Raw genomic sequence first — 56,017 nt, 5'->3', positions numbered from 1 at the left:
AGCCACAGGTACTTGCGGTCGGGGCTGCCGACCAGCGCCGCGGTATAGGCGCCATCGACCAGGATCACCCAGTAGTCGCCCTTGGTGAAGGGAATCCAGCGCAGGCCTTCGGGCAGGAAGCTCACCTCCAGGCGGCTGTTGGAGGCGTCCACCGGCTTGGCCTGGCCGATCGCTTCTTCCAGCTCGCCGCCACGCAGGCAGCGGTTGCGCACGCGGATGCTGCCGTCGTCGTCGATCGTGTAGTGCGCACTGACGTCGGTGGCGTCCTCCGGTTCATGGCGCATCGGCAGGCGGTCGATCTCGTACCAGGTGCCCAGGTAGCGCGGCAGGTCGAGGGCGGGGACGGTGGGCAGCGGTGGGTGGTCCATGACGGCTCCTTTCCGGGCAGGGCGGTGCAGCTATAGGGCAGCGGCGGTGAATGCGGCGTGCGCAGCGGCCGCGCCGCACCCCCGGGCGGCATGCCTGCGCTAGGCTTGCGCTACCGAAAACGGGAGACGCACATGTACGCGGTGATCCTTCTCACGGACCCGGAGCGCTACGCGCGCGAGCGCTGGGAGCAGGTGCCGGACCTGGTCGAGTACGCGGGCGCGAGCTACTCGCTGCGCGCCGGGCCGCGGCAGCCGCTGGCCACCGACCGGCAATGGGATCCGGTGGCGGTGTACGCGCCCGACGAGCTCACCGAGGAGGAATTCCAGGACCTGTACGCCACGCACCGGCCGCACGTGGCCGAGCTCGGCCTGAAGTACTGACGGTCGCGGCGCGGGTGGCGCGCCGTTTGCGGAGCGTGGACGCGCGCTGACTTATAGTCCGCACACGCGCGGTGGTCCGCGCATGCCCGCCGGTCCACCGCCTTGTCCCTCCGCCACCGTTTCCCGTTGCTGCGCGCGTTGTTGCTGGTGTTCCTGCTGGTCGGCAGCGGGGTGTCGACCGGGGTGGCCGCGGCGGTCGACACCGCCACCGAGGCGCCATCGCCGCAGGCCCGTATCACCCAGGCCGAGCGCGCGCTGCAGGCGGTACGCCGCTCGCTCGACGACGCCGATGCGCCGGAAACGCTGCGGACGCTGTCCGAGCAGGCGCTGCAGGCCAAGCGCGATGCCGATGCGGCGGTGGCTGCGCTGGCGCCGCAGCTGGAGCAGATCGACGCCCGCATCGCCCAGCTCGGGCCGCTGGACGACGGCGCCACCGAGGAACGCAGCATCAGCCGCCAGCGCGGTGCGCTGGACCAGCAGCGCAGCCAGCTCGATGCGGACATCAAGCGCGGCAAGCTGCTGGCCGAGGATGCGCGGCAGCTGAGCGATTCGATCGAGAAGACGCGCGCCCAGCAGTTCGGTGAGCAGCTCGGGCGCAAGGTCGGCTCGCCGCTGTCGCCGGCGCTGTGGCGGCAGTTCGCCGCCAGCCTGCCCGACGACCTGGCACGGCTGCAGGGGCTTTACCGGCAGGCCGCCGGCGGCCTGAAGGCGGCGGTGGCGGCGCACGGCTGGACCGCGCCGCTGGTGGGCGCGGGACTGGCATTGCTGATGGTGTTCCCGCTGCGTCTGTGGCTGCGCCGCCTGGGTCGCCGCTACGCCGCCTCCGAACTGGCCCCGGACGGGCGCCTGCGGCGCTCCGGGCTGGCGGTGTGGCTGCTGCTGGTCGGCACCCTGTTGCCGGGTTTCGCGGCGATGGTCGTGGTCGCCAGCCTGCGCGGCATCTCGGCGATTCCGCCGCGGCTGGAATCGGTGGCCGACATCTTCGTCATGGCCAGCTTCGTGGCCGCCTTCTACGCCGCGCTGGCGGCCAGCCTGCTGGTGCCGCACCGGCCGTCATGGCGGCTGCTGGGCATCGACGACGTCGCCGCGCTGCACCTGCGCCGGTTCGCCTGGGGCGCGGCCGGGCTGACCTGGCTGTCCGCGCTGCTGCGCGAGATCAACCGCTCGGCGCGTACCTCCACGGTGAGCACGGTCACGCTCGATGGCCTGGTCGCGTTGAGCTACGTGGCGTTGATCATGGCGGCGCTGGTGACGCTGGCGCGGCTGCACCGGCGCCGTGCCGCAGCGGCCGCGCAGGCCGAGCAGGAGGCGGGCACCGCCGATGGCAGGCCGCCACGCGCCACCCGCAGCGGCTGGCTGGTACTGGCGCGGCTGGGCGGCCACCTGACCGTGCTGTCGGCGCTGGTGGCCACGCTGCTGGGCTATCTCAACTTCGCGATGTTCGTCGCCCAGCAGATGGTGTGGGTCACCGTGGTGGTGATGGCGGTCGCGCTTCTGACCCGCTTCGCCGACGACCTGTCGCTGTGGCTGTTCGCGCCGGACAGTGCCTTCGGCCGCACCCTGCGGCTGTCCACCGGCGTGTCGCCGGCGCGGCTGGAGCAGGCCGGCGTGCTGCTGTCGGCCGCGCTGCGCATCACCCTGGTGCTGCTGGGCGTTGCCGCGGTGGTGGTGTGGTTCGGCAATACCGCGGCGCTGACCGCCTGGCTGGACACGCTGAATACCGGCCTGAAGATCGGCGGGCAGACGCTGCGCCCGGCGGCGCTGCTGTGGGCGGTGGTGGTGCTGCTGCTCGGCCTGGGCCTGATGAAGGTGCTGCAGCAATGGCTGGTGGATACCTGGCTGCCGAAGACCGGCCTGGATACCGGTGCGCGCAATTCGATCAGCACGGTCGCCCGCTACCTGGGCATCGCGCTGGCGGTGCTGTGGTCGCTGGCCACGCTGGGCATCGGCTTCGAGAAACTGGCGCTGCTGGCCAGCGCCTTGTCGGTGGGCATCGGCTTCGGCCTGCAGGCGATCACCCAGAACTTCGTGTCCGGTCTGATCCTGCTCGCCGAGCGCCCGGTGAAGATCGGCGACTGGGTGAAGATCGGCGACCAGGAGGGCGACATCCGTCGCATCTCGGTGCGCTCGACCGAGATCCAGGTGGGCGACAAGTCCACGTTGATCGTGCCCAACTCGGAGCTGATCACCAAGACCATCCGCAACATGACGATGGCCAACGCGCTGGGCCGCGTGCAGATCCAGTTCTCGGTGCCGCTGGGCGCCGACGTGGGACGCGTGCGGCAACTGCTGCTGGACCTGTTCGCCGGGCATGAGAAGGTGCTGGCGGACCCGGCGCCGTCGGTGTTCATCGACTCCATCAGCGGCGGCCTGGTGGCGCTGAACTGCTTCGCCTACGTGTCCAGCCCGCGTGCCGTATACGGCGTGCGCTCGGACCTGCTGTTCGAACTGCTGCGCGCCACCGCCGAGCAGGGCATCGCGCTGGTGACCCCCACCGACGTACGCGTCCTGCACGCCGATCCGCAGCCCGGCGACCCGGCGCATTGAACCGCCGGCGTCGGCGGCACCGGTCGCCGGGCGGCGTCGGCCGGGTCCACGGCAAGGGCCGCGTGGCGGCTCAGGAACGCGGGCGGGCGCGGATCGCCGGCACCAGCGCGTAACGCTCCACCGCCAGGGTCTCGGCGTGGCCCAGCCAGGCACGTATCTCCAGGTCGTCGATCTCTTCGTCCAGGCCCAGTGGCAGGCGGATGCGGCCGTCGCTGTCCGGCTGGACCCATTGCTGTGCCACGACCACCTTGCGCTGCGGCGACACCGCCTCGACCCAGAAGGCGCGTGCCGGGCGCTGGCTTGCGTACAGCTCCAGCACGTACTGGCCGGGACGGGTGGGCTGCGCGGTACGGCTGATCATGCGCGACTGGCGCACGCTCGGGCGTGGGCCATGGAACGGCTCCAGCGGCGCGTCCACGGCGATGCCGCGGCGCAGCTGCGCGTCGCGGTACAGGCGCATGCCCTGGTCGCTGTCCACCAGCAGCGCGCACCAGTCGCCGTCGACCGAGGCGTCCTCGAACGCGGTGCAGCGGTCCACATAGGCGAGGCGGTGGCTGGGGTCGGCCTCGTCGAAGCGGCGCGAGGTGTTCTCCAGGTACACCGACTCCAGCGCCCACTGCGCGTCGTATTCCAGCAGCACTGGCGGCTGCACCTTCTGCACGCCGACCAGCACCTGGTCGCCTTCCAGGCGCAGCACGCGGGTCTGTTCGCCGAGCCACAACGAGCGCGCGAACGCGCGGTAGCGCGCATAGTCGGACGGATCGGCCTTGAGCGCGGCGACGCTGGCGCTGGCCGCGCGTGGCGTTGCCAGCAGCGAGCGGCCGAAGCCGATCGCGTCGATTGCCGGATCCAGCAGCTGCAGCAGCGTCGCGCCCGAGTCCAGGGTGGTGCCGGCGCTGGCGAACAGCTGGCGCGGGGCGATGTCCTTGCCCAGGAACAGCAGCAGGTTCTCGCGCTGCAGGGTTTCCAGCACGTGGCTCAGGTCGTTGGGCATGGCCAGGTGGTCGGAGGCGACCACCACCAGCGTGTCGTCGCCGAACTCGCTGGCGCGGATGCGGTCCACCAGCCGCGCGATCAGCCGGTCGGTGCACTTGAGCGCATTGAGCAGGCCGATGTCGCCATGCGCGCTGCGGTAGCGCGTGCCCTTGCACGCCACCGGCAGGTGCCCGGCCGGATGGTGGGTATCCATGGTCAGCGCGGTGAGCATGAACGGCTGGCCGGCGCGCGACAGCTCGATGAAGCGGTCGTAGGCGCGTTCCAGCAGCACGTCGTCGTGGATGCCCCAATTGGAGAAATGCCGGGCAGCGATGCGCTGCTGCCGGAACCAGGCTAGGTCGCGGATGTCGTCGTAGCCGTGGCTGGCAAGGAAATCGGCCTTGGCCGCGAACTGGCCGTTGGCGCCGCCCAGGTAATGGTTGCTGTAGCCCTGCTGTTTCAGATAGTCGCCCAGGCAGAACGCTTCCGGCAGGAAGCTGCCCATGCGGCCCATGCTGTTCTCGTCGCCCTGCGCGGTGGTCAGCGGCACGCCGCACATCGAAGACACCAGCCCGGCGATGGTCCAGCCGCTGCCGTCGGCCGAGGCGATGCCGCGCAGGTCCAGCGCCTGCCCGGCCAGCCGTTGCAGGTTCGGCATCAGCCCGGGGAACACGCGCTCGTCCAGGTAGGTGCGTTCCAGGCTTTCGCCGTAGATCCACACGATGTTCCTGGCACGCGCCAGCGCCTGCGTGGGAACCACGTACTCCGGCGCCACCGCGCTGTAGTCGACCGGTTTCATCTGCTGGTACATGCGCCGCGCGTCGCCGTACAGCGGGCTGCCAACGACCGCGGCCACCAGCAGCGCCGCGAATGCCGCCGTCAGCAGGCCGCCATGGCGTGGCCGGTGCAGGCGCCGCACCCGCACCAGCAGCAGTGGAACCAGCGAAAGTACCGCCAGTACCGCGAACGCGGCGATATACCCGGTGAAGTCGCCGACGCCCGCCCCTTCCATGTCGCTGCGCAGGTGGTAGAGCGTGGCCGAGTTGATGCCATCACCGCTCAGCCGATCGATCAGCCACCACCCGCTGAACGCCAGCAGCGTCAGTGCCAACAGTGCCGCCTTGAGCCGCGCCAGCACGGGCGTACACAGCAACAACAGGAACAGGGCGGGCAGGTACAGCCAGAAAGTCCAATGCATGCGGTCGCTTGGGTAGTGGAGACGGAAGGCGCCTTCGCACGGGGAGCAAAGGCGCGATCCACATGCCCATGTCAGGCTCATGAAACGTGGATGACGGAAATCATGCACAGACGAACCTGACTGAAATGTTTGCAGGAAGCGGCATGGCGCATGCCGCGACACCGTGTCCATCAGCGGCCTGGATTCCCGTGTGCAGGGCATGCGCGCACCGCGCACACACCGCGCGGACGCGTGCGTTTACCGGTGCGCAATGCCGCACGGCATCCGCGCGGTGGTGTCACCGCGCAGGGGGTCAGCGGTGCCCGCGTTCCTCGCGCGCCCGTGCACGGGTACGGCGGTCGAACAGCAGCGCGCTGACGATCAGGCCCAGGCCGATCACCACGCCGACCAGGAACAGCAGCATCGCGAACGCCGGGTAGCCGAACAGCGAGAAGCGGCTGGGCACGCGCATCAACAGCACCGACGACAGCAGCAGCGCGGCGGTGATCAGGCCGGCGGCGATGCGGTTGGCGACTTTCTGGATGTTCTCCATCAGCCGCGATTCCTCCAGCCCGGTGACCTTCATCTGCAGCCGGTTCTCGGCCACCAGGCTGAGGATGTCGGACACCCGCCGCGGGCCGGTGCGCAACAACTGCTGCAGTTCCATCGCCTCGCTGGCGACGTTGGCCATCGACAACGACTTGACCAGACGCGCGCGCATCACGTGCTGCAGCTGGCGCTCGACCACGCTGCGTGTATCCAGCTCCGGTGCCAGCAGCCGGCACGCCCCTTCCAGGTTGAGCAGCGCCTTGCCCAGCAGGCTCAGCTCCGGCGGCGTGCGCAGGTCGCAGGCGGTGGCGATGCGCACGATCTCCAGGACCACGCGGCCCTCGGACAGGGTGTCGTTGGCGGCATAGCGGGCAATCATCTGCCCGGTCAGGCGCAGGTAGCGCTCCTCGTCGTAGTCCTCCAGGCGCGTGCTGATGCCGATGATTTCGTCGGCCACTTCCTCGCCACGCCCGTCCACCGCCGCGAACAGCACCTTGAGCAGCCGTTCGCGCAGGCGCGGCGGCACGTGCGCGACCATGCCCAGGTCGAACACCGCCAAGCGCTGGTCGTCGGTCACCCGCAGGTTGCCCGGATGCGGGTCGGCATGGATCTCGCCGTGCACGAAAATCTGGTCCAGGTAGCCGCGTACCAGCGCCGCGGCCAGTGGCTGCATCGACTGCTCGGTGCGGCGCACCGGCGGGATCGCGTCCACGCGCACGCCATGCACCAGTTCCATGGTCAGCACCCGCCGCCGGCACAGGTCCCACAGCGGCTGCGGCACCCACAGCTCGGGATATGGCGCCAGGTGCTGGCCGAAGCGCGCCAGGTTCGCCGCCTCCGCTTCGTAGTCCAGCTCCATGCGCAGGGTGGTGGCAAACTCGTCCAGCCAGTCGGCGAAGCGCACGCGGCGGCCGACCCGGGTCAGGTGATCGGCGGCGCTGGCAAAGCTGCGCAGCACCGCGATGTCCGAGCGCAGCTGCGCGGCGACATCGGGCTTCTGCACCTTGATCGCCACTTCGCGGCCATCGTGCAGCACCGCGCGATGGACCTGGGCGATGGAGGCGCAGCCCAGCGGCTCCGGGTCGAACACGGCGAACAGCTTGCCGACCGGCGCCTGCAGCTCTTCCTCTATCACCGCGCGCACCTGCTCGACCGGGATCGGCGCGACCTGCTCCTGCATGCGCTCCAGCGCGGCCACGTACTCCAGCGGGATCATGTCCGGGCGCGTGGACAGCACCTGGCCGAGCTTGACGAAGGTCGTCCCCAATGCCTCCAGGTCGGCCACGAACTGCGCCGGATCGGCATCATCGGGCAGCCGGGTGTTGCGTGGTGGCTCGCCGTCCAGCTGCAGCCCGGAAAATACCCCCGAATTGCGATAGCGCAGCAGCAACCGCAGGATCTGCTGGCGCCGGCTCATGCTGCCGACGGTGGTGGGCGCGGCCGGATCTTGTTTCGCTGCGGTCAAGGCGTTCTCCCGTACGGCATGGCCTGGCAGTGTCACCGGCGGCCGGTGGTCGCCGGGTGAACGTGGCGGGCATGTCGCGCGGCGCCGCGATGCGGGACAATCGCGGAGTCCCCAACACTCACGGTGCCCCATGGCTGGAGCCGGCCTGTTCGCCCTGCTCGACGATATCGCGACCCTGCTCGACGACGTTTCCATCCTCACCAAGGTCGCGGCCAAGAAGACCGCCGGCGTGCTTGGCGACGACCTGGCGCTCAATGCGCAGCAGGTCACCGGGGTCAGTGCCGCGCGCGAACTACCGGTGGTCTGGGCGGTGGCCAAGGGCTCGCTGCTCAACAAGGCGATCCTGGTGCCGGCGGCGCTGGCGATCAGCGCATGGCTGCCGTGGGCGATCACGCCGCTGATGATGCTCGGCGGTGCGTTCCTCTGTTACGAGGGTGTGGAAAAGCTGGCGCACAAGTTCCTCCACGGCAAGGAAGACGCGCAACGCCACACCGAGCGCATCCAGGCGCTGGCCGATGCCGAGGTGGACATGGTCGCCTGGGAAAAGGACAAGGTGCGCGGCGCGATCCGCACCGATTTCATCCTCTCGGCCGAGATCATCGTGCTGTCGCTGGGCGTGGTGGCGCACGTGCCGTTCCTGCAGCGGGTGCTGGTGCTGGCGGCCATCGCCCTGGCGATGACGGTGTTCGTCTACGGACTGGTCGCAGGCATCGTCAAGCTCGACGACATCGGCCTGTGGCTGCTGCGTCGCGGCCGTGCCGCCGCCGCGCTGGGCCGCGGCATCCTGCGCGCCATGCCGTGGTTGATGCGCGGCCTGTCGATCGCCGGCACCGCGGCGATGTTCCTGGTGGGCGGCGGCATCCTCGTGCACGCGATACCGGCACTGCACCACTTGGTGGTGGGCTGGATTCCGTCACCGTCCTGGGAGATCGCGGCCAACGCGCTGGGCAGCGTGGTGATCGGCATCCTGGTCGGCGCGCTGGTGCTGGTGGCGGTGAGCGGGGTGCAACGACTGCGGAGCGGCAAGTCGGCGCATTGAGCCTCACATGTCCCGCCAGATGAGGATGCCGCAGGGCGCCATCTCGATGGCGCTTCTCAGGTGCGTAACGTCGTGCTTGCCTCGAGCATCTGCAACACCCTCCTGCGCGTGGCCGAGCGGGCGTGGCGGAATGCGTGCAGCAGGCGCCGTTCGACCGGATCGTCGACCAGCTCGGCGTCGGCGGCGGGCGTCCAGTCCTCGCGCAGTGAGGGCTCGCCGCGGCCCGTTGCCAGCCATTCGTACGAGACGTCCGTTGCCAGCGCGATGGCGATCAGGCGCGTACTGCTGGGCGAAATCCCGGTAACGCTTTCCCAGTTGCCGACCGCGCTGCGGCTGACCCGCAGTTCCGCGGCCAGTTCGCCCTGCGTCATCTTCTTCCGCTGTCGCGCCATGCGGATTCTTATTCCCAGGCTTCCCGCCATTTCACTCCTTCCCCCTACAGGAACGTGGTCATTATAGGCACGACCGGGATGGGGCCGCCTGATCAAGGCTCACGACTGATTCCACGATGGCATGTCGCCACGTCAGATAGGCATGCCATCGATACTGTCGCATTTGGTCATTAAGGCTGACAGCTGTCTCATATGTGCCGTCGTGTCTGGTTCATGAAGCGGTTGTGTCATCAGATGTGGCATGTATCGAGGCTTGCCGCATCTCCGTAGATGGGAAAGAGTCGTTCTCGTCCGATGACGACGCATGGGGATGCAATGTCGCAACCGTTGTTCCGCGATGAAGTGCTCAAGGCTCGCCGCACCAGCTGGCTGGGCGGCATTTCGCTGGCGCAACCGCTGCGGCTGTGGGTACTGACCGGGCTGGCGGTAGTGGCCGCGTCCGCCATCGTGCTGTTCATCACCTTGGGGACTTATACCCGCCGTTCCACCGTCACGGGTCAACTGGTGCCAACGCAGGGGTTGGCGACCGTAGTGGCGCCTGCCAGTGGCGTCGTGACGCGTATGGAAGTTCCGGAGGGAGGGCAGGTCGCCGCCGGCGGCATGCTGGCCTTGGTCACCGTACCGCGTGCCACCCAAGGCAGCGGCGACACGCAGGCGGCCCTGGAACAACGTCTGCAGCAACGGCAGGACGGTCTGCTCGCTACACAACAGGCCCAGCATGCACAGTTGCAGGCGCAGGCGCAGGGCATCGCCAGTCAACTGGCGAATGCGCAGCGCGAACTGGCGCAGGTGGAGGCAGAAGTAGTCACCCGCCAGCAGCAGATCCGTATCGCCAGCGAAACCCTCGATCGCCTGCGCCGGCTCGAGGGCGGGCAGTACGTCAGCGTGCTGCAGATCAAACAGCAGGAAGCGCTGGTGCTGGACTACACCGGCCAGATGCAGACCCTGCAGCGGCAAGCGATCGGCACCCGCCGGCTGATGGCGCAACTGCAGCAGGCACAGCGCGAACTGCCCGGCCAGCATCAGGCCAGCGACGCCGGCTACCAGCGCGATCTGGCCCAGCTGGAACAGGAACGGGTGCAGACGCAAGCCAGTGGTGCGCTGCTGGTGAAGGCGCCGGTAACCGGTGTGGTCGCCACGCAGATCGTCAAGCCGGGGCAGGCGGTACAGGCCGGACAACCGTTGCTGAGCCTGCTGCCCGGTGACGGAAAGCTGGAAGCCGAACTGCTGGTGCCCAGCCGTGCCATCGGCTTCATCGCCCCCGGCGATACCGTGCTGCTGCGCTACCAGGCGTTTCCGTACCAGAAATTCGGCCACCAGGAGGGGCGGGTGGCGCGCATCAGCCGCAGCGCATTGAGCAGTGGCGAGTTGGGGGCATTGATCGGCAATGCCCAGCAGGGCGAACCGTATTACCGCATTACCGTGGCGCTGGCGCAGCAGGCCATCACTGCCTATGGCAAGCCCGAGCCGCTCAAGCCCGGCATGCTGCTGGACGCCGATGTGATGGGCGAACGGCGTAGGTTGATCGAATGGATTTTCGAGCCGTTGTATTCGCTGAAAGGGAAAGTCGGCAATGGCTGATCTTCTTCGCAGGTAATGGATTGCCGGTGTATCCCGGCCCCGTGGCGCAGGGGGTCTGTGTCGCATACGTTGGAGATTGAGGATATGCGCGATTTGATGTCTGAGGAGGTTTCGTTTGTTGATGGCGCTGCTTCGCAATGCGATGCGGATGGTGGTGATGTTTTGATATTGGCGGGGCTGTCAATTGCAACGGGCTTAGGGTTTGCCGCTGGTGGCGTTGCGGGGTTTGCGGGATTGATGGGTATGTTGGCTTTCCAGAAGTCTTTGATGGATAAGCAGGCCGCATGCGAAGCTAATCTAAAATAGGTCTGACGGGCGCCAAAGTCTATTTGGCGCCCTTTGTTGGTCCTGATGGTTGATTTGGAGAATAAATATGGGAAGGCTCGTATTGATGATATTTTCTTTCTTTGTTTTTGTTGTTGCATTTTTCAGGATGGGTGGGCGGGTTAATGCAGAGGCATTTATTTCTATGGGGGCTGGAATTTTTCTTTGTTTGATGTTGTTCAGTTTTATGGATTTAAGGAGGCGCAAGGGAAGGTGATTTCCTGGGCATGCCCTGGATTTTGTGCAAGCAGGCGGTGGGCTTGAAATTGCCGGATCTGCGGCAGGACGGATCAAGGCTTGCTATTACGCATTGATAGGGCATGAAGGTTGAAACAAATCCTCCAATCCGAGTCCGCCGAATGCGGCTTGGCCTCTCTGGCAATGGCTGCTTCCGCCCACGGCCTCCATATCGGTTTGCCGCAGCTGCGCCGCCGCTTCCCGCTATCGCTCAAGGGCGCCAAGCTTTCGCATCTGATCCAGATCGCCCAGCAACTGGGCTTCTCCACCCGTCCGCTGCGACTGGATATGGAGGATCTGGGCAAGCTGAAACTGCCCTGCATCCTGCATTGGGATCTGAACCACTTCGTGGTGCTGGCCAAAGTCGGCCGCAGCAAGGTCACGATTCTCGACCCGGCCATCGGCGAACGGGTGTTGTCGCTGGCCGAGGTTTCCGAACATTTCACCGGCGTGGCGCTGGAACTGTCGCCGAGCGCCGGGTTCAAGCCACAGAAGGCGGTGCCGGCGATCACCGCGCGGCAGTTGACCGGCCCGGTGCGGGGCCTGTGGCGTGCGCTGGGACAGATCCTGTTGCTGTCGGTGGCCTTGCAGGTATTCGTGGTGCTGGCCCCGTTTTTCATGCAGTGGGTGGTGGACCAGGTGCTGGTCTCGGCCGACCGCGACCTGCTCACCGTACTGGGATTGGGTTTCGGACTGGCATTGCTGCTGCAGATTGGCATTGGTCTGCTGCGCGGCGTGGCGGTGGTGCACCTGTCGTCGCGCCTGGGCTTGCAATGGATGGGCAATGTGTTTGCGCATTTGCTCAAGCTGCCGCTGGATTTCTTCGAGAAGCGCCACTTGGGCGACGTGACGTCGCGCCTGTCGTCGGTGCAGGCCATCCAGCGCACGCTGACCACCAGCTTCGTAGAAGCCCTGATTGACGGTCTGATGGCCGTGGTCACTTTGGGCCTGATGCTGGTCTACAGCTGGAAGCTAGCGCTGGTGACGCTGCTGGCGGTGGCCCTGTACGCCGGCATCCGCGCACTGGCCTACCGCCCGCTGCGCGACGGCACCGAGCAGCAGCTTGTGGCTGCAGCGAAGCAGCAGACCCACCTGCTGGAATCGCTGCGTGGCATGCAGAGCGTGAAGGTGGCGGGCGAGGAGTCGCGGCGTCGCAGTACCTACGACAACCTGATGGTGGAAACGGTCAACAAGGACGTGAAGCTTGCACACCTTGGGTTGGGGTTCAATGGTGCCAGCCAGCTCGTATTCGGTATCGAGCGCATTGCGGTGATCTGGATCGGCGCGGTGTTGGCGCTGGGCAATGTGTTCTCGGTGGGCATGTTGATCGCCTACCTGGCCTACAAGGATCAGTTTGCGGGGCGCATGAGCGCGCTGATCGACAAATGGGTGGAGTTCCGCATGCTGCGCCTGCACGGCGAGCGTCTGGCCGATATCGTGCTGACGCCGCCGGAGGACGATCACGCGCTACCGGAAGCGTTGCCGCCGCAGGACGTACGCATCGAGGTGCGCAACCTGTCCTTCCGCTATGCCGAGGGCGAGCCGTGGGTGCTGCGTGACTGCAGTTTCAGCATCGCGCCGGGCGAGTCGGTAGCGATCATTGGTGCGTCCGGGTGCGGCAAGACCACGCTGGTCAAGCTGCTGCTGGGCCTGCTCAAGCCCAGCGAGGGCAGCATTCACGTCGGCGGCCACGACCTGCACAAGCTCGGCGCGCGCAACGTGCGCGCTATCGTCGGCGCGGTGATGCAGGACGATCAGCTGTTCGCCGGAAGCATCGCCGACAACATCGGTTTCTTCGATCCCGAGTTCGATCTTGAGCGGGTCGAGCAGGCGGCGCGGCTGGCGGCGGTGCACGACGATATCGCCGCGATGCCGATGGGCTACCACGGCCTTATCGGCGACATGGGCAGCTCGCTCTCCGGTGGGCAGAAGCAGCGCATCATTCTGGCGCGTGCGCTGTACCGGCAGCCGAAGCTGCTGTTCCTGGACGAGGCGACCAGCCACCTGGACGTGGGCAACGAGCAGTTGGTGAATGCGGCGATCCGGCGGCTGGACGTCGCCCGCGTGATCGTCGCCCATCGCCCGGAAACCATCGCCAGCGCTGATCGCGTGCTGGTGATGGAGCAGGGAAGGATCGTGCAGGAGCTGCGTCCGCAGGCTCCGCGGAGCGCGGAGGCGGTGGAAGCCGAAGCCGAAGCAGCAGCGATGCCGGTGTAGCAGGGCGTATCCGTGCATGAAGATGACGATGCCTCATGTACACATGCCTGCCCGCAATGGCCGCGGCCGGATGGCGAGGCATCCGTATGCCTGTGACGTAGACGAGCGATGAAGCCGGGCGATGCTGTCAGTTTCGACAGTTGCGCCCACAAGCGCGTTCCGGCTCAAATCGTCAGGTTTGCGGCGCATGCGCGCCTTGCAGTGAATGCCGGCGGTGTACGGGCCGGCGTGTCGTGTCGATCATCAGACAAGGGGAAATGATGCTGAAACTGTCTTCCTGCGCCCTGGGCGTGGCACTTTCGTTTGCGTTGATGCCGGCGGTATACGCCAAGGGCGAGTCGGCGACGCTGCCGCGCGCCGTGACGGCCGGGCCGTGCGTCGAGGGGATCTGCGAGTATCGCCTGCCCAATGGACTGCGGGTGCTGCTGTTCCCGGATGCGAGCAAGCCCACCGTCACCGTCAACCTGGTCTACGGCGTGGGCTCGATGCAGGAGAACTACGGTGAGACCGGCATGGCGCACCTGCTGGAGCATCTGCTGTTCAAGGGCACGCCGACGCATCCGGACATCCCCGGCGAGATGCAGCAGCGCGGGGTGAGCAAGAACGCCACCACCTCGCTGGACCGCACCAATTACTTCGCCTCGTTCCCCGCCAACGACGACACGCTGGACTGGCTGTTGGCGCTGGAAGCGGACCGCATGGTCAATTCCAGGGTCGCCAAGGCCGACCTGGACAGCGAGATGACCGTCGTCCGCAACGAGATGGAAGCCGGCGACAACAATCCTGCAGGCGTGCTGATGAAGCGCATGCGTTCGGTCGCCTACGACTGGCACAACTACGCCAACCTGCCCATCGGCGCGCGGTCGGACGTGGAGAACGTGCCGATCGGCAACCTGCAGGCGTTCTACCGCACCTGGTACCAGCCGGACAACGCGCTGCTGATCGTGGCCGGCCGCATCGACGCCGACACCACGCTGGCGCGCGTGGCCGCGCATTTCGGGCCGCTGAAGAAGCCGGCGCGCGTGCTGCCGGCGTTCCATACCGTCGAGCCGACCCAGGACGGCGAGCGCGAGGTGACGGTGCGCCGCAGCGGCGACCTGTCGCTGGTGGCCACCACCTACCACGTGCCGGCGCTGGCGCAGGCCGACAGCGCGGCGCTGGCGGTGCTGGGCAATGTGCTCGGGCATACGCCCAGCGGGCGCCTGCACAAGGCGCTGGTGGAAACCAAGCTGGCGGTGGGCGCGGGAGCCGGCAGCGGGAGCATGCGCGATCCGGGGCTGTTCAACGTGATCGCGGTGCTGCCCAGGGACGGCGACGCGGCCAAGGCCGAAGCCGAGCTGCTGCGGCAGGCCGAAGCCATCGCGGCCCGGCCGGTGACCGGGGAGGAAGTGGAGGCGGCCAAGCAGCGCATCGCCAACGACCAGGAGAACCTGCTCAACAACGTCAACGCGGTGGCGATGGCATTGTCCGAATACCAGGCGGCCGGCGACTGGCGCCTGCTGTTCATGCAGCGCGACGCCATCGCCAGGGTGACCGCGGCGGACGTCAACCGGGTGGCGGCGGCATACCTGAAGCCGAGCAACCGCACGCTGGGCCGGTTCGTGCCCACCGATGCGCCGGACCGCGCCGAGGTTCCCGCCGCGCCGGCGATCGCCAGCGTGGTCGACGGTTACACCGGCCGGGCGGCGGTTGAGGCGGGCGAAACGTTCGAGGCGACGCCGCAGAACATCGCCGCGCGCACGCAGACCTTCACCCTGGGCGAGGGCCTGAAGGTGTCGCTGCTGCCGCGCCGGACGCGCGGGCAGACGGTCACCGTCAACGCCAGTTTCGAGTTCGGCAACGAACAGGCCGTGACCGGGCGCGACACCGCCGCGCAGTGGGTGGGATCGATGCTGCTGCGGGGCGCGGCGGGGCTGAGCTACGAGCAGCTCGTCGCCCGCTTCGACGCGCTCAAGACCGAGGCGTCCATCGGCGGCAACCTGCAGGGCGCGCAGATCCGCCTGAGCGGCAAGCGCGAAACCCTGGCCGAGGCGCTGGCACTGGCCGCGCAGGTGCTGCGCCAGCCGGACTTCCCGCAGGACCAGTTCGAGCAGCTGCGGCTGCAGGCCATCACCGGGATCGAGGCGCAGCGCAAGGAGCCGGGCATGCAGGCGTCGATGGCGATGGCCAGGTACTTCGATCCGTGGCCGGCGGGCCATCCGCTGCACGCCGATTCGCTGGACGAGTCCCTGGCCAAGCTCAAGGCGCTGAAGCTCGACGACCTGCGCGCCTGGCACCGCGATTTCTACGGGACCGCCAGCGGCCAGATCAGCGTGGTGGGCGACTTCGATCCCGACGCGGTGAAGGCGCAGCTGCAGGAACTGTTCGCCGGCTGGAAGTCGCCGGTGCCTTACGCGCCCATCGCCACGCGCTACCAGCCGCGCGCCGCGCACCGCGAGAGCTTCACCACGCCGGACAAGCCCAACGCGGTGCTGCTGGCGCGGCAGAACCTGTCGCTCAACGTGGCCGACGCCGACATGCCGGCGCTGAGCATCGCCGTGGACATCCTGGGTGGCGATCCGCTCAAGTCGCGCCTGGCCGACCGCATCCGCCAACGCGAAGGCCTGAGCTACGGCGTGAGCGCCGGCCTGCGCGCGGACGACAGCCGCGTCGGCCGCGACGACAACGGCAGCCTTACCGTGCAGGCCATCGCTGCGCCGCAGAACATGGGCAAGGTCGAGACCGCATTGCGCGAGGAGCTGGCACGGCTGGTGTCCGACGGGGTGACCGCGCAGGAAGTGCGCGACGCGGTGGCCGCGCGCATCGTGCAGCGCGAACAGTCGCGCGCCAGCGATGCCGCGGTGGCCGGCCTGCTGCAGGGCCTGCTCGATTACGACCGCACCATGGCGTTCGTGATCGAGCGCGACGCGGCCTACCAGGCGCTGACGGTCGAGCAGGTCAATGCCGCCATCCGCAAGCACCTCAAGCCGGAGAGCCTGAGCGTGTTCGTGGCCGGCGACTTCAAGTAACGCCGCATCAGGCAAAGGGATGCCGGGGCGGCCACGTGCTGCCCCGGTCGTATCGCTGGACGCGCGTCCGCGGGGCCGCGGTCCGCGCCGGCGGCAGGGTCAATCGGCGTTGCCGACCCGGTCGCGACCGGCCTGCTTGGCCGCGTAGAGCGCGCGGTCGGCGCGCTGCAGCAGTGCGTCGGCGGATTCGCCCGGGCGCCATTGCGCGACGCCGGCGCTGAAGCGCACGTGCACGCGCTGGCCCTCATGCTGGAACGGGCGGTGGGCCAGCGCTTCCTGCAACCGCCGCAGCTGCGCGTCGGCCTGGTCCTGGGGCATGCCGGGCAGGACCAGCACGAATTCATCGCCGCCGAGGCGGGCGACCTGGCCGTGGCTGCCCAGGCGGGTCTGCGCGGTCGCCACCAGGTGGCGCAGCGCATGGTCGCCACCGGCGTGGCCATGGTCGGCGTTGGTGCGGCTGAAGTGGTCCAGGTCCAGCATCGCGATGCTGAGCAGCGGCTGCGCGCCGCCCATCGCTTCGGCCAGGACGTCCTGCAGGCCCCGCCGGTTCAGCGCGCCGGTCAGCGGGTCGGTGCGCAGCTGGCTGCCGGCTTCCTCCAGCTCGCGCTCGAGCTGCTGCACCCGCTGTTCGGCGGCCAGCGCCTCGGCGCGCGCGCTGGCCAGGCGGTCGCGCGCGCGCAGCGCCTGCGCCTGCACGCGCGCGGTGTCCTGCAGTACGTTCTGCAGCAGCTGGCCCAGGTCGGCCAGGCTGCGCGCCTGGCGCACCGCCACCGCGTAGCTGGCGATGCGGTCGTGGTAATCGCCGGTTTCCGAGGCCATGCCTTCGACCTGCTCGACGAAGTCGACCATCAGGTCCTTCATCGCCGCCTTGGATTCCTCGATGCCCTGGCGCAGCACGCCCTGGCGGTAGATCACCTCGCGCAGGTCGTTGCGGGTGCGTTCCAGCGAGGTGCGGTCCAGCGGCCCGGCCAGCACCTGCCGCACGTTGCCGATCTGGCCATGCAGCCAGCTGCCGCCGTCGATCAGCTCGGCGATGTTGTGCAGCAACAGGTCGAACAGGTTGAGCAGCAGGTCGTGCTGCTCGTGCAGGACATCGTTGCGCACGCCCACCTGGTGGCACAGCTCGCGCAGGTGCTGTTCCACCGGTTCCAGCGATTGCCCGGATTGCCAGCCGCGCAGTTCCTCGCCCATGCGCCGGGCCTGGGTCTCCAGTTCCGGCGCCTGCTGCAGCAGGCTGGACAGCACCGCGCCGAGGGTGTTGCGCAGCATGTCGCGCAGCCGCTCGGCTTCGCTGTTGCCGGCCTGCGCCGGTTCCAGGTCGATGGTGCGGATGTACTTGTCGATCAGCTGGCGCAGCAGGCGGCCGTAGCGCTCCCATTCCTGGCCGTCGTAGGCGCTCTGCAGCAGCCGCCCGAGATCGCCGAGCTCCCCGGGCAGGCTGGACATGCCCTGGGCGAACGCGTGCAGCAGCGCATCGGGCGCGTGGGCGTGGCCGAAGATCCGCTGCAGCGGCGTCGTGCCGTGGCCGTGCGCGGCGGCTTTCGGCGCCGGCGCGGCCGCCGCCGGGGCGCCGGCCATGACCTGGCGGCGTGACAGGATGCGTCCCAGTCCGGCAGGCTTGGAGGGCGGAATGTCGGTGCTGTCGGCCATCGCGAGGCGGTTCCGGACGGGCTGTGCGGACGGGCCGCGGGCGGGGGATCGATGTCCCCCATTATCGGCGAGGCGGATGCCGGCTTGAACCGCCGGGCAGAGGAGGAGCGGGATGCGCGTACTGCTGGCCGGAGCGACCGGCCTGGTGGGGTCTCAGGTGCTGCAGCGGCTGCTGGCCGATACCCGCTGCACGGCGGTGGTGGCACCGGTGCGGCGGCCGTTGCCGCTGCAGCATCCACGGCTGTCCGCCCCGTTGCTGGATTTCGACGCGCTGCCGCTGCAGGCGCCCTGGTGGCAGGTGGATGCGGCGATCTGCACGCTGGGCTCGACCCTGAAGCAGGCCGGCTCGCGGCAGGCGTTCGCGCGCATCGACCATGGCTACCCGCTGGCCATCGCCCGCGCGGTGAAGATGCACGGCTGCACGGTGTTCGCGCTGAATTCGGCGATGGGCGCCAACCCGCGTTCGGCGTTCTTCTACAACCGGGTCAAAGGCGAACTGGAGCGCGACCTGCGCGCACTGGGGTTCGCGTCGCTGGCGCTGGTGCGGCCGGGGTTGATCGGTGGCGCGCGCTCCGAGCCACGCCCGGGCGAGCAGGCGGCGGCGCGGGTGCTGGGTGCGCTGGGGCCGGTACTGCCGCGCGCATGGCGCACCAACCCGGCCGGGCGCATCGCCGCGGCGCTGGTGGAGGCGGCGCTGGCGCCGGCGCCGGGGGTGCGGGTGATCGGCTCGGCGCAGCTGGCATAGCCGCCGCGCGCCGGGAGCGGCCGCGCTCAGGCCGGCAGCGACTGGCCGCCATCCACCGCCAGCACCTGCCCGGTGATCCAGCGGGCGGCGGGCGAGCACAGGAACACCGCGGCCGCCGCCACGTCGGCAGGGTCGCCGAAGCCCCCAAACGGAATCCGGTCGCGGACGCTGGCGTACAGCGCCGGTTCGGAGGTGCGGCGCTGGTCCCACAGGCCGCCGGGGAACAGGATCGAGCCGGGGGCGATGGCATTGACGCGGATGCGCTCGCGCGCCAGCTCGGTGGCCAAGGTGACGGTGTAGTAGTCCAGCGCGGCCTTCGCGGTGGAGTAGGCGGTCGCGCGCGGTGTCGGCACGCGGGCGTTGATCGAGCTGACGTTGAGGATGGCCGGCATCGTGCTGCGCCGCAGGTATGGCAGCGCCAGGCGGTTGCTGCGCACCGCGGCCATCAGGTCGATGTCGAAGCCGGCCTGCCAGCTGGCGTCGTCGTTGCCGTTGCCGAACCCGGAGGCATTGTTGACCACGATGTCGATGCCGCCGAGCGCGGCGGCGGCGGCCTCGATCCAGGCTTCGATCTGTGCCGGGTCGGCCAGGTCGCAGGCGTGCACGTGGACGTGGGCGGCAGTGGCCTGGAGTGCTTCCTGTGCGCGCTGCAGGCCGTCGTCGCCGCGTGCGCACAGGCCCAGGCGCACGCCGTGCCGCGCGAACGCGGTGGCGATGGCCAGGCCGATGCCACGGCTGCCGCCGGCGATCAGCACGCGGGCATCGCGCAGTGGCTGAACCGTCATCGTGGCGTCTTCCGCGGGAACCGGTGGGTATTGTCGCCGCAAAGGCCGCGGTTCACGGCCAGGTCGTGGCCGGCTGCCCGTTGTCGGGGTGCTGCATGCGCACCACGCAGAAACGGTGGCCGGTCGGCGCTTCCATCACCCACCAGCGCTTGACCAAGCCGATGCGGCGCGCGCCCAGCGCTTCCAGCCGGTCGGCTTCGGCGTCGATGTCGTCCGCTTCGATGTCCAGGTGCACGCGCGGGGGATGGCTGACGCGCTGCACTTCCACGTGCAGGCCGCCGGGGGCGCCGGACAGTTCGGCGTACTGCGCGCCGTCGGTGTCGGTCTCGGGGGTGCGCGGTGCCAGCCCCAGCGCCGCGCTCCAGAAGCGGGCGGCGGTGCCGGCGTCGGTGTCCTGGCAGTCGATGATGAAGCCGGCCAGGCGGCTGCGGTGGGCCATGCGCGTGCTCCTGCGGTGGGAACCGCGAGCTTACGCCCCTGCCATGGGCGGGCGCGTGGCGGCAATGGCCCGCGCCGGCCCACCGAGCCGCCACGCGGCGCCGCACAGCACGCCATAGACCAGCCATTCGGCCAGCCGTTGCAGCAGCCCGCGCCAGGCCTGCAGTTCGGGCAGGGCCATCAGCACGAACAACAGCAGCCAGCTGGCCGCCAGCCCGGCCCACAGCAGGCGGATGCGGGCCGGCAGTCGTGGCGCGGTGGCCAACAGCAGCAGGCCCAGCGCGGTTCCGCTGTAGGTGAGCATGCCCAGCAGGGTGTGCAGTTGCTGGTCGAGACTGCCGGTCGCCGGGCAGCCGGGGTCGCAGGGCGCCAGCGCCGAGCCGATCCAGGCCAGTGGTTCGCACATCAGCAGCCAGTAGCCGAGCCGGCTGGCGCCACGGACCGGCGCCAGCCGCGCGCAGGCCAGCAGCAGCCAGGCGGCGAGCAGGCCCACCGGAACGAAGCCGGCCAGGCTGATCAGCCGCGCATGCGCGCTGCCGCTGGCGCCCAGTTCGCTGATGTACTGGGCCATGTGCGAATAACCGGGCTTGAGCAGCGCGCCGCCGAACAGCATGCCGAGGTAGGCGAGCACCAACAGTGGCACGATCCGGCGCGGGTGGGACATGGCGGTCGCGGCGCGGGTGCCGGAGGCCGGATCAGCGCGCTGCGCTGGCCAGGAACAGCTCGACCTTGCCGCAGGACGGGCAGGCATGCAGGTCGAACGCCTCGCGGTTCACCAGCAGTTCGCCGAGGTTGCCGAGCAGGAACGGCAGCGCCTGGGAGCCCTCGTGGAAGCGCTTGCGTCCGGCGAACACCATCGGCGTGCCGGGGCAGCGCAGGCAATTGATCAGGCGCGGCGGCCGGGCCGCCGGATCGGCGTTGTCGGGGCGGAAGTCCGGGTCCGCGCTGCCATCGACGCGGGTGCCGCAGTTCCAGCACTGCTCGAACGTGTCTTCGTTGCTTTCCCTGCAGTGGCTACAGATCCAATGGGTCATGGTCACGCCTGTCCTGTGCGATGCGCGCATCGTAGCGTGACCCGGGGCGTCGTGGTGACCGGCGCGCGGGCCGCGCCAGGGTGAGCGGCCGGGCGCATCGACGGCGGTGCCCGCCGCGGTCGCGGGCGTTGTCGCCATCGAGCACGGCAAAAAAAAGCCCGCATCGCTGCGGGCTCAAGTTCTGCTGCAAAGCGTTCGCCCGGGGCGGTCAGTGCGGCCGCGCCAGATCGTCGATCAGCACGCGCAGGAAGCGCGCGGCCTCGCCGCCGGTGCAGGCGCGGTGGTCGAACGTGACCGACAGCGGGATGACCTTGTGGGTTTCCACCCCGCCCATCACCGGCGTCACCTGGAAGCGGGCGCGCCCGGCGGCGACGATGGCCACGCACGGCGGCACCACCACCGGGGTGGCATAGCGGCCGGCGAACATGCCGAAGTTGGACAGGCTGATGGTGTAGCCGCTCAGTTCCGACGGGGCGATGCTGCGCTCTTCCACCTGCTGGCGCAGGCGGTTGATGCCTTCGCGGACGCCGCGCGCGTCGAGCATGTCGGCGTTGCGCAGGGCCGGCACGAACAGGCCGTCGTCGGTGTCCACGGCAATGCCGATGTCCACCTGCGCGTGCAGGGTGCGGGTGAGGGTGTCGCCGTCGAACCAGGCGTTCATCGCCGGCACCGCCTGGCAGGCGGCGACGATGCCGCGCACCAGCCGCGAGGTCATGTCGTTGCCCGGTGCCCAGGCATGGATGTCGGCATCGTCGGTCAGCGTGGTCGGCACGACCTTGCTGTGCGCGTCGGCCATCACCCGCGCCATGTTGCGGCGCACGCCCTTGAGCGGCTCCGGCTGGCCCTTGGCGACCACGCCCGGGGGCGCGGTGCGCATCGGCCTGCCGGCGGCGGACAGCGGCGTGCGCGCGGCATCGGCACGCACGGCCGGCGCCGGCGCGGCGGCCTGGACCGCCTGCGGTGCCGCTGCCGGCGCGCTGCCGACCTTGGCGGTGCCGGCCTCGGCGGCCTGCTTCACGTCGCTCATCGTCACCGCGCCGTCGGCGCCGGTGGCACGCACCCGCGCCAGGTCCACGCCGAGCTTGCGCGCCATCGCGCGCACCGCCGGCACCGCCTTGACCCCGCCCACGGCCACGGCCTGTTCGGTGTGCACGGCGTTGGAGCTGACCATCGCCCCGACCACGGTGCCTTCGTCGGCACGTTCGGCGGCAGCGGGAGCCGGTGCCGGCGCCGCGGCAGGCGCGGGCGCCGCAGCGGCCGCTGCCGGTGCGCCGTGGTGGTGGCCGGTGTCCTGGCCTTCGGCGCGCTGCGGCAGGTTCGGATCGATCTCGAACTGGGCCAGCATGTGCCCGGTCACCACGATGTCGCCGGCGCCGCCGGCCAGCTTCAGCACCTTGCCGGAGACCGGCGACGGCACTTCCACCACCGCCTTGGCGGTCTCCATCGACACCAGCGGCTCGTCCAGCTTGATCACGTCGCCTTCCTTGACGAACCACTCCACGATGGTCGCGTCCGGCAGGCCTTCGCCCAGGTCGGGCAGGTTGAAGTTCTTGGTCTGGCTCATTTCAGGGGGTTTCTTCCAGTAGTTCCAGGTCGCGTGCCGGCAGCCAGCCGAGCGCACCATTGGCGCGTTCGGCCCACCACCAGCCACCGTGTTCGTGATGCAGTCGCACCATCTCGCCGCTGTCCACGTCCAGCTCCTGCGCGGTGTAGTCGCGCAGCGCCTCGGCGCGGCCGTCGCCGAGCACGCGCAGCCACGCCACCGGCGCCCAGCCGGCGCGGTTGTCGGCGGTGCGCACCCAGGCGAAGTCCGGCCATTCCTCGTCGCGCACGCCGAGCTCGACGATCTCCCCGGCGTGGAAACGCAACGGCACCGGGTACTGGCTGCGGTAGGCGTTGAGCAGTCGCGCGCGCATGTCAGCCGGCCGCCACCGCGCGCCTTGCCGCCGCCACGATCCGCTCCACGCTCGGCAGGTATTTCATTTCCAGCCGGAACAGCGGGATGTGGGTGTCGTAGCCGGTGACGCGCTCGACCGGCGCCAGCAGGTCGTACATCGACTCCTCGGCCAGGCGCGCGGCGATTTCGGCACCGAAGCCGGCGGTCTTGGGCGCTTCCTGCACGATCACGCAGCGGCCGGTCTTGGCCACCGACTCGGCGATGGTGGCGAAGTCCAGCGGGCGCAGCGTGGCGACGTCGATGACCTCGGCGCTGATGCCTTCGCCGGCCAGCTTGTCGGCCGCTTCCAGCGCTTCCTTGACCTGCGCGCCCCAGGCCACCAGGGTCACGTCGGTGCCGTCGCGCAGCACGAAGCACACGTCCAGCGGCAGCGCCTCGCCGTCGTTGGCGACCACTTCCTTGTACTGGCGGTAGATGCGCTTGGGCTCCATGTAGATCACCGGATCCGGCTCGCGGATCGCCGCCAGCAGCAGCCCATAGGCGCGCTGCGGGCTGGACGGCAGCACCACGCGCAGGCCCGGCACGTTGGTGAAGATGGCCTCGTTGGCCTCGCTGTGGTGTTCCGGCGCGCGGATGCCGCCGCCCCACGGCACGCGCAGCACCATCGGGCAGTGCAGGCGGCCGCGGGTGCGGTTACGCATGCGCGCGGCGTGGCAGATGATGTGGTCGACCATCGGGTAGACGAAGCCGTCGAACTGCGCTTCGGCCACCGGCTTCATGCCCTGCACGGCCAGGCCGACGGTGAGTCCGGCGATGGTGGTCTCGTCCAGCGGGGTGTCGAGCACGCGCTGCGCGCCGAACTTCTGCTGCAGGCCGGCGGTGGCGCGGAACACGCCGCCGTTGACGCCCACGTCCTCGCCCAGCACCAGCACCGACGGGTCGTGCTCCATTTCCCAGGCCAGCGCCTGGGTCACGGCTTCGATCAGGGTGATGGGGGTGGCGGTCATGGGGGTCTCTCCGCTGGCGCCGGTCGCGCCGTGGTCGCTGGCAAGGTCGTGGCCGGCCGGGACGCCGGTGCTGCGCTTGATGTCATCCATGGCGCTGCTCCAGGGCAATGGCCGCGGCGCGCTGGGCCAGCAGGTCCGGCGGCGGGTCGGCATACAGGTAGTCGAACATGGCCTCCACCGGCTGCACCGGGCAGTTGAGGTAGGCATTGACCTCCTCGTCCACGCGCGCGCCGCATTCGGCGATCCAGTTCTTCTCCTCTTCCTCGCTCCACACGCCCTGCGCGGTCAGGTACCTGCGCAGGCGGATCAGCGGCTCCTTCAGCCACGCGGCCTTGACCTCGGCGTCGTCGCGGTAGCGGCGCGCGTCGTCGGCGGTGGTGTGGTCGGACAGGCGGTAGGTGAGGAACTCCAGCACGGTGCCGCCCTGGCCGGACAGGGCACGCTCGCGCGCCTGTTCCATCGCCGCCAGCACCGCGATCAGGTCGTTGCCGTCCACCTGCAGGCAGAACAGGCCGCCGGCCAGGCCCTTCTGGGCCAGGGTCTGGGCGCCGGTCTGGGCCGAACGCGGCACCGAGATCGCCCAGCCGTTGTTGACCACGCACAGGATCAGCGGCAGCTGGTAGGCACCGGCCGAGTTCACCGCGGCGTAGAAGTCGGTCTTGGAGCTGCCGCCGTCGCCGCACACGGTCACCGCCACCTGCGGCTTGCCCTGCAGCTTGAACGACAGCGCCGAGCCGGCCGCGTGCAGGCACTGGGTCGAGATCGGCACGCAGATCGGGAAGTCGCGCGCGGCGTCGCTGTCGCGGTCGTAGTCGCTGCCGCGCTCGTCGCCGCCCCAGTACATCAGCACGTCGCGCGGGCGCACGCCGCGCATGAACATGGCGCCGTACTCGCGGTAGCTGGGGGCGAACACGTCGCCGGGCTTCATCGCCGCGCCGATCCCGACGTGGGCCGCTTCATGGCCCAGGCAGGAGGCGAAGGTGCCGAGCTTGCCGGTGCGCTGCAGGGCCACGGCCTTGGTGTCGAACACCCGGGTGGCCAGCATCTGCCGGAACAGGGGCAGCAGCGCGCGCGGATCGCGCAACGAGGCCGGCAGGTCGTCGCGTACCAGGCTGCCGTCGGCATCCAGGTACTGCAGGTAGTCGATGTGGAACTGGGCGGAAACCGTCATTGCAGCAACACCTTGGACAGATGGTTTCAAATGATAGGAATTGCGCATGGTAAGGAATCGGGCGGGAAAAGCCGTCCTGCGCCGCAGCACGAAATCCGTGCGCCGGCCCATGGGCGGCCGCCGCGGCACGTGGATCCAACGCATTCAGCCAGCCGCCGCGGCCGCCGGCCGATTGTCGCGCCGGTTGCAATCGCAAGTGTTCGCTTTCCGTTTGCGCGGGCAGCGGCCGCCGCCCGGGCCGGGTTACCCTTTGCGCCCCACGCAGATGGCAAGGCCGATGACCGTAGAACAGAACCAGCGTGAGCTCGAAGCCGGCATCCACACCGACCTGCACGGCCGGCTCACCTATGGCGGCTACCTCTGCCTGGACCGGCTGCTGTCGGCGCAGCAGCCGTTGTCCAGCCCGGCGCACCACGACGAGATGCTGTTCATCATCCAGCACCAGACCTCGGAGCTGTGGCTGAAGCTGCTCGACCATGAACTGCGCGCGGCCATCGGCTTCCTGCAGCGCGACCAGGTCTGGCAGTGCCGCAAGGTGCTGGCGCGCGGCAAGCAGGTGCTGCGCCAGCTGACCGAGCAATGGTCGGTGCTGGAAACCCTGACCCCGTCCGAGTACCTGGGCTTCCGCGACGTGCTCGGTCCGGCCTCCGGGTTCCAGTCGCTGCAGTACCGCTGCATCGAGTTCCTGCTGGGCAACAAGAACGCGGACATGCTGGCGGTGTTCGATTACGACCCGGAGGGGCAGGGGCGGCTGCGCCGGACCCTGGAGGCACCGAGCCTGTACGAGGAGTTCCTGCGCTACCTGGCGCGCTTCGGCCATGCGCTCCCGCCGGAGTACGCCGGCCACGACTGGACCCGCCCGCATGTCAGTGATCCGGCGCTGCGGCCGGTGTTCGAGCGCATCTACCAGGACACCGACCGCTACTGGCGCGAGTATTCGCTGTGCGAGGACCTGGTGGACCTCGAGTCGGCGTTCCAGCTGTGGCGCTTCCGCCACATGCGCACGGTCATGCGGATCATCGGCTTCCGCCGTGGCACCGGCGGTTCCAGCGGCGTGGGTTTCCTCAAACAGGCGCTGGAACTGACCTTCTTCCCGGAACTGTTCGAGGTGCGCACCAGCATCCGCGGCGATACCGGGGCGGTGCCCGCCGGGACCTGAAACGCCAACGTATTCAGTATTTTGGACGGGGCTGCGGCCGGTCACGGCCGCAGCCGCCCCGCCGCCGCCCGGGCCGCCGGCGCGGCGCTTGTGGATTTGACGTGAAGCCGGCGCTTCGGTGATCCTCGCGCGTCGTGCCGATTCCGGCCGACTTCCTTTGCATCATCTGCCCAACGAATCACTCAGGGGGAAACCCAGCATGAGCGCTGCCGCGCCGAATTCCGCATCCACCCCGGCGCCCGTGCCGGAGTTCAAGAACCTCCTCGGCCACCCGCGTCCGCTGTGGATGCTGTTCATGACCGAGTTCTGGGAACGCTTCGCGTTCTACGGCATCCGCTGGGCGCTGGCGCTGTACATCGTCGCCCAGTTCGCCGAGAGCCAGGCCGGGGCCAGCAAGCTCTACGGCGCCTATCTGGCGCTGGTCTACGCGGCGGCGCTGTTCGGCGGTTTCGTCGCCGACCGCATCATCGGCTACCAGCGCTCGATCCTGATCGGCGCGGCGGTGATGTCGCTGGGCCTGTTCCTGATCGCCATTCCCGACGACCGCGTGTTCCGCATCGGCCTGGCCACGATCATCGCCGGCAACGGCCTGTTCAAGCCGAACATCTCCAGCATGGTCGGGCAGCTGTACGGCATCAATGATTCGCGCCGCGATTCGGGCTTCACCATCTTCTACATGGGCATCAACGCCGGCGCGCTGGTCGCCCCGGTGCTGACCGGCATCCTGGCCGACAAGCTGTTCGGCACCGAGGCCATGCCGGCCTACAAGTACGTGTTCATCGCCTCCGGCATCGGCATGCTGATCAGCCTGGTGTGGTTCTGGATCGGCCGCCGCCAGCTGGGCAGCGTCGGCGCGGCCCCGGCCGGGGCGGGCATTGGCCGCACCCTCGCGGTGTTGGTCGGCGCGCTGGTCGCGGTGCCGGTGGCCTATGGCCTGCTGACGATCGACGCCGGCATCCTCGGCTGGATCCTGGGCGCGCTGTTCACCGCGCTGTGCGTGATGATCCTGGTCGAGGGCATCCGCGAGGGCAAGGTGGCGCGCGACCGCTCCATCGCCATGCTGATCATCTTCGTGTTCAACGTGCTGTTCTTCATGTTCTTCGAACAGGCCGGCAGCTCGTTCAACTTCCTGGCGCAGAACATCGTCGACCGCGACCTGGCGGGCTGGATCTTCCCGATCGGCTGGTTCCAGTCGGTGAACTCGGTGGCCATCCTGGCGCTGGGCCCGATCTTCGTGTGGCTGTGGACCGCGCTGGGCAAGGCCAACCCGTCGATCCCGCGCAAGTTCGGCCTGGGCCTGATCTTCAACGGCCTGGCCTTCCTGCTGCTGATGTACGCGCTGTCCTCGCTGGTCGACGACGCCGGCAAGATCCCGTTCTGGACCCTGTTCATGGTCTACGTGATCCAGACCGTGGGCGAGCTGTGCCTGTCGCCGATCGGGCTGTCGATGACCACCAAGCTGGCCCCGCTCAAGGTCGTCGGCCTGGCGATGGGCGGCTGGTTCCTGTCCACCGCCATCGGCAACAACCTGTCGGGCATCTTCGCCGCGGTGGTCAGCGGTGAAAGCGGCATGACCGTCGAGTCGGCGCTGAAGGGGTATACCTTCGGCTTCTGGTCGCTGCTGGGCGCCGGCGTGCTGCTGTTCCTGATCGCGCCGCTGGTGCAGAAGCTGATGCACGGCGTGAAGTGAGGAAACCACGATGAAGCGGATGTCCGGTGGAATATCCCTGCTGCTGGCGGCGCTGCTGGGGGGCTGTGCGCAGCCACCGGCACCGCCGGCGGAGAAGGTGCAGCCGCTGGATACCTCCGAACAGAAGGCGCCGGTGGCCGATACCAGCCAGCCGGTCGCCTCGGGCAATACCCCGGCCGCGGCGGACATCGCCGCCGTGGCCGCGCTCAACGCGCAGTTCGACCCCGCGCGCGACCCGGTCGCCGACCTGGAGACGGCCAAGGTCGAGGCCCAGCGCGGCGGCAAGCGGATCGTGCTGGACGTGGGCGGCGAGTGGTGCTCCTGGTGCCACCTGATGGACGCCTTCATGGAAGGCGACTCGGAGATCCGCCGCTTCCGCGACGCGCATTACGTGTGGATGAAGGTCAACTACAGCGAGGACAACGAGAACGCGGCGTTCCTGTCGCGCTTCCCCGCCATCACCGCCTACCCGCACCTGTTCGTGCTCGACGCCGAGGGCCAGCTGCTGCATTCGCAGTTCACCGGCGAACTGGAGAAGGGCAAGGGCTACGACCGCGCCCGCTTCTTTGCGTTCCTCAAGCAATGGGCGCCGCCGGCCACGCCCTGAGCAGGGCGCGGGCGAGGCAAGCGACGGCGTCGCAGGGCGCCGTTTTCGATCCGGACTTCATTTCCGTGGCCAGCGGCCGCTAACGGGAGCATTCGCTTGCTCGCCGGGGCCGATTGCCGATGTCGCTTCCTTCCGATGCCACCCCCGAAACCAGCGTCCCGGCCGCCGCCGGGGCGACGGGCACGGGCCTGCCCACGGTGGACGCGCTGATGGACGAGCAGCCACCCGCCGATACCGATGCCGATGCGCCGGCGCCGCGCTACCGGCTGCCGCAATCGGCGGTGCCGCCGACCATCATGCTGCAGGCCGCGGTGGCGCGGCTGGTGGAGCAGAAGGAGCGCATCGACCGGCTGGCCCGCGAAGGCCTGATTGACGGCCTGTTCCCCGCCGAGTGGAGCGCGGTGCCGGGCAACGAGCTGCGCGCGTTCGTCGCCTCGGTGGTGCCGTTCGCCTCGGACAGCGTGCGCGGCGAGACCGTCGCCGCGCGGGTGCCGTTGAAGTACCTGCTGGGTCAGTCGCATCGCTGGGGCAGGGATGACGTCGCCGAGCCCCGTTCGCTGAGTGCGTTCCTGGCCAGCGACGAACGCGCCGCCGCGGGCGCGGCCGATGCGGCCGAGGTGATGCTGCTGGGGCCGCTGGGGCTGGGCTGGGCCCAGGTCGGCCGCAGCCGGGTCGGCTTCCTGCGTGCGATGGGGGCCGAGTCGCTGGCCGCGCGGGTCACCGCGTTGCCGTACCCGGCGCCGGAGCAGCTGGCGCTGTACCAGGTGAGCGTTGCCGGCGCCACGCAGGTCTGGTGCGTGCTGGACAACCGCAGGCTGCGCGCGCTGTCGGCGCCGTCGCTGAGCGTCCCGTTGTTGACCGCCTACGGCGTCGTCGCGCCACAGGCGTGGCCGGCGCAATGGCCCGATCCGGTCGAGGTGGATGCCGAACTTGGCCTGGCCAGGGCTGGCAAGGGGGCCCATGAGGTTGACCTGGTCAGGCTGGTGGACAAGATCCAGCGCAGCCGGGCCGGCGAGGCCTGGAGCAGCGCGAGCCTGATGCAGCTGCATACCTGGGTGCCCCGCTGGCGCTTCTTCCTGGCCTCGTTCATCGGCCTGCCGGCGGCACTGCTGCTGATCGCGGCGCTGGCCCTGCCCGGTCGCGTCGAGGCCGCGGCGGTGGCGGCGGCGCTCGGCTTCGCCGGTGGCGCCATTGCCGCGCTGGCCGCGCCGTGGATCTACGCGCGCCGCAAGTTCCTGAGCTGAGCAGAGCGGTGGATGCGCAGCCTGCGCCGCATGGGCTGCACCGGGACCGTGTCCTGCAGGGCGTGCCCCGCCTCCACGGGAAAGGCCGCCAGGCGTCTCAATCCAGGGTCATCTGCGCCAGGCCGGCATCGGCCAGGCGGGTGATGAGCCGTTCCAGCACCTGCTCTTCTTCCTCGGTGAGCACCGACATCAGCTTGCGGGTGATCTCCATCACCATCGGCGCGACGGTCTCGTAGACCTCGAAGCCGGCCGCCGACAGCGCCAGCACCGAGCGGCGGCGGTCGTCGCCATGGGTCTCGCGGCGGATGAAGCCGCGCTCCAGCAGGCGCGCCACCGCGCGGCTCACCGCGACCTTGTCCATCGCCGTGCGTTCGGACACCTCGCTCGCCGACGAGCCGGGGTACAGCGCCAGGATGGTGATCACGCGCCATTCCGGGATCGACAGGCCATAGCGCTCGCCGTACAGGCGCGCGATGTTGCCGCTGACCCGGTTGGACAGCACGCTGATGCGGTAGGGCAGGAACTGTTCTAGATCGAGCAGCACGTGCGAGGCACGGATGCTGGTGGACTTGCTGTAATCGGAAGCGCTCATGCTGCAGTGCACCTTGATGGTGGTTTCATGTGAAACTATAACCTTCGGTTCTGACCCGCGTTCGCCGCGTGTCTTCCTGTATTGCGCCGCCGGCTGCGGCGACGACCCACTTCCGGAGGCAACCCATGAACACCCACGTCCACGCCGCATCCAACGCGCCCAACCTGGGCATGCAGGTGACCACCTTCGAGAACCCGATGGGCATCGACGGTTTCGAGTTCGTCGAATTCGCCGCGCCGGCCGGTCAGGTCGCCGGGCTGCACGACTACTTCAGGAACATGGGATTCACTGCCGTGCTCCGCCATCGGCAGCGTGCTATTACCGTCTACCGTCAAGGCGGCGTCAACTTCCTGGTGAACGAGGAGCCGGATTCGTTCGCCGCCGACTTCGCCGCCAAGCACGGCCCGTGCGCCTGCGGTTTCGCCATCCGCTTCCAGAAGCCGGCCGCCGAGGTGCTGTCCGCGGCGCTGGGCAACGGCGCCGAGGAAGTGACCCTGCTGGCCGACACCCGCGCGGTGCCGGCGCCGGTGATCAAGGGCATCGGCGACTGCATGCTGTACCTGGTGGACCGCTATGGCGAGGCCGGCAGCATCTACGATGCGGACTACGTGCCGGTAGACGGCGCCGAGCAGGACCCGAAGGGCTTCGGCCTGACCTTCATCGACCACCTGACCCACAACCTGTACCTGGGCAACATGCAGAAGTGGTCGGATTACTACGAGCGCCTGTTCAACTTCCGCGAGATCCGCTACTTCGACATCAAGGGCGCCAAGACCGGCCTGGTGTCCAAGGCGATGACCGCGCCGGACGGCATCGTGCGCATTCCGCTCAACGAGTCGTCCGACCCGAAGAGCCAGATCAACGAGTACCTGGACGCGTACAAGGGCGAGGGCATCCAGCACATCGCCTGCTTCACCGACAACATCTATGACACCGTCGAGGCGATGCGCGCGCACGGCATCGAGTTCCTGGACACGCCGGACACCTACTTCGACGTGGTCGACCTGCGCATCCCCGACAATGGCGAGGACGTGCCGCGCCTGCGCAGGAACAAGATCCTGATCGACGCCGACCCGGAAACCAAGCAGCGCAAGCTGCTGCAGATCTTCACCCAGAACTGCATCGGCCCGATCTTCTTCGAGATCATCCAGCGCAAGGGCAACGAAGGTTTCGGTGAAGGCAACTTCCAGGCGCTGTTCGAGAGCATCGAGCGCGACCAGATCAAGCGCGGCGTGCTGTAAGCAAAGCGCTCCAGGCCCCTCTCCGGTAGGGAGAGGGCTCTGAAAACAGCAAACAGGCAGGCAGCTCCATGCTCAGCAACGATTATCAGACCGGTTTCGGCAACGAGTTCGCCACCGAGGCGGTGCCCGGCACCCTGCCGGTGGGGCGCAACTCGCCGCAGCGCGTGGCCCACGGGCTGTATGCCGAGCAGCTGACCGGCACCGCATTCACCGCGCCGCGCGGCAGCAACCGCCGCAGCTGGCTGTACCGCATCCGCCCGGCGGCGATGCACGGCGAGTTCACCCCGTTCGCGCAGCCGTGCCTGCACGGCGATTTCAGCCACGCGGCGGTGTCGCCCAACCAGCTGCGCTGGAACCCGCTGCCGCTGCCGCAGGCGCCCACTGATTTCGTCGAGGGCCTGTACACCATGGGCGGCAACGGCTCGCCCGAGGCGCATGCCGGCGCCGCGATCCACCTGTACGCGGCCAACGCCGACATGCGCGGCCGCTACTTCTACAATGCCGATGGCGAGCTGCTGGTCGTGCCGCAGCTGGGCCGGCTGCGGCTGCGCACCGAGATGGGCGTGCTGGAGGTCGAGCCGCAGCAGATCGCGGTGATCCCGCGCGGCGTGCGTTTCGCGGTGGAGCTGCCGGACGGGCAGGCGCGCGGCTATGTCTGCGAGAACTTCGGCGCGCTGCTGAAGCTGCCCGACCTCGGCCCGATCGGCAGCAACGGCCTGGCCAACCCGCGTGATTTCGAAACGCCGGTGGCCGCGTACGAGCACCTGGAAGGCGATTTCGAACTGGTCGCCAAGTTCCAGGGCCGGCTGTGGCGCGCCGCCATCGGCCATTCGCCGCTGGACGTGGTCGGCTGGCATGGCAACTACGCGCCGTACCGCTACGACCTGCGCCGCTTCAACACCATCGGCTCGATCAGCCATGACCATCCGGACCCGTCGATTTTCCTGGTGTTGCATTCGCCCAGCGACACGCCCGGCACCAGCAACCTGGATTTCGTGATCTTTCCGCCGCGCTGGCTGGTGGCCCAGGACACGTTCCGCCCGCCGTGGTTCCACCGCAACATCGCCAGCGAGTTCATGGGCCTGGTGCATGGCGCGTACGACGCCAAGGCCGAGGGCTTCGTGCCGGGCGGCTGCTCGATCCACAACTGCATGACCGGCCATGGCCCGGACGCGGCCACGTTCGACAAGGCCTCCGCCGCCGACCTGTCGCGCCCGGACGTGATCACCGACACCATGGCGTTCATGTTCGAGACCCGTGGCGTGATCCGCCCGACCGAGCAGGCCATCGCCGCCGCGCACCGGCAGCGCGACTACCAGGCGTGCTGGAGCGGGCTGCGCGACAACTTCGCGCCGCCGCGGTGACTCAGGCCGGCAGCGGTGTGTCCAGCACCGCTGCCAGGCAAGACTCGGGCAGTACTTCGCGCAGGCGGTCGCGCACGCGGCCGACGTAGCCGTCCGACGCCATTGCCGGCAACTGCGCCAGCGCCAGCCGCAGCGCGTGCACGGTATCGTCTTCGCCGCGGGTGGCCTGCAGCAGCTGGCGCAGGCGCGCGGCGGCGGGGTGGCGCTGCAGTGCCAGCATGTCCAGCAGATAGATGCGCGCGGCCACCAGCGAGCGGCGCCGTGCCGCCGCCGATGGTGCGGCGTCGGGCACGGCTGCCGGCGCCGGTTCCGGCTGTGCCATGTGCAGGTAGCCGTCACGCTGCAGCCGCGCGATCAGGGCCGGGGCGTCGTCACCGAGCAGGGTGACCAGTTCGGCCAGATCGCGCTTGCCGTCGCACAGGATCAGGGCGCGGCGCTGGCGCAGGTCCAGCGGGGCACGGTGGGCCTGGAGGGCGGCATGCGCGAGGTCGGTCTTGCGCGGTTGCATGGGCGGAAGGGCGATGCGGCGCGGAGCCCCAAGCCTGCCCGTCGCAGGTGAAAGCGTGATGACATGGGCTATCGGGAACGCGCATTTGGTCAAGGTTCCGGCGGCACTGAAAGTCGTGGTGCTTTTGCCCTATATCCGTCATTTATTTCCGCCAGGTGGCTTGCCTGCAGTCCTGTCGATGGAGGCATGGCCCTGCAAGGTAATGTGATGCTTATCACTTCTGGCGCGTTGGTCTTGGCCGGCCCCGTATCAGCCGGAGTTTGCTGAGTCAGGTTTGGGGTGTTAGCTTCCCATTAAGCGCTGCCATATGGATTCGACGCTGCAATGGTGTCGAAAGGGGGCCATGCGCTGTCCGGGGCGGCGAGGGAGATTCGCCGCAGAAGAGGTATCCATTCAAAGATCCAGGGGTTAATCGATGAAGACACGTAAATTGTGTGATGCGATTCTCGTTGCATTGATTGGTACGGCTGGGCTTGCAGGCACGGCAGCCGCGCAGGACGCGGAAACAAAACCCGACGCCAAGATGCTCGACACGGTCACCGTGACCGGCACCCGCATCAAGAGCCAGACCATGACGGCTTCCAGTCCCGTCGCGGAAATCGACCGGGAGGCCTTCAAGAACACGGGTGCGACACGTGCGGACGATCTGATCAACCAGTACCCGCAGATGGCGCCCTACTTCGACAATTTCGCGAATAACGGCGCGCAGTCGTATCCGACGGCGGATCTGCGCGGCCTGGGGCCGGGCCGCACCCTGACCCTGGTGAACGGGCACCGCCTGCCGCCGGGCACCTTCGAATCGCGCGATATCAGCATCGTGCCCGCGGCACTCATCAAGCGCGTCGATCTTCTGACCGGCGGTGCCTCGGCCGTTTATGGCTCCGACGCGATCGCCGGTGTAGTCAACTTCGTCCTGGATACCAATTTCGAAGGTATCAGCCTTAATGCCGGCACCTCGGCCTACCGGCACAAGAACGACAATTCCTATCTCCCCGGGAAAATGGACGAGGTCGGGTATACCTATCCGAGGGGCGATTCGGGGTTTGACGGAATCTCGCGGAACGTGGACATCGCCATCGGTGGCAAGTTTGGCGAAGGCAAAGGCCACGCGATGGCATGGATGACCTGGCGCGAGAACGACGCGTTGATGCAGGGCGATCGCGATTACTCTTCCTGTGCCCTGAATGCGAGCGGCACTGCCTGTGGTGGCTCGGGAACCGCGCCGATCCCCAATTTCTACATCTATGACGCCGACTACGTGCTTTCGGATACGGGCGGCGCCGCGCACTTCGATCCCACTACCGGCAAGTGGGCGCCGGACATGGGCCAGCTGTACAACTACGCGCCCATCAACTATTACCAGCGCCCCGATACCCGTTATAACTTCGGCGCATCGGTTCGCTATGACGTTAATGACTATTTCCGTCCCTATGCGGAAATGATGTACGTCAACAAGAAGAGCAGCATCCAGGTCGCGGAATCCGGCACGTTCTTTGCTCAGACGCTTTCGATCGCGTGCGATGACCCGCTGATCAACACCATGTGTTCGGATCTGGGACTTTCGGACGCCGAACCGCTGGAGATCTATGTTGGCAAGCGCAACAACGAAGGTGGCGCCCGCAGGACCAGCGACGATACCAATTCATGGCGTCTGATCGGCGGTGCCGAGGGTTTCATCAACGACACCTGGAGCTACAACGCCTCGTACGCTTTCAGTCGTACCGAGAATACCAATATCGGGCGCGGCGACTTCCTGTCCGACCGCGTCGCGTCGGCGCTACTGGGCTGCCCGGCGGGCTCCTTCGCCGGCTGCGTTCCCTACAACGTCTGGGTACCGAATGGGGTCACCAAGGAGGCGGCCGAGGCATTGCAGGGCGTCAGCATGGTGTCGACCAGTACCTCGATGAAGGTACTGAACGCCTATGTGAGCGGAGACCTGGGATGGGGTTTTCCCACGGCCGACAACGATCCGATCAAGCTGGTGTTTGGCTATGAATGGCGAAAGGAACATTACGAGGTCGAGGCCGACAGTAATTCCGCGTCCGGCAACTTCACGGGCGCTGGTGGCCCCGTGACCGCGATCAATGGCGATGTGAGCGTGCGCGAACTGTTCATGGAAAGCGCGGTGCCACTGGCGCAGGACATGGGGCTGCTGCGGAGCCTGTCGCTGGACCTGGGCTTCCGCGCATCCGACTACAATCTGTCCGGTCGCGCCAATACCTATAAGGTCGGCGCCAATGCCGAGCTGGGCCCGGTGCGCCTGCGCGGTGGCTTCAACCGCGCCATCCGCGCCCCGAACATCGGTGAGCTGTTCTCGCTGCAGTCGATCTCCCTGTGGGAAGGCGAAGATCCGTGCGCTGGTTCCAACCCGGTCTATACCGCGGCACAGTGCGCCAATACCGGCGTGACCGGCGCCCAGTATGGGAACATTCCGGCCAGTCCCGCCGACCAGTACAACCAGTATGCGGGTGGCAACCTGGAGCTGACGCCGGAGAAGGCCAAGACCTGGACGCTGGGTGCGGCGTACAGCCCGATCGATGGCCTGGATCTCAGTCTTGATTTCTACGATATCAAGATGACCGATCGCATCGCCGATATCGGCGCCTCCACGATCCTCGAGTTGTGTGGCAGTACCGGCAACCCGACGCTGTGCTCGATGATCCACCGCCGTAGTGGAAGCGGTGATCTTTGGATCGGCAATGATGTGGCGACCACGGGTTACATCGAGAACCTGACCGGCAACTTCGGCAAATCGCATCACCGTGGGTTCGACTTCACCGCGGCCTATGGTTGGGATGCCCTGGGTGGCCGATTCAACACGACCTTCGTTGGTACCCGTACGCAGAAGGTTGAGATCGACAACCTGCCCGAGATCGAAGGCACGAAGTTCGATTGCGCTGGCAAGATCAATGTTTCCTGCCTGAATCCCAAGTGGCGCCATATCGCCAATGCCAGCTTCGCGCGTGACTGGTACAGCGTCAATCTGCGCTGGCGTTACACCGCCGGTGTCGATTATGTAAATGCCGTCACCGGCAGCAAGCTCAGCACGGACAAGCTGTTGGTGGCCAATGGGAACAAACTCAGCGCAGCCAACTACTTCGACCTGTCGGCCAACTTCGACATCGGTCCCATGGTGTGGACGATGGGCGTCAACAACATCGCGGACAAGGAACCGCCGATGGTCGGCAACGCGCTGGCACTCAACGGCAATGCTCCGGGTGGCTACGACCAGGCCGGCCGCTACTTCTTCACTAGCGTCAGTGTGAAGTTCTGATGTGAGTTGGCGTCGCCGGCAGCGCGTGCGCTGCCGGCGACGCTCAGTGAAGCCGGGCGGCGGCTAGCCGTCCTGTTTCCCATCGCCCGCTTCCTGGTTTTCGCCCGGCACTTCCGGCCGGCTTTCCATCATCAGCGACAGGGCCGCCTTGGCCATCATGTGGGCGCTCACCGGTGCGGTGATGAACAGGAACACGGTGATCAGCAGCTCACGTGGCTGCGGATCCTCGCCGAGGAAGATGTGGTACGCCACCGAGCACACCAGCACGCAGCCCACGCCCAGCGTGCTGGCCTTGGTGGGGGCGTGCAGGCGCTTGAAGAAGTCCGACAACCGGACCAGGCCGAGCGCGCCGACCAGGATGAAGAAGCAGCCGAACAGCAGCAGCGCCGACAGCACGAAGGGCAGCACGGCCATCATTCGACGATGTCCCGGCGCAGCACGAACTTGCTCAGCACCACGGTGCTGCAGAAGCCGAGCATGGCGATCACCAGCGCGGCCTCGAAGTAGACCGCCGAATTGAGGTACATGCCGAACAGCATCAGTTCGGCGATGGCGGTGACCGAAAGCGTGTCCAGGGCGAGGATGCGGTCGGGCACCGTCGGCCCGCGCAGCAGGCGCCACAGCGCCAGCAGCATCGCCAGCGCGACCATATGCATGCACACCACCACGGTGGTCTGGAAAACCAGGAGTCCGGTCACGGGAAGATCTCCATCAGCGGCGCCTCGTAGCGGGACTTGATCTCGGCGATCAGAGCCTGCGGGTCCTCCAGGTGCAGCACGTGCACCAGCAGGTAGCGGCGGTCGTCGGACAGGGCGGAGGACACCGTGCCCGGGGTGAGGGTGATGAGGCTGGTCAGCGCGGCGATGCCGTGGATGTTGCCGATGTCCAGCGGCACCCAGATGAACCCCGGGGTGAGCCTGCGCTCGGGCCCCAGCACCTGCGCGGCGACGCGGAAGTTGGACAGCAGGATGTCCCACAACATCACGCATACCAGCCGCGGCAATGGCCGCAGCGTGCCGATGCGGGCGAACTCGCGGTCAAGGCGCGCGGCGAACAGCGGGATCACCACGCCCAGCAACATGCCGAGCAGCAGCTGGCCGAGGTCGAAGCTGGCGGACATGACCAGCCAGAACCCGACCACGGTGATCGACAGCGCGGGCGAGGGGAACAGCCGCCGCAGCAGGGGCCGGCGCGCGCTCATGGCAGCCTCGATTGCGGCGTGGCGCCGCGCACGTCGTGCAGGTATTGCTGCGGCGCCAGCAGCTGCGCGGCAATGGCGTCGGTCTGCCGCATCAGCGGCGCGGCGAACACGCTCATCGCCAGTGCGCAGGCCAGCAGCGCGGTGGTGGCGGCGGTCTCGAACGGTCGCGCCGGCACTTCGCCCGCGGGTGCTGGCGGCGCGTCGTCCTCGCCGGGCACGTGCCAGAACAGGCGGATGCCGCTGCGTACCAGGCCGATGATCACCAGCAGGCTGCTGCCCAGTATCGTCGCCCAGACCAGGCCGGTATGCGCGTCGGGCACCGCCGACAGCAGCGCGGCCTTGGCCAGGAAGCCGGCCAGCGGTGGCAGCCCCGCCACCGCCACCGCGCCGACCAGGAACAGCAGGCCGGGGATGGTCTTGCCCGGCAGCGCGGCGGCCAGGTCGCGTTCGCCGCGTTCACCGGCGCGCCAGCGCCGGCGGCGGATCAGGTCGGCGACCAGGAACAGTGCGGCCGCGGTGAACGTGCTGTGCGGCAGGTAGTACAGGCCGGCCGAGATGGTCCCGGCGTTGCCCAGCGCGAAGGCGATGAACAGGGTTGCCGCCGAAACCACCACCAGGTACGCCACCTGCACCCGCAGCCGGGTCGCCGCCAGTGCGCCCAGCGCGCCCAGCAGTAGGGTGCCGATGCCGGCCCACAGCAGCCAGCCGGCGCCATAGCCGGCCAGCGCGCCGGCGCCCTCGCCGAACCACAGCGTGCCCACGCGCAGCACCGCGTACAGGCCGACCTTGGTCATGATCACGAACAGCGCCGCCACCGCCGCCGGTGCGCGCGCATACGATTCGGGTAGCCACAGGTACAGCGGCAGCAGCGCGGCCTTGGCGCAGAACACCACCAGCAGCAGGCCCAGCGCGGCCTTGGCCAGCTTCAGATGGGTCGGCGGAAGCTCGGCGATGCGCTGCCCGATCTCGGCCATGTTGAGCGTGCCCAGGGTGGCATAGAGCATGCCCAGTGCGATCAGGAACACGGTCGAGGCCGAGACGTTGAACACCACGTAGTGCAGGCCGATGCGCAGGCGCAGGCCGCGGCCGCCGGACAGCAGCAGGCCGTAGGAGGCGATCAGCAGCACCTCGAAGAACACGAACAGGTTGAAGATGTCCCCGGTCAGGAAGGCGCCGTTGAGACCGACCAGCTGGAACTGGAACAGGGCATGGAAGTGCGGCGCGCGGCGGTCCCAGCCGGTGCACGCATGCAACAGGCAGGCCGCGGCCAGCAGCAGCGTGGTACCGAGCATCCAGCCGGCCAGGCGGTCGGCGACCAGGGCGATGCCCAGCCGCGCCGGCCAGTCGCCCAGCAGGTACACCATGGTCTCGCCCTGGCTGGTGGCGGCGATCAGCAGCCCTTCGACCAGTGCCAGCACCACCATGCTGGCCCAGGCCACGCTGCGCTGCACCTTCGGCCCGTAGCGCCGGTGTTCGACGAACAACGACAGCGACGCGCCCAGCAGCGGTACCAGGACCGGCAGGATCGGCAGGTGGTTCATGCGCCCTCCCGGTTGCCGGCGTCGCGGCCGCCGTCGGGCTCGTGCGCGTCGACGTGGTCGCTGTGGTTGTCGCTGCGGCTGCGTATCGCCAGCACGATGCTGACCGCGGTCATGGCGAAGGCGATGACGATGGCGGTCAGTACCAGCGCCTGCGGCAGCGGGTCGGTGTAGTGCGCCAGATCCGGGGCCACGCCGTCCTTGAGCACCGGCGCCTTGCCGCTGGCCAGGCGCCCGGCGCTGAAGATCAGCAGGTTGGTGGCATAGGACAGGAAGGTCATGCCGAGGATGACGTCGAAGCTGCGCGCGCGCAGCAGCAGGTACACGCCGATCGCGGTGAGCACGCCAATCGCGCTTGCCAGGGCCAGTTCCATCAGTGCATCTCCCCGGTGCGCGGCGAACGGCGGTGGATGTCGATCTCGCCATGGCGCGCGCTGCGCGTGCGCGACGGCTTGACCGTGCCCATCATCGACAGGATCAGCATCACCCCGCCGAACACCACCAGGTACACGCCGGTGTCAAAGCCCATCGCGCTGGCCAGCGGCAGCTCGCCGATCAGCGGCAGGTGCAGGTCGAGGTGGCCGCTGGTCAGGAACGGAACCCCGAACAGCATCGACGCCATGCCGCTGAGTACGGCGACCAGCAGGCCCACGCCGATGCAGCGGATGTAATCGAAGCCGAAGCGCGATTCCACCGACACCGTGCCCTGGATCACGTACTGGATCAGCAGCGGCACCGCCAGCACCAGCCCGGCGATGAAGCCACCGCCCGGGGCGTTGTGGCCACGCAGGAACAGGAAGATCGACACGGTGAGGGTGAGCGGGAACATGATCTGCGCCAGATCGGCCGGTACCGGCAGCTTGATCGGCGGGCCGGGCATGATCTGCTCGGGCGCCATGCGCGCGCGGCGCAGCAGCGCATGCACCACCAGCGCTGCGATGCCGAACACGGTGATTTCGCCGAAGGTATCGAAGCCGCGGAAGTCGACCAGGATCACGTTCACCACGTTCTGGCCGTAGGCCTCGGGTAGCGCGCGCTGCAGCATCTCGCCGGCCACGGTGTTGGGCGGCAGGGTCATCATGGTGTAGGCCAGCGCGGCCAGGCCGCCGCCGGCGACCACCGCGATCAGCGCGTCGCGGCGCTTGCGCCACGGCGTGCGCTCGGGTGGCGACTGCGCCGGCAGGTAGTTCATGCCCAGCAGCATCAGCACCAGAGTCACCATCTCCACCATCAGCTGGGTCAACGCCAGGTCCGGCGCGGACAGGAACACGAACGCCAGCGCCACCATCAGCCCGGAACCGCCCACCACGATCACCGCCAGCAGGCGCTGCCGGTACAGGAACAGCGCGCCCAGGGCGCAGGCCAGCATCACCAGCCACAGTGCCCAGCCCAGCAGCGGCATCGGCTGCGCCGCCGGCCAGGCCGGCCATGCCGGGGCGGCGGCGTACGGCGCACCGGCCACGATCACCGCCACCAGCACCAGCGCCAGCAGCATGCGCTGCAGGCTGCCGTCCGCCAGCGCGTGGGTGATGCGCTGGGCCAGCCCGAACAGCGCGTCCATGCCGCGCTGGAACAGCAGCTTGCCGACCGGGCGGTTGCGCGCGGCATACAGGTCGGTGCGCCGGCGCAGGCCGGCATACAGCGCGATGCCGCCGGCCACGCCGACCGCGCTCATCGCCAGGGGCAGGTTGAAGCCGTGCCAGACCGACAGGCTGTAGACGGGCATGGCGGCGCCGAGGATCGACTGCGCGGCGGCGTGCAGCACGGGGGCCACGGTCAGCGCCGGGGCAATGCCGACCGCCAGGCAGATCAGCACCAGCACCTCCACCGGGACCTTCATCCAGCGCGGCGGTTCGTGCGGCACCCCCTCGATGTCGAGCGGGCCCTTGCCGAAGAAGGTGTCGTGGACGAAGCGCAGGCTGTAGGCGACGCCGAGGATGCCGGCCAGCAGCGCGGCCGAGCTCATCGCCGTGCGCATCCACTGCGGGCCGCCGGTGGCCAGCGCTTCGGCGAACAGCATTTCCTTGGACAGGAAGCCGTTGAGCAGCGGGATGCCCGCCATCGCCAGCGAGGCGATGATCGCCAGCGTGCTGGTGATGGGCATCAGCCGCCGCAGGCCGCCAAGGCGGCGCATGTCACGGGTGCCGGTTTCGTGGTCGATGATCCCCGCGGCCATGAACAGCGAGGCCTTGAAGGTGGCGTGGTTGAGGATATGGAACACGCCGGCGACCACCGCCATCGGCGTGGACAGGCCGAACAGCAGGGTGATCAGGCCCAGGTGCGAGATCGTCGAATAGGCCAGCAGGCCCTTGAGGTCATGCTGGAAGATCGCATTCCAGGCGCCGACCAGCAGGGTGATCGCGCCAATGCCGCTGACCAGGTAGAAGAACAGTTCGCTGCCGGCCAGCGCCGGGTGCAGCCGCGCCAGCAGGAACACACCGGCCTTCACCATCGTCGCCGAGTGCAGGTAGGCCGATACCGGGGTGGGCGCGGCCATCGCGTGCGGCAGCCAGAAATGGAACGGGAACTGCGCGCTCTTGGTGAAGATGCCGGCCAGGACCAGCAGCAGCGCCCACGGATACAGCGCGCTGCCACGGATCAGGTCGCCCGAGGCCAGCACCACGTCCAGGTCGAAGCTGCCGACGATGCGGCCGATCAGCAGCACGCCGGCCAGCAGCGCCAGCCCGCCGCCGCCGGTGACGACGAACGCCATGCGCGCGCCCTCGCGGGCGTCGCGGCGGTGCGACCAGAAGCCGATCAGCAGGAACGAACTGATGCTGGTCAGCTCCCAGAACACCATCAGCAGCAGCAGGTTGCCGGACAGCACCATGCCCAGCATCGCGCCCATGAACAGCAGCAGGCAGCTGTAGAAGCGGCGCGTGCTGTCCTGCGCCGAGAGGTAGTAGCGCGCGTACAGCACCACCAGCGCGCCGATGCCCAGCACCAGCCCGGCGAACATCCACGCCAGCCCGTCCAGGCGCAGGGTGGCCTCCAGCCCGATCCGCGGCAGCCAGGGCCAGCTTTCGCGCAGTACCGCGCCGTCGAGCACGGCCGGGGTCATCGTTCCCAGCAGCACCAGGCCCAGCAGGGGGGCGGCACCGGCCACCCACGCCGCGGCCGTGCGCGACAGGCGGCCATGCAGGGCGATGAGCGCGGCCATCAGGAATGGCAGCGCGAGCAGCAGGGGGAGAACGGATGTCATGCAGGGAATGCGGGATTCGCGAGCAGGTCCAGCAGTCTAGCAGGCGCTTTTTTGCCGCCGGAACCCCGTAGATGAACGAGCCGTTCGGGTTCGCGGTCCGCGCCGGGCGCCCCGAGTGGCCGGCGTCCGCGCCCCGGCAGCAGGCCCGGCCGCCCCCGGCGGAACGGACCGGCGTGGCGCTGCCGGAGGGCGGACGCGCGCACGCTGCGGCGCGCCTGGCAGGCGCGGAGACCGGCCCGCCAGGCACCGGCAACGGCGCGTCGGGTGTTCGCGCCGCGGATGCCATGGCGGTGCCCGTGGCGATGGCCGTGCGCGGACATGGCGCGTCGCTGCGCCGCCATCGCCTATGCTGTCCGCATGGAAGCAGGGCAACACGCAGAAGACATGCCGCGGCGGGCGCTGGTGTTCGGCGGCAGCGGGCAGATCGGCGAACGGCTGCTGGCCGGGCTGCTGGCCGATGGCTGGAGGGTGCAGGCCGTGTCGCGCGCGCCGCGTGCGGCCGCGCCGGGGCTGAGCTGGCGACAGGGCGACCTGTCCGGCGACTGGCGGGACGATGGCCCGTTCGATGCGGTGTTCAGCTGCGGCCCGCTCGACCACTTCGCGCGCTGGTACCAGGCCGCGGACATCGCCGCGCCGCGGGTGGTCGCGTTCGGCTCGACCAGCGTCGAGGTCAAGCAGGACTCGCACGAACCGGCCGAGCGCGATGTCGCCCGCCGCCTGCGCGAGGCCGAGGCCGCGCTGTTCGCCGCCGCACGCGCCCGTGGCGCGGCCGCCACGGTGTTGCGGCCGACCCTGGTCTACGGCGCCGGCCGCGATGCCACGCTGACCGCGATCGCGCGGCTGGCCACCCGCAGCGGCGTGTTCGTGCTGCCGGCCGGGGCCGACGGCCTGCGCCAGCCGGTGCACGTGCAGGATCTGGCCGACGCCGCGCTGCAGGTGTTGCGGCACCCGGCCACCGCCGGGCACGCCTATGCGCTCGGCGGTGGCGAGCGCCTGGCCTATGCGGAAATGGTGCGGCGGGTGCTGGCGTCGCTGCAGCCGCCGCCGCGGCTGTTGCGGGTGCCGGCGCCGCTGTTCCGCGGGGCGTTGGCGATGGCCCATGCCATCGGCCGCCTGCGCGGCATGAACGCCGCCGCGCTGGCACGCATGCGCGAGCCGCTGGTGTTCGATATCGACCCGGCACGACGCGACTTCGGCTATGCGCCACGCCCGTTCCATCCCACCCGGGACATGTTCGGGCTGTAGTGCGGGGCTCGCCCCGCACGGGCTTTGGCGCGGTGTCGCATGCGCGGCGGGCCCCGCATCCACGGTCCCTGGCCTGCCCGCGGGTGCGCGCCGCTCAGTACTTCCAGCGGAACTGCCGGTACAGCTTGGCCAGCACCCAGATCGGCCCGATCAGCAGATAGGTCAGGTCGGTGAGAAAGCTGGGCCGGCGGCCTTCAATGTGGTGGCCGATGAACTGCGCGATCCAGGCGACGACGAACACGCCGACGCCGGCGTACAGCAGGCCGCGCACGCCGATGCGGTCCTCCAGCAGCCGGCACAGGCAGCCGGAGACGAAGAACAGGATCAGCATGCCGATGCCCAGCGGCCGCGACAGGCGGTTGTAGTACGCCCATGCGCCGAACATCGCCAGCGCCGCCCAGATGCCGTTCTGGAACCACGGCAGCAGCGGCGGGATGCACCACAACAGGGCGATCACCGACCACAGGATGGCCGGCACCGCGACCACGTGGATGGCCTGGTTGACGGGATTGCGGTGGTCGCCGGAATAGCTGGCGAACCAACGGTCGATGGGGCGTGCGGCACTCATGTCCATGCGGCCTCTTCTCCCGGCAGGGGCGGTGGCGCGCGCCCGGACGGGCGCGCGGGGGAACTCAGTCGATGTGGATGCCCGCCAGCTTCTGCAGGGCCTCGGCGTACTTGTCGCGGGTGCGCGCGATCACCTCGGCCGGCAGCGCCGGGCCCGGGGCGGTCTTGTTCCAGTCCAGCGTTTCCAGGTAGTCGCGCACGAACTGCTTGTCGTAGCTCGGCGGGCTGGTGCCGACCGCGTACTCGTCGGCCGGCCAGTAGCGCGAGGAGTCGGGCGTGAGCATCTCGTCCATGATGTACAGGCGGCCGTCGGCGTCGGTGCCGAACTCGAACTTGGTGTCGGCCAGCAGGATGCCGCGCTCGGCCGCGTACTCGGCGGCGAACTTGTAGATGCGCAGGGTCGCGTCGCGCACCTTCTCGGCAAGCTCGGCGCCCACCGCCTTGACCATCGCGTCGAAGTCGATGTTCTCGTCGTGGTCGCCCACCGCGGCCTTGGTGGACGGGGTGAAGATCGGCTCGGGCAGCTGCTGCGCCTGCTGCAGGCCGTCGGGCAGCTTGATGCCGCTGACCTGGCCGGTGCGCTGGTAGTCCTTCCAGCCGCTGCCGATCAGGTAGCCGCGGGCGATGGCCTCCACCGGCACCGGCTTGAGCCTGCGGGTGACCACCGCGCGCCGGGCGTACAGCGCCGGGTCCACGCCGTCGGGCAGCACGCTGGCCACGTCGATGCCGGTCAGGTGGTTGGGCATCAGGTGCGCGGTCTTGGCGAACCAGAAATTGGACACCTGGCACAGCATCTCGCCCTTGCCCGGGATCGGGTCGGGCAGCACCACGTCGAACGCGGACAGGCGGTCGGTGGCCACGATGAGCAGGTAATCGCCGGCAGGCGTGTCGGCCGGCAGGCGTTCGCGCGGGATATCGAATACATCGCGCACCTTGCCGCGGTGGCGCAAGGGCAGGCCGGGAAGATCGGATTGCAGCAGCGTGGTCGGCACGGGCACTCCTGGAACTTGGCGATGAAGCCGTCGGCACAGGACCCGGGGGGCCCGCGGCGGGACGGCGGGCGGCCTAGTGTAAGGCCGTCCGGGGCGGCTGTGGCATAAAATACGGCCCCGATCTTCAAGGCCACGGCCCCGCCCATGCGCTGGTACGGAAAACTGCTGGGATTCATCGCCGGCGCCCTGCTGTTCAGGCCCAACCCGCTGTTCGGCGCGGTGGTGGGCATGCTGCTGGGGCATGCGTTCGACAGCGACTGGTTCAGGCTCGGCAAGGACCTGCCCTACCGCGAGCTGGGGGTGACCCGCGAGGCCAGCGATGCCGAGATCGACCTGGCCTACCGCCGCCTGATCTCCCAGTACCACCCCGACAAGCTGGCCGGTGCAGCGCCCGAACTGCGCGCCCAGGCCGAGAAGAAGGCCCGGCAGATCAACGCCGCCTACGACCGCATCAAAACCCTGCGCAAGCGCTGAAAGGCCCCGTCATGTCCAACTGCATCATCGCCCCGTCCATCCTCTCGGCCGACTTCGCCCGGCTCGGCGAGGAGGTCGACACCGTCCTCGCCGCCGGTGCCGACTGGGTCCATTTCGACGTGATGGACAACCATTACGTGCCCAACCTGACCATCGGCCCGATGGTCTGCCAGGCGCTGCGCAGGCATGGCGTGACCGCGCCGATCGACGTGCACCTGATGGTCGAGCCGGTGGACCGCATCGTGCCGGACTTCGCCGAGGCCGGCGCCAGCCTGATCAGCTTCCACCCGGAAGCGTCGCGGCACGTCCACCGCACCATCCAGCTGATCAAGGCGCATGGCTGCAAGGCCGGTCTGGTGCTGAACCCGGCGACCCCGGTGGAAGTGCTCGACTGGGTGCTGGAGGACCTGGACCTGGTGCTGCTGATGTCGGTCAACCCCGGCTTCGGCGGCCAGGCGTTCATTCCCTCGACCCTGGAAAAGCTGCGCGCGGTGCGGGCGATGATCGACAAGCTCGGCAAGCCGGTGATCCTGGAAGTGGACGGCGGGGTCAAGGCCGACAACATCGGCCAGATCGCCGCCGCCGGCGCCGACGCCTTCGTTGCCGGCTCGGCCATCTTCAACGCCCCGGACTACGCGCAGGTGATCGCGCAGATGCGCGCCAACGTCGCCGCGGCGCGGGGGTGAGCATGGCTGCCGGCCTGCATATCCGTCCGGCCACCGCCGATGATGCGGGCCTGATCCTGCATTTCATCCGCGAACTGGCGATCTACGAAAGGGCCGAATCGTCGGTGCAGACCGACGAGGCCGGGATCCGCGCCAGCCTGTTCGGTGCCGATGCCAAGGCGCAGGCGCTGGTCTGCGAGCGCGACGGGCAGGCCATCGGCTACGCGGTCTACTTCTACAACTATTCCACCTGGCTGGGCCGCAACGGCATCTACCTGGAAGACCTGTACGTCAGCCCGGAACATCGCGGCTGCGGGGCGGGCAAGGCACTGTTGCAACACATCGCGCGGCTGGCGGTGGCGCAGGGCTGCGGCCGCTTCGAGTGGTCGGTACTGGACTGGAACACGCCGGCGATCGACTTCTACCGCGCCGCCGGCGCGCTGCCGCAGGACGAGTGGACCGTGTACCGGCTGCAGGGCGACGCGCTGCGGCGGTTCGCCGAGGGCTGAGGCACGGCATGGGTGCCGGCGTCGCGGTAACCGCCGCGCCGGCCGGCACCGGCAAAAAGAAGGCCGTGGCATCGTTGCCACGGCCGGGGGAATTCGTGGGAGGCTGATCCTGCCTCCATCCATCGTCCCTGCTATGGCCTTCCATGCTCCGCCGGTTCGATGACGCGGCGATGACGAACGCGTTGCGGTTGCGTGGCGGATGCACATTACAGCGCGTTCATGCGTGCGCCACGCTCCCGTTAGCCGGCGCGGCGCAATCTGTCGGCGATGGTTGGAAACGCCATCTTCCCGAACTTCCACGCTGTAGCCCGCCCAAAGGATCACGCATATGAAGACCTCCGCCCTGCTCCTCGCCGTCGGCCTGGCCCTGGGGGCCGGCACCGCGTTCGCCGCCCAGTCGACCCCGGCCACCCCCGCCACGCCCGCCACCCCGGCGGCCCCGGCCATGCAGATGGCGCCGGCGGCCAAGACCGCCACCGCGCCGGCCACCAAGCACCACGCCAAGAAGCACCACCACCACGCCGCCGCGGCCAAGCCGGCAACGCCCGCCACCCCGGCAGACGGCAAGTAAGTCCCCGGCCCGGGAGGGTCACGCCGGTCCGTCGGCCGGCGTGATCCGCCTGCGTCCGGTCGAGTCACCGTGACCGAGGGCAGGGCCATGAACACCGGCATCCATCACCCGTATTCGCTGGCGGCCCTGGTCATGCTGGCGGTCCTGGCGGTCCTGGGGGGCACGGGGTTGCCCGGCAGACCTGCGGCCCCGGCTACGCCCGCGGACGCCAGTGCGCCGGCTTCCGCACCCCGCCCGGCAACGGCGAAGGTGCTGCCGCGCTGCCTCAAGCGCAGCGCGCTGGGCAAGTGCGAGCGCCGCGCGCCAGCCGCGTCCGGCGGCAACCGCGCCGCCCCCGTGGCAACGCCCGCTCCGACCCGCTGAACCGCGCCGCCGCCGGCGCTATGCTTGCCCGACCCAGGCCACAGCCACGCCGTCATGCGCATACTGGTCGTCGAGGACGATACCCAGATTTCGGCCTACATCGCCAAGGGACTGCGCGAGGACGGGCACGTCGTCGACTGCGTGGACAACGGCCGCGATGGCCTGTTCATGGCCACCACCGAAACCTACGCGGCGGTCGTGCTGGACCGCATGCTGCCCGGCCTGGACGGGCTCACCGTGCTGCGCACGCTGCGCGGCGCCGGCAATACGGTGCCGGTGCTGCTGCTGACCGCGCTGGCCGATGTCGACCACCGGGTGGAAGGCCTGCGCGCCGGTGCCGACGACTACCTGGTCAAGCCGTTCGCGTTCGCCGAACTCAGTGCCCGGCTCGATGGTCTGTCGCGGCGCGCTCCGGGGGCATCGCCGGCCGCCGTGTCGACGCGGCTGCAGGTGGCCGACCTGGAACTGGACCTGCTGCGCCGCACCGCCTCGCGCGCAGGCCGTGCCATCGACCTGCTGCCGCGCGAGTTCATGCTGCTGGAGTACCTGATGCGCAACGCCGGTCGCGTGGTCACCCGCACCATGCTGCTGGAGTCGGTGTGGAACTACCATTTCGATCCGCAGACCAACGTGATCGACGTGCACATCAGCCGCCTGCGGCAGAAGATCGACCATGGCTTCGCCACGCCGCTGCTGCATACGGTGCGCGGCGCCGGCTACCGGCTCGACGGCTGATGCGCCTGCCGCGCTCCACCACCTCGCGGCTGGCGCTGGCGGTGTCGGTCGCGTTCCTGCTGGCGTTCATCGTGCTCGGCACCGGCGTCTATGCCGCGGTGTCCGCCCTGCTCGAGCGCGACGCGCACGAGGTCGTGCGTACCGACGCGGCCGGGCTGCGCGATCTCTACCGGCACGCCGGCTACGCGCGGCTGCGCGAGGAACTGCAGGGGCGTATCGGCACCCCGGACGACCCGGACATGGTGTACATGCTGCTGGACGCGCGCGGCGAGGTCATCGTCGGCACGCTGGCGAGCGTGCCGGGCTGGACCGCGCATGCGCGCTGGCTGGAGTTCACCGACGTCGAGGCCGACGACGCCCCGCGGGTGGTCGCGCACCAGCAGCGGCTGGACAACGGCCAGTACCTGGTCGCCGGCCTGCGCATGCGTTCGGAGGACGGCTTCCTGCGCCTGATCCTGCATTCGGCGCTGGCCGCGCTGCTGGCCGCGGCGGTGATGGGGGCGATGGTCGGCGGCTGGACCTCGCGCTGGGTGGCGCGCCGGCTCGGCAGCCTGGACCGCACCGCCGAGCGGGTGGCGGCCGGCGAAATGGACCTGCGCGTGCGCAGCGATGGCAGTGGCGATGCCTTCGACCGCGTCGCGCTGCGCTTCAATGGCATGCTCGACCGGATCCAGGCGCTGCTCGACGCGGTGCGCCACGCCACCGATCACATCGCCCATGACCTGCGCACTCCGCTGAGCCGCCTGCGCACCCGGCTGGAGGCGATGCGCGCGGTACCGGCCATTGCCGCGTCGCCGGCGGCGCTGGCCGAACTGGAGTCGGGGCTGGCCGAGGCCGACGGCCTGCTGCAGTCGTTTTCCGCGCTGCTGCGGCTGTCGCGGATCGAGGCGCAGGCGGCGACCACCGACGATGCCACCGTGGTCGACCTGGACCAGCTGGTCGCCGACGTGGTCGAGCTTTACCAGCCGGTCGCCGCGCAGCGCGGCATGCGCCTGTGCGTCTCCGGCGTGCCGCTGCAGGTGGCGGGCGACCCCGACCAGCTGTTCCAGGTGCTGGTGAACCTGCTCGACAACGCACTCAAGTACGGGCCCACCGGCGGTACCGTCAGCGTGGACACGGCGGTGGACGGCGAGCATGCCGTGCTGCGCATCCGCGACCAGGGCCCGGGCATCCCCGAAGGCGACCGCCAGCGCGTGTTCGATCGCTTCGAGCGCCTGCAGGCCGACCGCGGCCAGCCCGGTACCGGGCTGGGCCTGAGCCTGGTGCGCGCCATCGTCAGCCGCCATCGCGGCACCGTTGTGCTGTCCGCGGGCGACCCGGGCCCGGGCGGCACCCCGGGGCTGTGCGTGACCGTGCAGCTGCCACGGCGGCCGCCCGCTGCCCTGGCCTGAGGCCCGTGGAGGGGCGCCGCGCACCCCCAGGCGGGCTTGGACAGTTGCCCCTGCAAGCGTTCCGGCCGGGCATCGCGGCCCCCCGCTGCGGCCCATTTGCGGTACAGTTGCGCGGTGTCCATTCTGACGACCAAGCGTTCCCTTTCTTCCGCTCGCCGCTGGTGGCGATGGTGGCCCGTTGCCGTCGTCCGTACCGCCACCGTCGATTCCCGGAAGGAAAGCCGTCTTGATCACGCAAGAGCAGTTCCAGCAGCAGGCCGCTGAAGGCCATACCCGCATCCCCGTCGTCCGCGAAGTGCTGTCCGACCTGGACACGCCGCTGTCGGTCTACCTCAAGCTCGCCGACGGCCCGCATACCTACCTGTTCGAATCGGTCGAGGGCGGCGAACGCTTCGGCCGCTACTCGATCATCGGCCTGCCGGCGCGGCGCATCTACAGCGTCCGCGGCCATACGCTGGAAGTAAGCGAACTGGGTGAAGTGATCGAACGCCGCGAGGTCGCCGACCCGCTGGCCGAGGTCGAAGTCCTGCGTGCGCAGCACTCGGTGCCACAGTTCGATGGCCTGCCGGGTTTCACCGGCGGCCTGGTCGGCTGGTTCGGTTTCGAGTGCATCCAGTACATCGAGCCGCACCTGGGCGCGGGCGACAAACCCGACGAACTCGGCACACCGGACATCTACCTGATGCTCTCCGAAGAGCTGGCGGTGTTCGATAACCTCAAGGGCCGGCTGTACCTGATCGTGCATGCCGACCCGGCGCAGCCGCAGGCCTGGGCCCGCGCCAACCGCCGCCTGGACGAACTGGCGCACCGGCTGCGCCAGGGCGGGGCCGGCTACCCGCAGGCGCAGGTGTCCGATGCCATCGACGAGCAGGATTTCCAGTCCTCGTTCACCCGCGAGCAGTACCACGCGGTGGTGCGCAAGGCGCAGGAGTACGTGCGCGCTGGCGACATTTTCCAGGTGGTGCCGAGCCAGCGCCTGCGCGTGCCGTTCCGTGCGCGGCCGATCGACGTATACCGCGCGCTGCGGGCGCTGAATCCGTCGCCGTACATGTATTTCATCGACGTCGGCGGCACCCAGGTGGTCGGCTCCTCGCCGGAAATCCTCGCGCGGCTGCGCGATGGCATGGTCACCGTGCGCCCGATCGCCGGCACCCGCCCGCGCGGCGCCACGCCGGAGCAGGACAAGGCGCTGGAGGTCGAGCTGCTGGCCGATCCCAAGGAGCGCGCCGAACACGTGATGCTGATCGACCTGGGCCGCAACGACGTCGGCCGCATCGCCGAGCCGGGCACGGTGAGGGTGGGGGAGCAGTTCGTGATCGAACGCTACAGCCATGTCATGCACATCGTCAGCGAAGTCACCGGCACCTTGAAGGCCGGGTTGAGCTACAGCGACGTGCTGCGCGCCACGTTCCCGGCCGGCACCGTCAGCGGCGCGCCCAAGATCCGCGCGCTGGAGATCATCCGCGAGCTGGAGCCGGTCAAGCGTAACGTCTACTCCGGCGCGGTCGGCTACATCGGCTGGCATGGCGACGGCGACACCGCCATCGCCATCCGCACCGCGGTCATCCAGGGCGGTTACCTGTATGTGCAGGCCGGCGGCGGCGTGGTCTACGACTCCGACCCGGACGCCGAGTGGCAGGAGACCATGAACAAGGGCCGCGCGCTGTTCCGCGCGGTGGCGCAGGCGGCGAAAGGGCTGTGAGGTGAACGGCATGGCCGCCAATTGCCTGCCAGTCGTCCTGCTCGCTGCAGTGATGGGAGCGGCGACGACGGTGTCCTCTGCGCGAGCCGCTGGCACCGTGGATGGCGCGCAGGCGGCGGTCCGTGCCGAAGGCAGGGTCGTTCATTACGACGGCCGGATAACGCAGGCCTCCGTTGCCGCGGTACGCATGCTGCTTGAGGCCGACGGCTCGTTGAAGGAACTGGCGATCCGCTCGGGCGGCGGCGATGTCGAAGCCGGGCTGGCGCTGGGCGGGCTGGTCCGTGACCGCGGCCTGGACGTGCGCGTCGTCGGTGATGTCTGCATGTCGTCCTGCGCGAATTACGTGTTTCCGGCAGGTCGGCGGAAGATCGTGGAAAGCGGCGCGCTGGTGATCTGGCACGGCTCCATGATCCAGAAGAATCTGCTTGAGGATTTTGATTACTCGGGCGTGCAGAAGCAGCTCGGCCGGCCACCTACCTGGTGGGAGCGGTGGTCCATGAAGCGGACGGCCAGGCAGTGGCTGCGCAGGATCTCGGCCGAGCAGGCCGCGTTCTACGCCAGGATCGGAGTCGATCCGCGGATAACGGTGCTCGGCCAGCTGCAGGACTGCGGGTGCAACTGGACCGTTACGGTCGCGGACATGGCGAAATTTGGAATCGATTCGGTGGCGGCCGACCCCGCTTATGGCATGCCCGGCTACGGGCGCTGGGACGGGGAATGGCGGCTGGTGGCCGACCACCCGCAGCCGCTCGCCGCAACAGGACAACGATGAGAGACGAACCATGCTGTTGATGATCGACAATTACGATACGAGTCCTTGGGCGTCCATAGTTGTCCGTTGATTCGATTGAAATTGCTTGTTTTTAAGGGTTTTTGTTTCAGGCTTGTCCGCAGGGGTTCGTGGCAAGCCGACGAAAAAGCGGGTATCGTTGCGGGTATCGAAAAGCCCGTAATCGGCATATGCCCCTGACCGACGCGAAGATCAGAACTGCCAAGCCCGGAGCCAAGCCGCTCAAGCTCACCGATGGCGGCGGGCTGTATCTTGAAGTGCGTCCGAGCGGCAGCAAGCTGTGGCGCTACCGCTATCGCATCGGCGACAAGGAGAACCTCTACGCCTTGGGCGAGTACCCGAGCGTCTCGCTTTCGGAGGCGCGTGCCGAGCGCGACAAGGCGAAAGCGCTGGTCAAGCAGGGCTTCCATCCAGCGCATGAGCGGGCACGCACCAAAGCCGAATCCGTGGCCTCGAACGCCAACACCTTCAAGGTCATGGCGAAGGAATGGATCGAGGAAAACCGCAGTCGCTGGTCGACCTACTACGTCAGTCAGATCGAGTCCTACTTCGACCGCGACGTGTACCCGAAGATCGGGCGTCGTCCCATGCGCTCGATCACCTCGGCGGACGTGCTGGAAATCGTGAAGGCAATCGCCGGGCGCGATGCGAAGACGGCGGCGATCAACGTGCGCCAGTGGATTTCGGCGGTGTTCGGACGCGCCATTTCGCATCTGAAGGCGGATGCCGATCCGGCCATCGCGTTGCGTCGTGCTGTTGTCCGTAACCCCATCCAGCACGCGCGTGCGTTGACTGAGGCGGAGATCGAGCAGTTCTTCATCAAGCTGCAAGGTTTCGGCGGCAATCGCACGACGGCCATCGCCATGAACCTGCTGGCGTTGCTGTGGACGCGAACGGCGGAGCTGCGCAAGGCCGAGTGGACGGAGTTCGACCTGAATGAAGCGACCTGGGTTATTCCAGCAGGTCGCATGAAGCGGCGCAGGAAGCATCTGGTGCCGTTGCCGACGCAAGCGGTGGCGCTGCTCACCGAGTTGCGCGGCATCACCGGGGCAGGGACGTACCTGTTCCCGAATACGCGCCGCCCCAAGGACGTGATGAGCGCGACGACCATCAACCGTGCACTCGAATACATGGGCTTCGCCACCGGCAATGTGACCGGCCATGACTTCCGCGCCACGGCTTCAACCCACCTGCACGAAAAGAAGTTCCGTGACGACGTGATCGACGTGCAGCTTGCCCATGCCAAGAAGAGCCGAACGGATGCGGCTTACAACCATGCGGTCTATCTGGACGAACGCATCGCCATGATGCAGGCGTGGGCGGATTTCCTGGACGAGATCGCGGCGCGTGCCGCCGCGAAGCCCAAGGTCAAGGTGGCGAGGAAGCGGCGTCCTCGCAAGGTGGTTGCCCGATAGCGGGGAAGTTCCTTGTGAAGTGTGGAGGTGTGAGCAGATGTTGCTTGTAAAAACCCAATAAAAACAACAGGATGAATTTATATTGCCGATTAGGTATGATGGCGGCGTATCAGCGCAGGCAGATGGAGGGTCACATGGACATTGCAGCTCGAATCAAGCGATCCGTCGCCAATCGCAGCGATGACGTGTTCCTGCGCGAAGAATTCGACCGCTTCGGCAGTCCGGCGCAGGTGGGGCGTGCCTTGCTGCAAATGCAGCGCGAGGGTTCGCTGGTGCGTCTTGGCAAAGGCGTGTATGCCAAGGCTGAAACCAGTGTTCTGTCCGGCAAGCCGATTCCTGCGCAGCCGCTGGATGTTCTGGCTCCGCGGGCGCTGGAAAAACTGGGCGTCACCGTTCGCCCGAGTCGCTTGGTGCAGGCGTACAACGAAGGCCGGAGCACGCAGATTCCCGCAGGCATTGTCATCGGCATCGGCAAGCAGCGTGTCACGCGGAAGTTGGGTTTCAATGGCAAGTTCGTCAAGTACGAGCGTGCATGAAAGTCCTATCCGAAGAACGCAGCAAGTGGATCAAAGCACTCTCGAGTGAAAGCCCGCAGGAGTTTCCTGTTGGCTTGCTGGAAAAAGACGAGCATCTGAGTGACGCGCTGGCGGCTTTGTTCGCCTTGCAATTGGACGACATCACGCTGGTCTTCTGCGGCGGCAGCAGCTTGTCGAAATCGCATGGCGTGATTGAGCGCATGTCCGAAGACGCCGACGTGAAGGTGGTGTTGTCTCCTGCGCTATTGCGGCTGTCCGGAAATCAGTTGCGCGGTCGCTTGTCCAAATTGAAGGCCGCTGTCACTGAGGCATTGGCGGAAACGGGCTTGGAGCTTGAGCCTGGCAGTTCCACTGCACGCAACCAGAACCACTACTTCCGCAGCGAATGGCTTTATCAGCCTGTTTTCGCACCAGCAATTGGATTGCGTCCGCACCTGCAAGTCGAATTCACTGTGCGAACGCCAATGTTGCCAACGGTCGATTTGCCGATTGCACGTCTGGCTGATCAAATGGCTGGAAGGAAAACTGATTCGCCGAGCGTGCCCACCATTTCGTTGGCTGAAACCGTTGCCGAGAAGGTGCTGTCGTTCCTGCGGCGCTTCGCACAACACCGTGCTGGCGAAATGCGTCAGGACTGGGACACGACACTGGTTCGGCACATCTACGACGTGCACTGCATCTTCCGGCGTCATCCGGAAGTTGTCAGCGATGCGGCAACCGCCTTCCCGCAGTTGGTTGAAGGAGATCGGCAGGAGTTTGGCAGCCAGTCTCCCGACTTCGCGGAAAGCCCGAAGCGGGTACTTTCGGAAGCCTTGGGGAAAATTGCTGGTGATGTGCAGAGTCAGGACGAATACGCGCGTCAACTGCTGCCGCTGGTCTACGGCGGGGATCATCCAAGCTACGCGGAAGCATTAGCTAGCTTCGACGCCGTAGCAAAGGTTTTGATTAAGGGCTTGTGAGAAGTCGAGCAGCGATGTCCCGCTCAGCAGCAGGACAGAAAAAGCCTTGTCTGGAGCTTAGGCTTCGCTAGGCTCTTCGGTGTCCTCGATTTCAACCACGCCTTGCAGTAGCTCAGAATAGCGTTCCGCCAAATGCTTCAATGCCACATCTTCCGTGGCATCAAAGTCCAGTTTTTCCTTGAAGAATTGAAGTCGATCGCGGTTTTCGTCGAGAATCTCGCTCCACGTCTTGACGTAGATATGCACACTCTCGTCGCTTGTCTCGTACCTACCATTTTTTATCCGATATGCGGCATCTTCGGTTATCTCTGTGCTGACGAGCCAGAAATCCCAACTGCATCCAGTTTTGTCGAAACGCGAGTCTTTGGAAACGCTCCTTGCGTAATCAACGATTTGGTCTAGTTCTGACTTGCCAATTTTGACGGAAGGGCGCTTCAACTCGACGACTAAGTGTGCTGGCTTCTTTGCGCCATAGTGCCTAGCGGTTTTCGAGAAC

51 protein-coding genes and 1 pseudogene (1 of these 52 cut by a window edge) are annotated in these 56,017 nt (G+C 68.3%); 28 read left to right on the top strand and 24 right to left on the bottom strand.

Annotated features, from left to right (window positions below; genetic code table 11):
- Positions 1 to 368 carry the 5' portion of a lipocalin family protein gene (locus tag AC06E6_RS13310; RefSeq protein ID WP_240212413.1) on the bottom strand. The gene continues 124 nt to the left of window position 1, outside the view, so the window shows 368 of its 492 coding nt (coding positions 1-368); its start codon is at positions 366 to 368; the stop codon falls past the left edge of the window.
- 132 nt (positions 369 to 500) lie between these two features.
- Here AC06E6_RS13310 and AC06E6_RS13305 point away from each other — a divergent pair, with 132 nt between their 5' ends.
- Positions 501 to 749 carry a hypothetical protein gene (locus AC06E6_RS13305; protein ID WP_104939759.1) on the top strand — a complete coding sequence of 83 codons (249 nt, stop codon included), beginning with the start codon at positions 501 to 503 and terminating at the stop codon, positions 747 to 749.
- Between the two features lie 102 nt (positions 750 to 851).
- Positions 852 to 3,296 (top strand): DUF3772 domain-containing protein, encoded by a 2,445-nt coding sequence (locus tag AC06E6_RS13300; protein WP_240212412.1) that lies wholly within the window; start codon positions 852 to 854, stop codon positions 3,294 to 3,296.
- 70 nt (positions 3,297 to 3,366) lie between these two features.
- Here AC06E6_RS13300 and AC06E6_RS13295 read toward each other — a convergent pair whose 3' ends face one another.
- Positions 3,367 to 5,469: a phosphoglycerol transferase I gene (locus AC06E6_RS13295; protein WP_478061652.1), complete on the bottom strand. Its 2,103-nt coding sequence runs from the start codon at positions 5,467 to 5,469 to the stop codon at positions 3,367 to 3,369.
- Between the two features lie 292 nt (positions 5,470 to 5,761).
- A pseudogene (locus AC06E6_RS13290) lies at positions 5,762 to 7,535 on the bottom strand (ABC1 kinase family protein).
- A 57-nt stretch (positions 7,536 to 7,592) separates the two neighbouring features.
- On the opposite strand from AC06E6_RS13290, the gene AC06E6_RS13285 reads away from it, so the two are divergent.
- Positions 7,593 to 8,501 carry a DUF808 domain-containing protein gene (locus AC06E6_RS13285; protein ID WP_240212410.1) on the top strand — a complete coding sequence of 303 codons (909 nt, stop codon included), beginning with the start codon at positions 7,593 to 7,595 and terminating at the stop codon, positions 8,499 to 8,501.
- 56 nt (positions 8,502 to 8,557) lie between these two features.
- Here the strand turns inward: AC06E6_RS13285 and AC06E6_RS13280 are convergent, their stop codons facing one another.
- On the bottom strand, positions 8,558 to 8,923 hold the full coding sequence (locus AC06E6_RS13280) for a helix-turn-helix transcriptional regulator (RefSeq protein ID WP_240212409.1): 366 nt from the start codon (positions 8,921 to 8,923) through the stop codon (positions 8,558 to 8,560).
- A 240-nt stretch (positions 8,924 to 9,163) separates the two neighbouring features.
- Here AC06E6_RS13280 and AC06E6_RS13275 point away from each other — a divergent pair, with 240 nt between their 5' ends.
- The 4 genes from AC06E6_RS13275 to AC06E6_RS13260 all read left to right on the top strand — a co-directional run bounded on the left by AC06E6_RS13275 (position 9,164) and on the right by AC06E6_RS13260 (position 16,260).
- Positions 9,164 to 10,474 (top strand): HlyD family secretion protein, encoded by a 1,311-nt coding sequence (locus AC06E6_RS13275; RefSeq protein WP_478061649.1) that lies wholly within the window; start codon positions 9,164 to 9,166, stop codon positions 10,472 to 10,474.
- A gap of 84 nt (positions 10,475 to 10,558) precedes the next feature.
- Complete coding sequence (locus AC06E6_RS13270) at positions 10,559 to 10,780, top strand: hypothetical protein (protein WP_161614927.1); 222 nt, start codon at positions 10,559 to 10,561, stop codon at positions 10,778 to 10,780.
- Between the two features lie 345 nt (positions 10,781 to 11,125).
- Positions 11,126 to 13,252 carry a peptidase domain-containing ABC transporter gene (locus AC06E6_RS13265; protein ID WP_240212407.1) on the top strand — a complete coding sequence of 709 codons (2,127 nt, stop codon included), beginning with the start codon at positions 11,126 to 11,128 and terminating at the stop codon, positions 13,250 to 13,252.
- A gap of 257 nt (positions 13,253 to 13,509) precedes the next feature.
- Positions 13,510 to 16,260, top strand: coding sequence for a M16 family metallopeptidase (locus tag AC06E6_RS13260; RefSeq protein WP_240212406.1), 2,751 nt, complete (start codon positions 13,510 to 13,512; stop codon positions 16,258 to 16,260).
- Positions 16,261 to 16,359: 99 nt separating this feature from the next.
- Here AC06E6_RS13260 and AC06E6_RS13255 read toward each other — a convergent pair whose 3' ends face one another.
- Complete coding sequence (locus tag AC06E6_RS13255) at positions 16,360 to 17,910, bottom strand: GGDEF domain-containing protein (RefSeq protein WP_104939752.1); 1,551 nt, start codon at positions 17,908 to 17,910, stop codon at positions 16,360 to 16,362.
- Between the two features lie 112 nt (positions 17,911 to 18,022).
- Between AC06E6_RS13255 and AC06E6_RS13250 the strand changes: the two genes are divergently transcribed.
- Positions 18,023 to 18,655 carry a Rossmann-fold NAD(P)-binding domain-containing protein gene (locus tag AC06E6_RS13250; RefSeq protein WP_240212405.1) on the top strand — a complete coding sequence of 211 codons (633 nt, stop codon included), beginning with the start codon at positions 18,023 to 18,025 and terminating at the stop codon, positions 18,653 to 18,655.
- A gap of 26 nt (positions 18,656 to 18,681) precedes the next feature.
- On the opposite strand, the gene AC06E6_RS13245 is transcribed toward AC06E6_RS13250, so the two are convergent.
- The 8 genes from AC06E6_RS13245 to pdhA form a co-directional block, all read right to left on the bottom strand.
- Complete coding sequence (locus AC06E6_RS13245) at positions 18,682 to 19,440, bottom strand: SDR family NAD(P)-dependent oxidoreductase (RefSeq protein ID WP_240212404.1); 759 nt, start codon at positions 19,438 to 19,440, stop codon at positions 18,682 to 18,684.
- A gap of 52 nt (positions 19,441 to 19,492) precedes the next feature.
- On the bottom strand, positions 19,493 to 19,879 hold the full coding sequence (locus AC06E6_RS13240; protein ID WP_240212403.1) for a VOC family protein: 387 nt from the start codon (positions 19,877 to 19,879) through the stop codon (positions 19,493 to 19,495).
- A 30-nt stretch (positions 19,880 to 19,909) separates the two neighbouring features.
- Entirely contained in the window at positions 19,910 to 20,542 is a 633-nt protein-coding gene (locus AC06E6_RS13235; RefSeq protein ID WP_240212402.1) for a DUF998 domain-containing protein, read from the bottom strand.
- 31 nt (positions 20,543 to 20,573) lie between these two features.
- Entirely contained in the window at positions 20,574 to 20,912 is a 339-nt protein-coding gene (locus tag AC06E6_RS13230; protein WP_240212401.1) for a hypothetical protein, read from the bottom strand.
- A 208-nt stretch (positions 20,913 to 21,120) separates the two neighbouring features.
- Positions 21,121 to 22,476 (bottom strand): dihydrolipoamide acetyltransferase family protein, encoded by a 1,356-nt coding sequence (locus tag AC06E6_RS13225; RefSeq protein WP_104939747.1) that lies wholly within the window; start codon positions 22,474 to 22,476, stop codon positions 21,121 to 21,123.
- A gap of 1 nt (position 22,477) precedes the next feature.
- Positions 22,478 to 22,828: an SH3 domain-containing protein gene (locus tag AC06E6_RS13220; protein ID WP_182335426.1), complete on the bottom strand. Its 351-nt coding sequence runs from the start codon at positions 22,826 to 22,828 to the stop codon at positions 22,478 to 22,480.
- 1 nt (position 22,829) lies between these two features.
- Positions 22,830 to 23,816: an alpha-ketoacid dehydrogenase subunit beta gene (locus AC06E6_RS13215; protein WP_104940285.1), complete on the bottom strand. Its 987-nt coding sequence runs from the start codon at positions 23,814 to 23,816 to the stop codon at positions 22,830 to 22,832.
- Positions 23,817 to 23,898: 82 nt separating this feature from the next.
- Entirely contained in the window at positions 23,899 to 24,987 is a 1,089-nt protein-coding gene (gene pdhA, locus AC06E6_RS13210; protein ID WP_240212400.1) for a pyruvate dehydrogenase (acetyl-transferring) E1 component subunit alpha, read from the bottom strand.
- Between the two features lie 277 nt (positions 24,988 to 25,264).
- Between pdhA and AC06E6_RS13205 the strand changes: the two genes are divergently transcribed.
- From AC06E6_RS13205 to AC06E6_RS13190, 4 genes are all read left to right on the top strand, one after another.
- Entirely contained in the window at positions 25,265 to 26,146 is an 882-nt protein-coding gene (locus tag AC06E6_RS13205) for a tryptophan 2,3-dioxygenase (RefSeq protein ID WP_240212399.1), read from the top strand.
- 199 nt (positions 26,147 to 26,345) lie between these two features.
- Positions 26,346 to 27,836, top strand: coding sequence for a peptide MFS transporter (locus tag AC06E6_RS13200; protein ID WP_240212398.1), 1,491 nt, complete (start codon positions 26,346 to 26,348; stop codon positions 27,834 to 27,836).
- Positions 27,837 to 27,855: 19 nt separating this feature from the next.
- The gene (locus tag AC06E6_RS13195) at positions 27,856 to 28,443 is read left to right on the top strand and encodes a thioredoxin family protein (RefSeq protein WP_409476821.1); all 588 of its coding nucleotides are present in this window, start codon (positions 27,856 to 27,858) and stop codon (positions 28,441 to 28,443) included.
- Between the two features lie 119 nt (positions 28,444 to 28,562).
- Positions 28,563 to 29,687, top strand: coding sequence for a hypothetical protein (locus AC06E6_RS13190; protein ID WP_478061641.1), 1,125 nt, complete (start codon positions 28,563 to 28,565; stop codon positions 29,685 to 29,687).
- Positions 29,688 to 29,784: 97 nt separating this feature from the next.
- Here AC06E6_RS13190 and AC06E6_RS13185 read toward each other — a convergent pair whose 3' ends face one another.
- Positions 29,785 to 30,279: a MarR family winged helix-turn-helix transcriptional regulator gene (locus AC06E6_RS13185; RefSeq protein WP_104939739.1), complete on the bottom strand. Its 495-nt coding sequence runs from the start codon at positions 30,277 to 30,279 to the stop codon at positions 29,785 to 29,787.
- Between the two features lie 125 nt (positions 30,280 to 30,404).
- Between AC06E6_RS13185 and hppD the strand changes: the two genes are divergently transcribed.
- Both hppD and hmgA read left to right on the top strand, forming a co-directional pair.
- On the top strand, positions 30,405 to 31,520 hold the full coding sequence (hppD, locus tag AC06E6_RS13180) for a 4-hydroxyphenylpyruvate dioxygenase (protein WP_478061638.1): 1,116 nt from the start codon (positions 30,405 to 30,407) through the stop codon (positions 31,518 to 31,520).
- Between the two features lie 68 nt (positions 31,521 to 31,588).
- Positions 31,589 to 32,884 carry a homogentisate 1,2-dioxygenase gene (hmgA, locus tag AC06E6_RS13175; RefSeq protein WP_293756427.1) on the top strand — a complete coding sequence of 432 codons (1,296 nt, stop codon included), beginning with the start codon at positions 31,589 to 31,591 and terminating at the stop codon, positions 32,882 to 32,884.
- A gap of 1 nt (position 32,885) precedes the next feature.
- On the opposite strand, the gene AC06E6_RS13170 is transcribed toward hmgA, so the two are convergent.
- Positions 32,886 to 33,392: a hypothetical protein gene (locus AC06E6_RS13170; protein WP_478061636.1), complete on the bottom strand. Its 507-nt coding sequence runs from the start codon at positions 33,390 to 33,392 to the stop codon at positions 32,886 to 32,888.
- 415 nt (positions 33,393 to 33,807) lie between these two features.
- On the opposite strand from AC06E6_RS13170, the gene AC06E6_RS13165 reads away from it, so the two are divergent.
- Entirely contained in the window at positions 33,808 to 36,666 is a 2,859-nt protein-coding gene (locus tag AC06E6_RS13165) for a TonB-dependent receptor domain-containing protein (RefSeq protein ID WP_478061634.1), read from the top strand.
- Between the two features lie 63 nt (positions 36,667 to 36,729).
- On the opposite strand, the gene AC06E6_RS13160 is transcribed toward AC06E6_RS13165, so the two are convergent.
- The 6 genes from AC06E6_RS13160 to AC06E6_RS13135 are packed head-to-tail and all read right to left on the bottom strand — an operon-like array spanning position 36,730 to position 42,607.
- Positions 36,730 to 37,083, bottom strand: coding sequence for a Na+/H+ antiporter subunit G (locus tag AC06E6_RS13160; RefSeq protein WP_240212389.1), 354 nt, complete (start codon positions 37,081 to 37,083; stop codon positions 36,730 to 36,732).
- Complete coding sequence (locus AC06E6_RS13155) at positions 37,080 to 37,322, bottom strand: K+/H+ antiporter subunit F (protein WP_237723598.1); 243 nt, start codon at positions 37,320 to 37,322, stop codon at positions 37,080 to 37,082. The genes AC06E6_RS13160 and AC06E6_RS13155 overlap by 4 nt, the downstream gene beginning before the upstream one ends.
- Positions 37,323 to 37,360: 38 nt before the next feature.
- Positions 37,361 to 37,867 carry a Na+/H+ antiporter subunit E gene (locus AC06E6_RS13150; protein ID WP_240212388.1) on the bottom strand — a complete coding sequence of 169 codons (507 nt, stop codon included), beginning with the start codon at positions 37,865 to 37,867 and terminating at the stop codon, positions 37,361 to 37,363.
- Positions 37,864 to 39,408, bottom strand: coding sequence for a monovalent cation/H+ antiporter subunit D (locus tag AC06E6_RS13145; RefSeq protein ID WP_240212387.1), 1,545 nt, complete (start codon positions 39,406 to 39,408; stop codon positions 37,864 to 37,866). Before AC06E6_RS13145 ends, AC06E6_RS13150 begins: the two co-directional genes overlap by 4 nt.
- Positions 39,405 to 39,779, bottom strand: a complete 375-nt coding sequence (locus AC06E6_RS13140) for a Na+/H+ antiporter subunit C (protein ID WP_240212386.1) — start codon at positions 39,777 to 39,779, stop codon at positions 39,405 to 39,407. The genes AC06E6_RS13145 and AC06E6_RS13140 overlap by 4 nt, the downstream gene beginning before the upstream one ends.
- Positions 39,779 to 42,607 (bottom strand): monovalent cation/H+ antiporter subunit A, encoded by a 2,829-nt coding sequence (locus AC06E6_RS13135; protein ID WP_240212385.1) that lies wholly within the window; start codon positions 42,605 to 42,607, stop codon positions 39,779 to 39,781. Before AC06E6_RS13135 ends, AC06E6_RS13140 begins: the two co-directional genes overlap by 1 nt.
- Before the next feature lie 384 nt (positions 42,608 to 42,991).
- Here AC06E6_RS13135 and AC06E6_RS13130 point away from each other — a divergent pair, with 384 nt between their 5' ends.
- On the top strand, positions 42,992 to 43,852 hold the full coding sequence (locus tag AC06E6_RS13130) for an SDR family oxidoreductase (RefSeq protein WP_478061631.1): 861 nt from the start codon (positions 42,992 to 42,994) through the stop codon (positions 43,850 to 43,852).
- A 94-nt stretch (positions 43,853 to 43,946) separates the two neighbouring features.
- Here AC06E6_RS13130 and AC06E6_RS13125 read toward each other — a convergent pair whose 3' ends face one another.
- Together AC06E6_RS13125 and AC06E6_RS13120 are read right to left on the bottom strand one after the other, a co-directional pair.
- A complete protein-coding gene (locus tag AC06E6_RS13125; RefSeq protein ID WP_240212383.1) occupies positions 43,947 to 44,426 on the bottom strand; it encodes an Mpo1 family 2-hydroxy fatty acid dioxygenase in 480 nt (159 codons plus the stop codon).
- A 58-nt stretch (positions 44,427 to 44,484) separates the two neighbouring features.
- Positions 44,485 to 45,411, bottom strand: a complete 927-nt coding sequence (locus tag AC06E6_RS13120) for a phosphoribosylaminoimidazolesuccinocarboxamide synthase (protein ID WP_161615165.1) — start codon at positions 45,409 to 45,411, stop codon at positions 44,485 to 44,487.
- Positions 45,412 to 45,555: 144 nt separating this feature from the next.
- Here AC06E6_RS13120 and AC06E6_RS13115 point away from each other — a divergent pair, with 144 nt between their 5' ends.
- The 12 genes from AC06E6_RS13115 to AC06E6_RS13060 all read left to right on the top strand — a co-directional run bounded on the left by AC06E6_RS13115 (position 45,556) and on the right by AC06E6_RS13060 (position 55,521).
- A complete protein-coding gene (locus AC06E6_RS13115; protein WP_104939728.1) occupies positions 45,556 to 45,885 on the top strand; it encodes a J domain-containing protein in 330 nt (109 codons plus the stop codon).
- Positions 45,886 to 45,896: 11 nt separating this feature from the next.
- Positions 45,897 to 46,571, top strand: coding sequence for a ribulose-phosphate 3-epimerase (gene rpe, locus AC06E6_RS13110; protein WP_240212382.1), 675 nt, complete (start codon positions 45,897 to 45,899; stop codon positions 46,569 to 46,571).
- 2 nt (positions 46,572 to 46,573) lie between these two features.
- Positions 46,574 to 47,059: a GNAT family N-acetyltransferase gene (locus AC06E6_RS13105; RefSeq protein ID WP_054667848.1), complete on the top strand. Its 486-nt coding sequence runs from the start codon at positions 46,574 to 46,576 to the stop codon at positions 47,057 to 47,059.
- A 328-nt stretch (positions 47,060 to 47,387) separates the two neighbouring features.
- Entirely contained in the window at positions 47,388 to 47,630 is a 243-nt protein-coding gene (locus tag AC06E6_RS13100) for a hypothetical protein (RefSeq protein ID WP_240212381.1), read from the top strand.
- An 87-nt stretch (positions 47,631 to 47,717) separates the two neighbouring features.
- Positions 47,718 to 47,993: a hypothetical protein gene (locus AC06E6_RS13095; protein ID WP_240212380.1), complete on the top strand. Its 276-nt coding sequence runs from the start codon at positions 47,718 to 47,720 to the stop codon at positions 47,991 to 47,993.
- Positions 47,994 to 48,047: 54 nt separating this feature from the next.
- Complete coding sequence (locus AC06E6_RS13090; protein ID WP_104939725.1) at positions 48,048 to 48,728, top strand: winged helix-turn-helix domain-containing protein; 681 nt, start codon at positions 48,048 to 48,050, stop codon at positions 48,726 to 48,728.
- Positions 48,728 to 50,119: a sensor histidine kinase gene (locus AC06E6_RS13085; protein WP_240212378.1), complete on the top strand. Its 1,392-nt coding sequence runs from the start codon at positions 48,728 to 48,730 to the stop codon at positions 50,117 to 50,119. The genes AC06E6_RS13090 and AC06E6_RS13085 overlap by 1 nt, the downstream gene beginning before the upstream one ends.
- A 226-nt stretch (positions 50,120 to 50,345) precedes the next feature.
- The gene (gene trpE, locus AC06E6_RS13080; protein WP_240212377.1) at positions 50,346 to 51,821 is read left to right on the top strand and encodes an anthranilate synthase component I; all 1,476 of its coding nucleotides are present in this window, start codon (positions 50,346 to 50,348) and stop codon (positions 51,819 to 51,821) included.
- Between the two features lie 10 nt (positions 51,822 to 51,831).
- A complete protein-coding gene (locus tag AC06E6_RS13075; RefSeq protein WP_240212376.1) occupies positions 51,832 to 52,593 on the top strand; it encodes a hypothetical protein in 762 nt (253 codons plus the stop codon).
- Positions 52,594 to 52,781: 188 nt separating this feature from the next.
- Positions 52,782 to 54,026: a tyrosine-type recombinase/integrase gene (locus AC06E6_RS13070; protein WP_478061625.1), complete on the top strand. Its 1,245-nt coding sequence runs from the start codon at positions 52,782 to 52,784 to the stop codon at positions 54,024 to 54,026.
- A gap of 134 nt (positions 54,027 to 54,160) precedes the next feature.
- Positions 54,161 to 54,562, top strand: coding sequence for a DUF6088 family protein (locus tag AC06E6_RS13065; RefSeq protein WP_478061623.1), 402 nt, complete (start codon positions 54,161 to 54,163; stop codon positions 54,560 to 54,562).
- Complete coding sequence (locus AC06E6_RS13060; protein ID WP_478061622.1) at positions 54,559 to 55,521, top strand: nucleotidyl transferase AbiEii/AbiGii toxin family protein; 963 nt, start codon at positions 54,559 to 54,561, stop codon at positions 55,519 to 55,521. The genes AC06E6_RS13065 and AC06E6_RS13060 overlap by 4 nt, the downstream gene beginning before the upstream one ends.
- Positions 55,522 to 55,578: 57 nt before the next feature.
- On the opposite strand, the gene AC06E6_RS13055 is transcribed toward AC06E6_RS13060, so the two are convergent.
- The coding region (locus AC06E6_RS13055; RefSeq protein WP_478061621.1) for a hypothetical protein at positions 55,579 to 56,017 on the bottom strand (439 nt) is incomplete at its 5' end.

The organism is Stenotrophomonas sp. Steno-Z10-HUANG, assembly GCF_056393075.1.
This window is presented reverse-complemented; position numbering and strand designations above follow the sequence as displayed.

Coding starts and splice junctions, on each gene's coding strand:
- AC06E6_RS13305 (WP_104939759.1), top strand. CDS start 501: ATGTACGCGGTGATCCTTCTCACGGACCCGGAGCGCTACGCGCGCGAG.
- AC06E6_RS13295 (WP_478061652.1), bottom strand. CDS start 5,469: ATGCATTGGACTTTCTGGCTGTACCTGCCCGCCCTGTTCCTGTTGTTG.
- AC06E6_RS13285 (WP_240212410.1), top strand. CDS start 7,593: ATGGCTGGAGCCGGCCTGTTCGCCCTGCTCGACGATATCGCGACCCTG.
- AC06E6_RS13280 (WP_240212409.1), bottom strand. CDS start 8,923: ATGGCGGGAAGCCTGGGAATAAGAATCCGCATGGCGCGACAGCGGAAG.
- AC06E6_RS13275 (WP_478061649.1), top strand. CDS start 9,164: ATGGGAAAGAGTCGTTCTCGTCCGATGACGACGCATGGGGATGCAATG.
- AC06E6_RS13270 (WP_161614927.1), top strand. CDS start 10,559: ATGCGCGATTTGATGTCTGAGGAGGTTTCGTTTGTTGATGGCGCTGCT.
- AC06E6_RS13260 (WP_240212406.1), top strand. CDS start 13,510: ATGATGCTGAAACTGTCTTCCTGCGCCCTGGGCGTGGCACTTTCGTTT.
- AC06E6_RS13255 (WP_104939752.1), bottom strand. CDS start 17,910: ATGGCCGACAGCACCGACATTCCGCCCTCCAAGCCTGCCGGACTGGGA.
- AC06E6_RS13250 (WP_240212405.1), top strand. CDS start 18,023: ATGCGCGTACTGCTGGCCGGAGCGACCGGCCTGGTGGGGTCTCAGGTG.
- AC06E6_RS13245 (WP_240212404.1), bottom strand. CDS start 19,440: ATGACGGTTCAGCCACTGCGCGATGCCCGCGTGCTGATCGCCGGCGGC.
- AC06E6_RS13240 (WP_240212403.1), bottom strand. CDS start 19,879: ATGGCCCACCGCAGCCGCCTGGCCGGCTTCATCATCGACTGCCAGGAC.
- AC06E6_RS13235 (WP_240212402.1), bottom strand. CDS start 20,542: ATGTCCCACCCGCGCCGGATCGTGCCACTGTTGGTGCTCGCCTACCTC.
- AC06E6_RS13230 (WP_240212401.1), bottom strand. CDS start 20,912: ATGACCCATTGGATCTGTAGCCACTGCAGGGAAAGCAACGAAGACACG.
- AC06E6_RS13225 (WP_104939747.1), bottom strand. CDS start 22,476: ATGAGCCAGACCAAGAACTTCAACCTGCCCGACCTGGGCGAAGGCCTG.
- AC06E6_RS13220 (WP_182335426.1), bottom strand. CDS start 22,828: ATGCGCGCGCGACTGCTCAACGCCTACCGCAGCCAGTACCCGGTGCCG.
- AC06E6_RS13215 (WP_104940285.1), bottom strand. CDS start 23,816: ATGACCGCCACCCCCATCACCCTGATCGAAGCCGTGACCCAGGCGCTG.
- pdhA (WP_240212400.1), bottom strand. CDS start 24,987: ATGACGGTTTCCGCCCAGTTCCACATCGACTACCTGCAGTACCTGGAT.
- AC06E6_RS13205 (WP_240212399.1), top strand. CDS start 25,265: ATGACCGTAGAACAGAACCAGCGTGAGCTCGAAGCCGGCATCCACACC.
- AC06E6_RS13200 (WP_240212398.1), top strand. CDS start 26,346: ATGAGCGCTGCCGCGCCGAATTCCGCATCCACCCCGGCGCCCGTGCCG.
- AC06E6_RS13195 (WP_409476821.1), top strand. CDS start 27,856: ATGTCCGGTGGAATATCCCTGCTGCTGGCGGCGCTGCTGGGGGGCTGT.
- AC06E6_RS13190 (WP_478061641.1), top strand. CDS start 28,563: ATGTCGCTTCCTTCCGATGCCACCCCCGAAACCAGCGTCCCGGCCGCC.
- AC06E6_RS13185 (WP_104939739.1), bottom strand. CDS start 30,279: ATGAGCGCTTCCGATTACAGCAAGTCCACCAGCATCCGTGCCTCGCAC.
- hppD (WP_478061638.1), top strand. CDS start 30,405: ATGAACACCCACGTCCACGCCGCATCCAACGCGCCCAACCTGGGCATG.
- hmgA (WP_293756427.1), top strand. CDS start 31,589: ATGCTCAGCAACGATTATCAGACCGGTTTCGGCAACGAGTTCGCCACC.
- AC06E6_RS13170 (WP_478061636.1), bottom strand. CDS start 33,392: ATGCAACCGCGCAAGACCGACCTCGCGCATGCCGCCCTCCAGGCCCAC.
- AC06E6_RS13165 (WP_478061634.1), top strand. CDS start 33,808: ATGAAGACACGTAAATTGTGTGATGCGATTCTCGTTGCATTGATTGGT.
- AC06E6_RS13160 (WP_240212389.1), bottom strand. CDS start 37,083: ATGATGGCCGTGCTGCCCTTCGTGCTGTCGGCGCTGCTGCTGTTCGGC.
- AC06E6_RS13155 (WP_237723598.1), bottom strand. CDS start 37,322: ATGCATATGGTCGCGCTGGCGATGCTGCTGGCGCTGTGGCGCCTGCTG.
- AC06E6_RS13150 (WP_240212388.1), bottom strand. CDS start 37,867: ATGAGCGCGCGCCGGCCCCTGCTGCGGCGGCTGTTCCCCTCGCCCGCG.
- AC06E6_RS13145 (WP_240212387.1), bottom strand. CDS start 39,408: ATGAACCACCTGCCGATCCTGCCGGTCCTGGTACCGCTGCTGGGCGCG.
- AC06E6_RS13140 (WP_240212386.1), bottom strand. CDS start 39,779: ATGGAACTGGCCCTGGCAAGCGCGATTGGCGTGCTCACCGCGATCGGC.
- AC06E6_RS13135 (WP_240212385.1), bottom strand. CDS start 42,607: ATGACATCCGTTCTCCCCCTGCTGCTCGCGCTGCCATTCCTGATGGCC.
- AC06E6_RS13130 (WP_478061631.1), top strand. CDS start 42,992: ATGCCGCGGCGGGCGCTGGTGTTCGGCGGCAGCGGGCAGATCGGCGAA.
- AC06E6_RS13125 (WP_240212383.1), bottom strand. CDS start 44,426: ATGGACATGAGTGCCGCACGCCCCATCGACCGTTGGTTCGCCAGCTAT.
- AC06E6_RS13115 (WP_104939728.1), top strand. CDS start 45,556: ATGCGCTGGTACGGAAAACTGCTGGGATTCATCGCCGGCGCCCTGCTG.
- rpe (WP_240212382.1), top strand. CDS start 45,897: ATGTCCAACTGCATCATCGCCCCGTCCATCCTCTCGGCCGACTTCGCC.
- AC06E6_RS13105 (WP_054667848.1), top strand. CDS start 46,574: ATGGCTGCCGGCCTGCATATCCGTCCGGCCACCGCCGATGATGCGGGC.
- AC06E6_RS13100 (WP_240212381.1), top strand. CDS start 47,388: ATGAAGACCTCCGCCCTGCTCCTCGCCGTCGGCCTGGCCCTGGGGGCC.
- AC06E6_RS13095 (WP_240212380.1), top strand. CDS start 47,718: ATGAACACCGGCATCCATCACCCGTATTCGCTGGCGGCCCTGGTCATG.
- AC06E6_RS13090 (WP_104939725.1), top strand. CDS start 48,048: ATGCGCATACTGGTCGTCGAGGACGATACCCAGATTTCGGCCTACATC.
- AC06E6_RS13085 (WP_240212378.1), top strand. CDS start 48,728: ATGCGCCTGCCGCGCTCCACCACCTCGCGGCTGGCGCTGGCGGTGTCG.
- AC06E6_RS13075 (WP_240212376.1), top strand. CDS start 51,832: ATGGCCGCCAATTGCCTGCCAGTCGTCCTGCTCGCTGCAGTGATGGGA.
- AC06E6_RS13070 (WP_478061625.1), top strand. CDS start 52,782: ATGCCCCTGACCGACGCGAAGATCAGAACTGCCAAGCCCGGAGCCAAG.
- AC06E6_RS13065 (WP_478061623.1), top strand. CDS start 54,161: ATGGACATTGCAGCTCGAATCAAGCGATCCGTCGCCAATCGCAGCGAT.
- AC06E6_RS13060 (WP_478061622.1), top strand. CDS start 54,559: ATGAAAGTCCTATCCGAAGAACGCAGCAAGTGGATCAAAGCACTCTCG.